The sequence below is a fragment of the Mesorhizobium sp. WSM4819 genome (genome assembly GCF_055811215.1).
Window position 1 is genome coordinate 1 of sequence record NZ_JBVVQO010000052.1, and the last position, 41070, is coordinate 41070.

Annotated in this window: 35 protein-coding genes and 3 pseudogenes; 21 read left to right on the top strand and 17 right to left on the bottom strand. The window is 63.1% G+C overall.

The window, feature by feature from the left end; translation table 11 throughout:
* Positions 1–74 precede the first annotated feature (74 nt).
* The 4 genes from AC0L18_RS29885 to AC0L18_RS29900 all read right to left on the bottom strand — a co-directional run bounded on the left by AC0L18_RS29885 (position 75) and on the right by AC0L18_RS29900 (position 3106).
* Positions 75–1049: a WD40 repeat domain-containing protein gene (locus tag AC0L18_RS29885; protein ID WP_473495374.1), complete on the bottom strand. Its 975-nt coding sequence runs from the start codon at positions 1047–1049 to the stop codon at positions 75–77.
* Between the two features lie 122 nt (positions 1050–1171).
* Positions 1172–1699, bottom strand: a complete 528-nt coding sequence (locus AC0L18_RS29890) for a GNAT family N-acetyltransferase (protein ID WP_473495375.1) — start codon at positions 1697–1699, stop codon at positions 1172–1174.
* A complete protein-coding gene (locus AC0L18_RS29895) occupies positions 1696–1974 on the bottom strand; it encodes a type II toxin-antitoxin system TacA family antitoxin (RefSeq protein WP_473495376.1) in 279 nt (92 codons plus the stop codon). The genes AC0L18_RS29890 and AC0L18_RS29895 overlap by 4 nt, the downstream gene beginning before the upstream one ends.
* A 76-nt stretch (positions 1975–2050) precedes the next feature.
* Complete coding sequence (locus tag AC0L18_RS29900; protein WP_473495377.1) at positions 2051–3106, bottom strand: CobW family GTP-binding protein; 1056 nt, start codon at positions 3104–3106, stop codon at positions 2051–2053.
* A 196-nt stretch (positions 3107–3302) separates the two neighbouring features.
* Between AC0L18_RS29900 and AC0L18_RS29905 the strand changes: the two genes are divergently transcribed.
* Entirely contained in the window at positions 3303–4034 is a 732-nt protein-coding gene (locus AC0L18_RS29905) for an intradiol ring-cleavage dioxygenase (RefSeq protein WP_473495378.1), read from the top strand.
* Positions 4035–4252: 218 nt separating this feature from the next.
* On the top strand, positions 4253–4723 hold the full coding sequence (locus tag AC0L18_RS29910; RefSeq protein WP_023796815.1) for a MarR family winged helix-turn-helix transcriptional regulator: 471 nt from the start codon (positions 4253–4255) through the stop codon (positions 4721–4723).
* Between the two features lie 16 nt (positions 4724–4739).
* On the opposite strand, the pseudogene AC0L18_RS29915 reads toward AC0L18_RS29910, so the two are convergent.
* Positions 4740–5617, bottom strand: a pseudogene (locus AC0L18_RS29915) (AraC family transcriptional regulator).
* A gap of 35 nt (positions 5618–5652) precedes the next feature.
* Between AC0L18_RS29915 and AC0L18_RS29920 the strand changes: the two are divergent.
* The 5 genes and pseudogenes from AC0L18_RS29920 (at position 5653) to AC0L18_RS29940 (ending at position 8822) form a co-directional block, all read left to right on the top strand.
* Entirely contained in the window at positions 5653–6060 is a 408-nt protein-coding gene (locus tag AC0L18_RS29920) for a DUF2000 family protein (protein ID WP_473495379.1), read from the top strand.
* A 50-nt stretch (positions 6061–6110) separates the two neighbouring features.
* Positions 6111–6218 (top strand): annotated as a pseudogene (locus AC0L18_RS29925) (EamA/RhaT family transporter); the annotation flags it as partial.
* A 123-nt stretch (positions 6219–6341) separates the two neighbouring features.
* Entirely contained in the window at positions 6342–7364 is a 1023-nt protein-coding gene (locus tag AC0L18_RS29930) for a LacI family DNA-binding transcriptional regulator (RefSeq protein WP_023796812.1), read from the top strand.
* A complete protein-coding gene (locus AC0L18_RS29935) occupies positions 7361–8344 on the top strand; it encodes a 2-hydroxyacid dehydrogenase (RefSeq protein ID WP_473495380.1) in 984 nt (327 codons plus the stop codon). Before AC0L18_RS29930 ends, AC0L18_RS29935 begins: the two co-directional genes overlap by 4 nt.
* Before the next feature lie 82 nt (positions 8345–8426).
* On the top strand, positions 8427–8822 hold the full coding sequence (locus tag AC0L18_RS29940; protein WP_419695743.1) for a hypothetical protein: 396 nt from the start codon (positions 8427–8429) through the stop codon (positions 8820–8822).
* A 17-nt stretch (positions 8823–8839) separates the two neighbouring features.
* Here the strand turns inward: AC0L18_RS29940 and AC0L18_RS29945 are convergent, their stop codons facing one another.
* Complete coding sequence (locus tag AC0L18_RS29945) at positions 8840–9613, bottom strand: gamma-glutamyl-gamma-aminobutyrate hydrolase family protein (RefSeq protein WP_473495381.1); 774 nt, start codon at positions 9611–9613, stop codon at positions 8840–8842.
* A 287-nt stretch (positions 9614–9900) separates the two neighbouring features.
* Between AC0L18_RS29945 and AC0L18_RS29950 the strand changes: the two genes are divergently transcribed.
* Entirely contained in the window at positions 9901–11010 is a 1110-nt protein-coding gene (locus AC0L18_RS29950; protein WP_287246683.1) for a TRAP transporter substrate-binding protein, read from the top strand.
* A 65-nt stretch (positions 11011–11075) separates the two neighbouring features.
* Here AC0L18_RS29950 and AC0L18_RS29955 read toward each other — a convergent pair whose 3' ends face one another.
* The 4 genes from AC0L18_RS29955 to AC0L18_RS29970 all read right to left on the bottom strand — a co-directional run bounded on the left by AC0L18_RS29955 (position 11076) and on the right by AC0L18_RS29970 (position 15651).
* Positions 11076–12098, bottom strand: a complete 1023-nt coding sequence (locus AC0L18_RS29955) for a zinc-dependent alcohol dehydrogenase family protein (RefSeq protein WP_473495382.1) — start codon at positions 12096–12098, stop codon at positions 11076–11078.
* Positions 12099–12117: 19 nt separating this feature from the next.
* Entirely contained in the window at positions 12118–13890 is a 1773-nt protein-coding gene (locus tag AC0L18_RS29960; protein ID WP_473495383.1) for a TRAP transporter large permease, read from the bottom strand.
* Entirely contained in the window at positions 13887–14471 is a 585-nt protein-coding gene (locus tag AC0L18_RS29965; RefSeq protein WP_287239047.1) for a TRAP transporter small permease subunit, read from the bottom strand. The genes AC0L18_RS29960 and AC0L18_RS29965 overlap by 4 nt, the downstream gene beginning before the upstream one ends.
* A gap of 274 nt (positions 14472–14745) precedes the next feature.
* The gene (locus AC0L18_RS29970; RefSeq protein WP_473495384.1) at positions 14746–15651 is read right to left on the bottom strand and encodes a branched-chain amino acid ABC transporter permease; all 906 of its coding nucleotides are present in this window, start codon (positions 15649–15651) and stop codon (positions 14746–14748) included.
* A 100-nt stretch (positions 15652–15751) separates the two neighbouring features.
* Between AC0L18_RS29970 and AC0L18_RS29975 the strand changes: the two genes are divergently transcribed.
* The 10 genes from AC0L18_RS29975 (at position 15752) to AC0L18_RS30020 (ending at position 27850) form a co-directional block, all read left to right on the top strand.
* Entirely contained in the window at positions 15752–16360 is a 609-nt protein-coding gene (locus AC0L18_RS29975; protein ID WP_473495385.1) for a CGNR zinc finger domain-containing protein, read from the top strand.
* A complete protein-coding gene (locus tag AC0L18_RS29980; RefSeq protein WP_473495386.1) occupies positions 16353–16892 on the top strand; it encodes a hypothetical protein in 540 nt (179 codons plus the stop codon). Before AC0L18_RS29975 ends, AC0L18_RS29980 begins: the two co-directional genes overlap by 8 nt.
* A gap of 221 nt (positions 16893–17113) precedes the next feature.
* Entirely contained in the window at positions 17114–20593 is a 3480-nt protein-coding gene (locus tag AC0L18_RS29985) for an indolepyruvate ferredoxin oxidoreductase family protein (RefSeq protein ID WP_473495387.1), read from the top strand.
* Positions 20594–20725: 132 nt separating this feature from the next.
* The gene (locus tag AC0L18_RS29990) at positions 20726–23038 is read left to right on the top strand and encodes a putative bifunctional diguanylate cyclase/phosphodiesterase (RefSeq protein ID WP_473495388.1); all 2313 of its coding nucleotides are present in this window, start codon (positions 20726–20728) and stop codon (positions 23036–23038) included.
* Between the two features lie 146 nt (positions 23039–23184).
* Positions 23185–23964 carry an N-acyl amino acid synthase FeeM domain-containing protein gene (locus AC0L18_RS29995; RefSeq protein WP_473495389.1) on the top strand — a complete coding sequence of 260 codons (780 nt, stop codon included), beginning with the start codon at positions 23185–23187 and terminating at the stop codon, positions 23962–23964.
* A 128-nt stretch (positions 23965–24092) separates the two neighbouring features.
* Positions 24093–24242: a DUF3096 domain-containing protein gene (locus AC0L18_RS30000; protein WP_023796799.1), complete on the top strand. Its 150-nt coding sequence runs from the start codon at positions 24093–24095 to the stop codon at positions 24240–24242.
* A 196-nt stretch (positions 24243–24438) separates the two neighbouring features.
* Positions 24439–24663, top strand: a complete 225-nt coding sequence (locus AC0L18_RS30005) for an aa3-type cytochrome c oxidase subunit IV (RefSeq protein WP_023796798.1) — start codon at positions 24439–24441, stop codon at positions 24661–24663.
* A gap of 86 nt (positions 24664–24749) precedes the next feature.
* Positions 24750–26021: a Re/Si-specific NAD(P)(+) transhydrogenase subunit alpha gene (locus AC0L18_RS30010; protein WP_473495390.1), complete on the top strand. Its 1272-nt coding sequence runs from the start codon at positions 24750–24752 to the stop codon at positions 26019–26021.
* Entirely contained in the window at positions 26021–26446 is a 426-nt protein-coding gene (locus AC0L18_RS30015; protein WP_029347614.1) for an NAD(P) transhydrogenase subunit alpha part 2, read from the top strand. Before AC0L18_RS30010 ends, AC0L18_RS30015 begins: the two co-directional genes overlap by 1 nt.
* A 6-nt stretch (positions 26447–26452) precedes the next feature.
* Entirely contained in the window at positions 26453–27850 is a 1398-nt protein-coding gene (locus AC0L18_RS30020; protein WP_473495391.1) for an NAD(P)(+) transhydrogenase (Re/Si-specific) subunit beta, read from the top strand.
* A gap of 46 nt (positions 27851–27896) precedes the next feature.
* On the opposite strand, the gene AC0L18_RS30025 is transcribed toward AC0L18_RS30020, so the two are convergent.
* Together AC0L18_RS30025 and AC0L18_RS30030 are read right to left on the bottom strand one after the other, a co-directional pair.
* Positions 27897–28316, bottom strand: coding sequence for a DUF1284 domain-containing protein (locus AC0L18_RS30025; RefSeq protein ID WP_473495392.1), 420 nt, complete (start codon positions 28314–28316; stop codon positions 27897–27899).
* Positions 28313–28891, bottom strand: a complete 579-nt coding sequence (locus AC0L18_RS30030; protein WP_473495393.1) for a biotin transporter BioY — start codon at positions 28889–28891, stop codon at positions 28313–28315. Before AC0L18_RS30030 ends, AC0L18_RS30025 begins: the two co-directional genes overlap by 4 nt.
* A 347-nt stretch (positions 28892–29238) precedes the next feature.
* Between AC0L18_RS30030 and AC0L18_RS30035 the strand changes: the two genes are divergently transcribed.
* Entirely contained in the window at positions 29239–30735 is a 1497-nt protein-coding gene (locus AC0L18_RS30035; protein ID WP_473495394.1) for a hypothetical protein, read from the top strand.
* A gap of 80 nt (positions 30736–30815) precedes the next feature.
* Entirely contained in the window at positions 30816–32471 is a 1656-nt protein-coding gene (locus AC0L18_RS30040; RefSeq protein ID WP_473495395.1) for a DUF4166 domain-containing protein, read from the top strand.
* 313 nt (positions 32472–32784) lie between these two features.
* On the opposite strand, the gene AC0L18_RS30045 is transcribed toward AC0L18_RS30040, so the two are convergent.
* Together AC0L18_RS30045 and gyrB are read right to left on the bottom strand one after the other, a co-directional pair.
* Positions 32785–33702 carry a hypothetical protein gene (locus AC0L18_RS30045; RefSeq protein ID WP_473495396.1) on the bottom strand — a complete coding sequence of 306 codons (918 nt, stop codon included), beginning with the start codon at positions 33700–33702 and terminating at the stop codon, positions 32785–32787.
* 245 nt (positions 33703–33947) lie between these two features.
* Positions 33948–36419: a DNA topoisomerase (ATP-hydrolyzing) subunit B gene (gyrB, locus tag AC0L18_RS30050; protein ID WP_473495397.1), complete on the bottom strand. Its 2472-nt coding sequence runs from the start codon at positions 36417–36419 to the stop codon at positions 33948–33950.
* A gap of 346 nt (positions 36420–36765) precedes the next feature.
* Between gyrB and AC0L18_RS30055 the strand changes: the two are divergent.
* A pseudogene (locus tag AC0L18_RS30055) lies at positions 36766–38135 on the top strand (cytochrome P450).
* 13 nt (positions 38136–38148) lie between these two features.
* Here AC0L18_RS30055 and AC0L18_RS30060 read toward each other — a convergent pair.
* From AC0L18_RS30060 to AC0L18_RS30070, 3 genes are all read right to left on the bottom strand, one after another.
* Complete coding sequence (locus AC0L18_RS30060) at positions 38149–39123, bottom strand: complex I NDUFA9 subunit family protein (RefSeq protein ID WP_473495398.1); 975 nt, start codon at positions 39121–39123, stop codon at positions 38149–38151.
* Between the two features lie 116 nt (positions 39124–39239).
* Positions 39240–39692 carry a DoxX family protein gene (locus tag AC0L18_RS30065; protein WP_473495399.1) on the bottom strand — a complete coding sequence of 151 codons (453 nt, stop codon included), beginning with the start codon at positions 39690–39692 and terminating at the stop codon, positions 39240–39242.
* A gap of 233 nt (positions 39693–39925) precedes the next feature.
* Entirely contained in the window at positions 39926–40927 is a 1002-nt protein-coding gene (locus tag AC0L18_RS30070) for an Ldh family oxidoreductase (protein WP_473495400.1), read from the bottom strand.
* Positions 40928–41070 lie beyond the last annotated feature (143 nt).

Below are 41070 nucleotides of genomic sequence, written 5' to 3' on the forward strand. Positions count from 1 at the left end.
ACAACTACACCAACGCCTTCGCCGGCAGCGTCATATGTTTAAAAACTGCTTCCCCTACTCCCCTACTCCCCTAGCTAGACCGAAATATCGATGACGCCGCAGTCGCCGGCGGCGCTGCCGAAGGCGACGCGGCGTTCCTCCTTGTCCCACATCATCGAGGTAATGGCGCCCTTGCCCGGTCGGCGCAGAAGCACCTCCTTGGCGTCCGCGAAACGCACCGCCATCACCATGCCGTCGTCATAGCCGACGGCGACGACATCCTGGCTCGGATGGCAGGCGACCGAGGTCGCCATGGCGTTGCCGCGCGTGCCGAGTTCCAGCGGCGCCTTGCCCATCGGCCCGTCCTTGCCCGAAAACGGCCAGACGATCGCCGCCGGGGCTCCGGAACTGGCCAGCCATTTTCCCTTGGGCGCCCACGACAGGCTTTTGACTTTACCGGGATAGCCGCTCATCCGCATGTGCTTGCCATCGGCGAGCTTCCAGCCATGCAGCGCGTTCTCCTGCATGGTGGTGACGAGGAAGGCGCCATCCGGCGAGAAGGTGATGCCGGTATGGGCGCCTGCCCATTCCAACTCGACTGGCTTGCCGTTCGCCGCCGGGAAATGCAGCGTCGCGCCATTGTAGCGGGCGACGCCGAAGCGCATCCCCTTGGGCGAGAACGCCAGCCCCTCGACCGAACGCGGATGCATGAATTCCTTGGTCTTGCCGTCGGAGAAACGCACGAAGGCGATCTTGCCCGAGGCATAGGCGATGGCGCCCTGTGGTCCGGCGGCAACGCTGGTGATCCATTTCTTCCCGGCGCTTGCCAATTCTGCCGCATTGCCGCCGGCGGTAACGGAAAAAATCTTGCCGTCCTCGCCGCCGGTGATCAGCCGGTCATTGGCCGCATCGTGGAAGGCGGCGAGAAGCCCGTCATTGGCCTGCGCCGTCTTGTGGCCATGGTCCAGCCGATGGACTGTGCCGTCGGCCAGTGCGAAATGCGGCACGTCGCCAAGGAAAACGGCGGCGATGCAATGTCCCTGGAGATCAAGCGGGGCGACTGTGGGCATGGCTATCGTGGTTCACGGCTGGACAAGATTGCAGGGGCGGCTTAGGCGGCTTACTCGACGTTTGCGGTTCCGGCAACCATGAGGATCTGCATCGAAACCACAATTGTGGCGACAGGCGATCGTCAAAGCAGTCCCTTGGCCCGCAGACCAGTTGCGAACGTGGCCAATGGCATCACCAAGGTCAAATCCTGGCCTTGGAGGCTCTCGGCAGCATACCTGGCATACCACCGTGCTGCCCGCTCGTTCTTGGCGTCGATGATGAGCAGGATGCCGCCGCCCTCACCTGCAAGCCGCAGGCAGCGCAACGCGGCGACGGCTAGCAGCTGACCTCCGAGCCCTTGCCCGGCGACGGCCCGGTCGGTTGCAAGCCGGCCAAGCTTGAAGCCGGAAACCTCGTGTCGCGCCAAGCCTTTCGTCATGGCGTCGGGCACTGCTTCATGAGCTACAGCGGAAGGGGCAATTGTATAGAAACCGAGGACCCGGTCCGAAGCCACGTTGTCGATTGCACAGAAGGTCTTGGCCGCGTTCTGATCGTGGCTCTGCCGTGCGAACCGCCGCAGAAAATTGTTCATCTGCGCATCACCGCAATCGAAAGAAGCCCGATCGTGCCGTTTCGCAATCGGCTCCTCGTGCCAGAACGGAAGCGTCACAGAGTATCCGGCAAGGCGGCAATCGCCGCTCGCAGCCTGGCATTGGGTTTCGGCGGGTTCTCAAGTAGGTCAAGGATGCGTGTGAAGTCGCGGTTGGAAACCCTCATCACCTCGGCAGCTTCGATCACTGCCTGCGCTTCGGGTACGATCTTGTCCAGGATGAAATCGGCCATGTCCTTGTGCGACAGCGCCGCAGCGCGGGCGATGATCGCCTTCTGCGCCGGTGGAATGCGCATCTGAAAACGTTCGGTTTTATTGTCGGCGGATCTGGACATGACCTGTCCTCTTTTGTGCCACTTACGTACACATGGTATGTGTACACAAGGCAATAATTAATCCTTATTCGGTCCGTTACGCCTGGCAGGCATCAAAACTCTTCTTCAGCCGCTCGGCGTCGAGTTCGCGGCCGATGAAGACCAGCCGGCTCTCGTGCTTCTCGCCGTCCTTCCAGGCGCGCTGGTGGTCGCCCTCGATGATCATGTGCACGCCCTGAATGACGTAGCGCTCGTCATCGCCTTTAAGCGCGATGATCCCTTTCAGACGCAGGATGTTAGGGCCTTCCATCTGGGTGATCTTCTCGATCCAGGGGAAGAATTTTTTCGGGTCCATCTCGCCGCCCCGCAGAGACACCGACTGCACCGTCACGTCATGGATATCGGACGGGTGCGCGTGATCATGGTGATGATGCCCGTCATGATCGTGATGATCATGGTCATGATGGTCATGGTCATGATGGTCGTGGTCGTCACGCGCCTCGAGGAAATGCGGATCGTTCTCCAGCGCCCGGGAAAGGTCGAAGGCGCCGCGGTCGATCACCTCGGACAGCGCCAGGCCGGCGCGCGTGGTGCGATGGATCCGGGCCGCCGGGTTGATCGCGCGGATCGTCGCCTCGACCTTGCTCAGTTCCTCCGGCGTGACGAGATCGGTCTTGTTGAGCACGACGACATCGGCAAAGGCGATCTGGTCCTCGGCTTCGCGGGAATCCTTCAGCCGCAACGGCAGGTGCTTGGCGTCGACCAGCGCCACCACCGCGTCGAGCCTGGTCTTGGAGCGCACGTCGTCGTCCATGAAGAAGGTCTGCGCCACCGGCACCGGATCGGCGAGGCCGGTCGTCTCGATCACGATGGCGTCGAAGCGGCCTGGCCGGCGCATCAAGCCCTCGACGACGCGGATCAGGTCGCCGCGCACCGTGCAGCAGACGCAACCATTGTTCATCTCGTAGATTTCCTCGTCGGATTCCACGATCAACTCGTTGTCGATGCCGATCTCACCGAACTCATTGACGATGACGGCGTAGCGCTTGCCGTGGCTTTCCGAAAGGATGCGGTTTAGCAGCGTCGTCTTGCCGGCGCCAAGATAGCCGGTGAGAACGGTTACCGGGATTTGTATCGTCTGTGCATCGCTCATGTTGGGCCTCGAAAAGGATTGTTGGCTCCATATAGGATGCACGCCGTGCTTTTGCACGTGGCAACCGATGGGCCAAACAGGTCGCCAACATTGCCGGGTTTTCCCAACATGCCGGGTTTTCATTGGCGTTGGCTGGCCTCACTGACTAGATAAGACCAAGCCAGCTTGCTCGACAGAAACCAAAAAGAGGCGTCGGATGTCCGACAAACCGTCCTCCTTGCCGTTGAGTCGGCGCCAGGCGCTTGGCCTCATTGCCGTTAGCGCGGTCGGCGGTGTCTTTCTGCCGGGCATCGCGCTGGCGCAGCAGGCCTCGCCCTATGCCGGGCTTGCCCTGTTCGATAGCGGCGCCGGCGTCTGCGCGATCACACCGGAAGCGACCGAGGGCCCGTTCTATTTCGACCCGAAGCTCGAACGCGCCGATATCACCGAAGGCAAAGCGGGCATTGCCCTCAATCTGCGGCTGCAGGTCATCGACGCAGGCTGCCGGCCGCTTGCCGGCGCGCGGGTCGATATCTGGCATTGCGACGCGCAAGGCCATTATTCAGGCTATCCGGGACAAGGCGACGGCCAGGATGTCGATACGTCAGGCCAGAGTTTTCTGCGCGGTTGGCAAAAGACCGATGACAGCGGCATCGTCTCGTTCGCCACCATCTATCCCGGCTGGTATCGCGGCCGCACCACCCACATCCATTTCAAAGTCTTCTCCAACGACAATTCGGTGATGAGCGGCCAGCTGTTTTTCCCCGACGGCCTGAGCGAACAGATATTCACTACTGTCGCGCCCTACACCGACCGGTCCGGCAAGCGGGATACGTCGAACGCCAGGGACGGTATCGCGCGGCGCGCCGGGCCGCTTTCGCAGGCGGCGCTGCGCGAGGTGGCGGACGCCTACCAGGCCTTGATGATCGTCGCGGTGAGGGCTGATTGAGACCCGCATCGGTGCGGCGCTCCTGCCGAACCCGACCACCTGCGCTGAAAAGTCGTTTGTCATCTAACTGAAATAAACATCTGGCATTAGCCTCGGCGGACACCGCATTGCTTGCCGGCAAAGCTGTTTTGCAAAGCCGGATCTTTTTTGATCGTCCATTGCCAACCGGGCGGCTGCCTCTATGCTGTCCACACCGGTTCGGCCGAAGAGGGATAGCCATGGCCAAGGCGGACAAGACTGCGACAATGAGCCGGCTGCATTCGGCGGCGCGGCTGGCGCGTACGGCACTCGCCGCGCGGCTTTTGGCGCACGGCTTCTATGCCGGCCAGGACCAGATCATGCTGGCGCTCGACCGTGAGGACGGGCAGACGCCCGGCAATCTTGCCGGTCGCCTCGGTGTTCGCCCGCCGACCATCACCAAGACCATCAACCGGCTGCAGGCGCAAGGCTTTCTGGAAAAACGCGCTTCTTCCGCCGATGCCCGCCAGGCCCATATCTTTCTGACCGACACTGGCCGCGAAATCATTCATGCCATCGAGAAATCGGTGAAGAAGACCGAGAAGCAGGCGCTGAAGGGGCTCGATAAAAAGGACCAGAAGGCGCTGTTCAAGCTGCTCGCCCGCGTTGAGGCGAACCTCTCGAACGGAGAGATGGTTCTCGTCGATGACGAGATCGACGCCGACGAATGATCCGCGGCTGACGCCATCAGGCAGCGGCTGCTGACGATCCATGCACCAATGCCGACCAGCGGCCCGGCGTGACACCGAACGCCTTCTTGAAGTGCCTGCTGAAATGACTTTGGTCGTTGAAACCGGCCGCTATTGCGATCTCAGCCAATGACTCGCTCGCTTCGATCAAGCCGCGTGCTCGTTGAAGCCGGCGCATCAAGAGAAAGCGGTGCGGACTGGTGGAGAAAGCGGCACGGAATTGCCGCGATAGGGCGTAGCGATCGAGCCCGGTGATCGCCTCTAGCTCGTCGGAACGGACGGTACGGAAAACATTTTCTTCCAGATAGTCGCGTGCCAGGCTGACAGCCCGCCACGCTGTCCTTGGGATCGGTTTCGCCGGCCGGCCTGAATGCCGTGCCAGGCTTCGCATCAATTGCGCAACGAAGTCGGCGACAAACAGATCGTCCAGCTTCTGGTCCAACGGCCCCAGCGCCGAAAGCAGCCGTGTGCGGAAAACAGGATCCGTCACCACGGCATTCCTGACGAAAGGCAGCGATGCGCCTGTCTGATCCAGGCAGTCCAGCACGATGGACGGCTCCAGATAAGCATCCTGTAACGCAAACCGTCTTCAGTGCCGGCGCCGCCATCGTGCAATTCGTCCGGATGGAGCACGATAATCTGGCCGGGCAGGCTGTGATGCGTCGCGCCGCGATACCGGAAAGTCTGGACGCCATGCAGCGTCACGCCGATGGCGTAGGTATCGTGACGATGGAGATCGAAGGCGCTGCCGTGGAACCGGGCCTCGATACGCTCCATTCCGACGCAATCGGGCGCCGAGATGACGCTGTTCTCAGCCGCGTCAACGCACAAACGTCCAAGACCCTGAAAGGCCTCGCCATCTAGACCGTGTGACATCACTTCATTCACAAACCTCGAATGGCAAATGTCTCATGTTCGACACGAAATTTGCAATCGTGCTGCAGGATAACCTTCCCGTCTGGCAAAAGCTCAACGTCACCGCGTTCCTGACCAGCGGCATCGTCGCGCAGTATAGCGACATCATCGGCGAACCCTATCGCGACCGCGCCGGCAATATCTATAATCCGCTCTCGATCCAGCCGATCATCGTGCTTTCGGCCGATCGCTCGACGCTCAGTGCGATCCACCGGCGGGCGCTGGAGCGCGGTGTGACGACCTCGCTCTACGTCGAGGAAATGTTTTCGACCGGCCACGACGCGGCGAACCGCGCCGTCTTTGCCGAGTTCGCACCCGACGATGCCAAGGTCGTCGGAATCGCGCTGCGCGCCGAAAGGAAGCTTGTCGACAAGATCACCAAGGGTGCCCGCATGCATCCCTGATGCATATCGACACTGGTTCATCCTGTTGACGCTCGGTGTCCTCGGTGCTCGTCATCGTCGCCAGCGGCTTTTATATCGTTCATCGCGAGCACCGGCTTCGCGTGCGCAACCGCGCTGCCCTCGACATCGAGGTGGATGCGCTGGCAAAAAAACTTTGATTTGTTTCGGAAGGGTGGCATAAGGCCGCGTTTAAACTGTTTAGACCATGATCCTGAAAACGGGCATCCGGTTTTCGCTGGAGATCATGGATCAGCTCTGGATCGTCGGGGGAGCGCAAGGCGCTGGCACAGAAGATCAAGCTTTCAACGATCGCGGATGCGCTCGGTGTGTCCACGGCCACGGTCTCGCTGGCCCTGCGCGACAGCCCGCTGGTTGCTGGAAACACCCGCGACCGCATCAAGGAACATGCCCGCGCCATCGGCTATATCTACAATCGCCGCGCCGCCAGCTTGCGCACCTCGCGTTCGGGCATCGTCGGCGTCGTCGTCCACGACATCATGAATCCCTTCTTCGCCGAGATCCTGCGCTCGATCGAAAGCGAGCTCGACCGCAGCCGGCAGACCTTCATCCTGTCGAACCATTACGACCAGCTCGAAAAGCAGCGCACCTTCATAGACACGCTGCTGCAGCTTGGCGCCGACGGCGTCATCATGTCGCCGGCCATCGGCACGCCGCCCGAAGACATCTTCATGGCCGAGGAAAACGGCCTGCCGGCGGTGCTGATCGCACGCACCGTCGAAGGCGCTGACGTGCCGGTGTTTCGTGGCGACGATGCCTATGGCACCGGGCTAGCCACCAACCATCTGATCTCGCTCGGCCATAAACGCATCGCCATGATCGGCGGCACCGACCAGACCTCGACCGGCCGCGACCGCTACCAGGGCTATCTCAACGCCATGGAGGCGGCAGGGCTGGAGGTCAGGCCGTCCTGGCGCATCCCCGGCCCGCGCACCAAACAGGCTGGCTTCGAGGCCGCCGGGCAGTTCCTGGCGCTGAAGGACAAGCCGACCGCGGCCTGCTGCTGGAACGACCTCGTCGCCATCGGCCTGATGAACGGCATTGCACGCGCCGGACTCGTGCCGGGCATTGACATATCCGTGACCGGCTACGACGATCTCGAGGAAGCAGCGATCGCGACGCCGGCGCTGACCACCGTGTGGAATGGCCAGCGTGAAGTCGGCCGCCGCGCCGCCAGCGCGCTGCTCGACAAGCTCAATGGGCAGATGGTGCGACCGTCGCAGGAACTGATCAAGCCGGAACTGCATGTGCGCCAGTCGACCGGCAAACCAGTGGAACGTGCATGACAAAAGCCGAACAGCAGCAAGCAGTCGCCATTCTGGTGCCGGGCCAATTCAACGACCACGCGGTCGGCCGCATCGACCGGACGTTCAGCCGTGTCTGGATCGAACGGCCTGATGCGTCGCTGGTCACCGACGAGATGCGCCGGACGGTGCGCGGCATTGCCGCCTTTGGCGGGATCAACGCAGCCCTCATCGACGCGCTGCCGAATCTCGAGATCATTGCCAATTTCGGCGTCGGCTATGATTCGGTCGATGCCCGTCACGCAGCGCAGCGCGGCGTCATGGTCACCAACACGCCGGATGTGCTGACCGAGGAGGTCGCCGATACGGCGATCGGGCTTTTGATCAACACCGTCCGCGAGCTGCCGCGCGCCGAGACCTGGCTGCGCGACGGCAGTTGGGCACGCAACGGTAACTATCCGCTAAGCCGGCTGACCTTGCGCGGCCGTCGTGTCGGTATTTTCGGCATGGGCCGCATCGGTCTCGCCATTGCGCGCCGGCTGGAGGCCTTTGGGCTGCCGATCGCCTACCATAACCGGCGCCAGGTCGAAGGCTTGCCCTACGAATACCACGGCACGCTGAAAGGCCTTGCCGAGGCGGTCGATACGCTGATCTCGGTGGCGCCCGGCGGCGCCTCGACGGAAAAGGCGGTCAACGTCGAGATCCTGTCGGCGCTCGGCCCGAATGGCGTCTTCGTCAACATCGGTCGCGGCAGCACGATCGACGAGGCAGCTCTTGCCGCAGCGCTTGCCGGCGGCACCATCGCCGCTGCCGGGCTCGACGTCTTCGCCGACGAGCCGAACGTGCCGCCGGCGCTGCTCGCCGCCCCCAACACTTCACTTTTGCCGCATGTCGGCTCGGCTTCGGAACATACCCGCCGCGCCATGGCCGATCTGTGCGTTGACAATCTGATTTCCTGGTTTTCGAAGGGGAGGGCGTTGACGCCGGTGCCGGAAACGGAAAAGCTCAAGGCGCGCAGCTGAGCGGCACGCTTTCCTATTTGTTAACCACGGTTTAACGCTTTGAAATCATCTTTATCTATCGCCAAATACCCGGAGAACGCAGATGAAAGCACTTGCTGCATTGATAGCGGTGGTCGCGCTGTTCGGCAGCGTTCAGCTGTTTCACAGCGGCGGAGGCGAAGGCCGCACAGCCGATGAGTCGACGCAGTCGCCCGGCGACTACCGGCTGGTGGCCAATGGCGACGAAGCGTCCTGCGCGGTCAAGCGCGGCACTGAGGTTGCGCATGGCCTGTCGCTGTTGACGGTCACTGCGAATTGCCACCGTGTCTTGCCCGGCATCGAGCGCGCGAAATTCTGGCGTGAGCAGGATGACGGCACGGTCACCTTCAGCGCGAACGGCATCGACCCGATCGTCACTTTCGGCGTCGCCGACGGCGACGGTTATGAATCCTACGCACCAGCCCTGCCGCTGCTGTCGCTGGCGGCCGGCAGCGATTGACGTTGACGTCCGACGAACTATTCCGCGGCGGCCCACGCGCCGGATTTCGCCGCGGCGTGCAGGCGCACCGCGTCGCCGAAGGCACGGAATATCCTTGCTGAGACGCTGTCCGACTTGACCCAGTATTCGGGATGCCACTGGACGCCGACGGCGAAAGCCCGGGCGTCGCGCACCGAAACCGCCTCGACCGTGCCGTCGCCTGCGACCGCCTCTATCTGCAGCTTCGGGCCGAGCCGGTCGATGGCCTGGCGGTGCACCGAATTGACCAAGATGTCGCCTGCCCCGAACACGCCGGCGAGGCAGCTTCCGGGCTTGATCGAAATGGTCTGGTGGATGGCGAAGCGTTCGTCCTGATTGTCGCTCGCCGGTGCCCGATGGTCCAGCGATCCCTCGCGCTCCTGGATTTCTGTGGCTAGCGTGCCGCCCAGCGCCACATTCATCTCCTGGATGCCGCGGCAGATGGCGAGCAGCGGCACGCCGCGCTCCACTGCCTTGCGGATCAGCGGCAGCGTCGTGGCGTCGCGGGCCGGATCGTAGGGGCCGTTGGCCTCGCTGGCATCGCCGCCATAGTGCGAGGGATGAACATTGGACTTCGAGCCGGTGATCATGACGCCGTCGACCGATGACAGGAGTTCATCGAAATCGAGCCGGTCGCCGAAGGACGGCACCAGCACCGGGAACACGCCGGCCGCCGAAAGCGCCGCCTCCAGATATTGCTGCGGAGCGGCATGCCAGGTGTAGTTGTCGAACTGGCGGACGTCGGTCGATATGGCGACAAGCGGCTGCTGCATTTTTGATCCGGGTCCATTCAGTGCAAGGATTGTTCTGCCTTTAAAATAGGCGATCCGAAGGCGCTTTGCCATGACAAGTTCGGCATGTCGCATGGGCCACGGAAGGGGCGTTAGACTTAAGTTGCAGGAGGTGCGTTCGCGCCGCGTATTTCGCGAAAACGCCGCCGGCAAAACCGGCTCCGATGGCTGGACTCGACTTCTTGCCCGTGTATTGTTTGCCGCGAAGCCGATCCGGGGCACAGAGCATCTCCCGAACGTCGGTCTGTTGATCCAATAGGGAGGACTTCATGGATCGTCGATCATTCATCCGCAAAGCCGGTGTGACCGGTGTCGGCGCTGCGGCGGCTACGGCGGCGCTTGCCGCGCCGGCTATCGCCCAAACCAATCCGAAAGTGACATGGCGCCTGGCGTCGTCCTTCCCGAAATCCCTCGATACGATCTATGGTGGCGCCGAGGTCTTTTCCAGGATGCTTTCGGAGGCGACCGACGGCAACTTCCAGGTCCAGGTCTTCGCCGCTGGTGAACTGGTGCCCGGCCTGCAGGCCGCGGACGCCACCACCGCCGGCACCGTCGAGGCCTGCCATACGGTGGCATATTATTATTGGGGCAAGGACCCGACATGGGCACTAGGTGCCGCGGTTCCGTTCTCGCTCAACGCGCGCGGCATCAATGCCTGGCATTACCACGGCGGCGGCATCGACCTGTTCAACGAGTTTCTCGCCACGCAGGGCCTTTTTGGCCTGCCGGGCGGCAACACCGGCGTGCAGATGGGCGGCTGGTTCCGCAAGGAGATCAACACCGTCGCCGACCTTTCGGGACTCAAGATGCGCATCGGTGGCTTTGCCGGCAAAGTGGTGGAAAGGCTCGGCGTCGTGCCGCAGCAGATCGCCGGCGGCGATATCTATCCAGCGCTGGAGAAAGGCACCATCGACGCCGCCGAATGGGTCGGCCCTTATGACGATGAGAAGCTCGGGTTCTACAAGGTCGCGCCCAATTATTATTATCCCGGCTGGTGGGAAGGCGGGCCGACCGTCCATCTGATGTTCAACAAGGCGAAATACGAGGAGCTTTCGCCGGCCTACAAGGCGCTGGTGCGCACCGCGGCGCAGGCCGCCGACGCCAACATGCTGCAGAAATACGACTTTCTGAATCCGGCGGCCGTGAGGCGACTGGTGTCCGCGGGCGCCAAATTGCGCCCGTTCAGCCCGGAAATCTTGGCAGCCTGCTCCGAAAAGGCAAACGAGGTCTATGCCGAGATGGAAGCCTCAAACGCGCCGTTCAAGAAGATATGGGACTCGATCAAGGCATTCCGCAAGGAGCACTATCTCTGGGCGCAGGTGGCCGAGTACAATTACGACACCTTCATGATGGTCCAGCAGCGCTCCGCCAAACTCTGACAACAGTTTAGTTCGGCGCCACGCGTTCTTCGGACGCGTGGCGCCGAAACGCTTTGATTTGCTGATCAGAGGGGCAGCACCAGCACCTTGACCTCGCCTGGCGCGGGCGGATTGGCGATCACCGCAGCCGCATCCTCAAGCGTCACCTGCCGGGAGATGAGCTTGTCGATCTCGATCGCACCCGAGGCGATGAGATCGGCAGCCCGGCGATGCGTAAACGGATTGAGGAACGACCCCAGCACCCTCAATTCCCGGAACAACAGGTCGAAAGGCTCGAATTCGGCCTTCATGCCTTGAGGCATCACGCCGACGACGACAACCGTGCCACCGGCCCTGGCGAGCCGCATCGATTGCTCGACCGTGTCCCTTACGCCGGCACATTCGAACACCACATCGACACCACCCGGCAGGAGGCCCGACGGACCGACGACCGTGTCGATGATGTCGCAAGCGGTTGGATCGACCGTCGCTGTTGCGCCCAATTCTTCTGCAAGGGCACGCCGCGAGGCCTGGCGCGTCGACAGGATGATTGTCGTCGCGCCGGCAAGCCTCGCCAGTTGCACGGTGAGCAGGCCGATCACGCCGCCGCCAAGCACGGCGACCGAGGAGCCGGGTCTGATCTGCGCCAGGTCCACGCCATGCAGGCAGCAGCCAAGCGGCTCGCAGAACGCGCCATGCGTCGGCCTCAGGTCTTTCGGGAGGAGGAAGGCATGCTTCTGAGGCAGCACGACATATTCGGCGAAGCCGCCGTCGCGGCGGATGCCGATGGCAACCAGATTATGGCACAGATTGATGCGACCGGCGTGGCAGTGCGGACAGTGCCCGCAGGCGATGTTGGGATCGCCGGTGACGCGATCGCCGACCGAAAAGCCGGACACGGCGGTTCCAATCGCCTCGACGATCCCGGAGAATTCATGTCCGAGCGTCACCGGCGGCGTACAGGGAAATTCGCCATGGAAAAGATGCCGGTCAGTGCCGCAGACGCCGCAGGCCTCGATCCGTACCAGGAGATCGTCCGGCCCGGCCACGGGCTTGTCGACCTCCCGAAGGGCGATGCTGCCGACGCCCTCCAGCCGCACCGCTTTCATGTCTGTAGAGCCTCCGGCGTCAATTGAAACTCGGTGGTTGGGACAGATTGGGCGCTGGCGCTGCCGGCTTGGCAGCCGGCGTTTCACCGAAATTCGGCGGCTGCGACAGATCCGGTGCAGGCGCAGTCGGCGCCGTGCCGCCATCCGCAGGCGGAACGCCGAGCGGCGACAGGCTCGGCGTTTCCGGCACCTGGTAGTCGATCGTGCCCGGGTCCGCAGCCGTGCCCTTGTAGTGCATCACCATTTGCGGGAAGGCGATGGTCAAGCCGATCATGATCACCTGGATGCAAACGAAGGGCACCGCCCCCCAATAGATCTGGCCGGTGGTTACCGGCGCGATCTTTTTGCCGGTGAGGCGATCGAGATAGGGCACCCGGGCGGCGACCGAACGCAGGTAGAACAGCGCGAAGCCGAATGGCGGGTGCATGAAGCTGGTCTGCATGTTGACGCCGAGCAGCACGCCGAACCAGATCAGGTCGATTCCGAGCTTGTCGGCGGCCGGCGCCAAGAGCGGCACTATGATGAAGGCGAGCTCGAAGAAATCGAGGAAGAAGGCGAGCAGGAAGACGAGGATGTTGACGCCGATCAGGAAGCCGATCTCGCCGCCCGGCAGCGAGGTCAGGAGGTGTTCGACCCAGATATGGCCGTTGACGCCGTAGAAAGTGAGCGAGAACACGCGCGCGCCGATCAGGATGAACAGCACGAAGGAGGATAGCCGCGTCGTCGACGCCAGCGCCTGCTTGATCACGTCCAGCGACAGCCGCCCCTTCATCGCCGCCATGATCAGCGCGCCGACAGCGCCCATGGCGCCGCCTTCGGTCGGCGTGGCGATGCCGAGGAAGATGGTGCCCAACACCAGGAAGATGAGCGCCAGTGGCGGGATCAGCACGATGATCACCTGCTGCGCCAGCCGCGACATCATGTTGATCTTCAGGCGCTGGTCGGCGATTGCCACGACATAGATGAGGATCACGCCGATGGTGGCGCCGAGGATGTCGGCGTTTTGGCCCTGCGAGGACGCCAGATAGCGATAGGCCGCGTAGGAAACCACGACTGCCGCCAGCACCGCGACCAGCAGCGACAGGACACCGTGGCCGAGGGTGCGGGCCTCCAGCGGCAGGGCCGGCATCGAGTTCGGCCGAATGATCGACATGATCACGATATACGTCGTGTAAAGGCCGGTCAGAACCATCCCCGGGATCAGCGCACCCGCATACATGTCGCCGACAGAGCGACCGAGCTGGTCGGCCAGAACGATCAGCACCAGCGACGGCGGAATGATCTGGGCGAGCGTGCCCGACGCGGCAATGACGCCGGACGCCACTCGGCGGTCATAGCCGTAGCGCAGCATGATCGGCAGCGAGATCAGGCCCATGGCGATGACGGAGGCAGCCACCACGCCCGTGGTTGCGGCAAGCAGCGCGCCGACGAAGATCACGGCATAGGCGAGGCCACCGCGGATCGGTCCGAACAATTGGCCGATCGTGTCGAGAAGGTCCTCGGCCATGCCCGATCGTTCGAGTACGATGCCCATGAAAGTGAAGAACGGGATGGCCAGCAGCGTGTCGTTCGACATTACCCGGCTGCCGTAGAAATTATCCGGCAGCGCGTGCAGCAGCGGCCAGGCGAGATTGATCGATCCGCCCGAATAGGGTGACAGCACAACACCGATGAAGAAGAACAGCAGGCCGTTGGCGGCGAGTGAGAAGGCGACCGGATAGCCGATCAGCAGGAAGATGACCAGCGAGGCGAACATGATCGGCGCCATGTTCTGGGCGATGAACTCGATCACGAGCGCACCTCTTCGGCGAGCGCCTTCGCTTCGAGTTCGGCCTGTTCATGCACCGATATGAACGGTGTGGGATCGTCCATGTCGCCGCGCATGATGGCGATCTTCTTGATGATCTCCGAGATGCCCTGCAGCGCGAGCAGGAAAAAGCCGGCCAGCAGAATCGCCTTCGCCGGCCAGATGATCAGCCCGCCGGAATTGTTCGACATTTCGCCGCTGTGAAACGACAGTGACACATAGGGGACGAAATAGATCACCATCAGCGTCACGAACGGCATCAGGAAGAAGAGATGGCCGAAAAGGTCGATCCAGTGCTGCACGCGGCGCGAGAACATACCGTAGACGATGTCGATGCGGATATGGTCGTTCTGCTTAAGCGTGTAGGCAGCGGCCAGCATGAAGGCGGCGCCGAACAAATACCACTGCAATTCCAGCCACGCGTTCGACGACATGTCGAACGTCTTTCGGATGACTGCATTGGCGGCACTGACCAGGATTGCCAGCAGGATCAGCCACGACACCCATTTGCCGATGAACTCGTTCACACGGTCAATCGTTCTGGATAGAGTGAGAAGCCCTGCCATACATTCCTCCCTTTACGCTTCGGCCCGAAAATCGGTGTCGATTTTCGGAAGGCACGATGCGTGACTCAAAGTATTAGCGACGCGCCGATTCCCGCTTGTTTTCCGCCGCTTCGATGTGGCCCAACGGTATGCCGTGCGTGGACCGGCGGGTCAACACAGGGCAGACCGAGTAAAACAATCTTGTGGCATGGGGAAGGGGCGAAACAGCCGCGGGAGGGATCATGCGCAAAAATCAAAGTGGCGTCTGCGGCTAGCGCTACCCAGGTTGGCGCAGTCAGACGATCTTGCTCTGGTCTCGCCCGGCGCCGATCAGCACCAGCATGGCGACGAGCAACAGGTACATCCAGGCGTCGCGCCACTCGACCGGGAAATAGCCGGCCCACAGCGATTCGGCCATGCCGAAAGCGGCAGCGCCAAGTGCTGCCCGCAACGGCGAGAGATAGCCGCCCACCGCCGTCACGAACAGGATTTTCAGCCCGTAGACCAGGCCGGAGCCGAAGCTGATGTTGCCATAGTAGAGGCCGGCGAGGATACCGGCCAGCGCCGCGCAAAGGCCGCCGGCGAGCACCGCGTGCCGAAACACCGCGCGCACGTCGACGCCGCACATGGCGGCGGCTTTGGGGTCGTCGGACACGGCGCGCCAGCGCCGGCCGAAACTCGAGCGGGCGAACGCCCAGGAGGCGAGCACAATGGTTGCCACGACGATCCCGCAGTCGAGCAATTGGATAAGCGTCAGGGTGGCATTGAAGTTGGCCCCGTTCGCAAAAATGATGGGCTGGGCCAGCATTGGCGGCAGCCACAGATCATGCGTGTCAGCGGCGATGCGGCTTGCCTCCGACAGCAGCAGCAATATGCCCAGCGTCGTCACCACGATCGCATTGGGCGTGCGGTCGGCCAGCGGCTCGAAGATGCTGCGCGACAGGACATGGCTGATCAGCCCCGCATACAGGAACGCCGCGACTATACCGAGCGCGACGGCCGCGAACAGGGTCAGCCACAGGGCCTGATAGCCGAAGGCCGCGGTGAGAATCATCGTCTGTCCGCAAAAGGCGAAGAGCGCCCCATAGGCGAGGTTCGTCCGGTGCAGGATGCCGTTGGTCAGCACATAGCCGAAGGCGAGCAGGGCATAGAGCGCGCCGGAATGCAGCCCGTTCAGCACCTGCTGGAAGAAATAGAGCATGCCAATGTCCTTGGATCGCGGAGAACCGCGTCCGTGCGAAGCAGATTTGCATCGGCAATCTAACTTGTCAAACGCAGCTTATCGGTTAGAAATGGCGCCCATGACGGTTTCCTGGACCCCGCACCGCTTCACTGGCGGCCTTCTTGCGCTCGACACGGCGAACACCGTCGTGCTGCGCGGCGATCCCCGGAAAACCTTCGACCGGTTCAAAGATCCGGCGGAGATCGCCCGTTTCGCCGACGCGGCAAGCGTCTTTCGCGCCGCCGAGCTTGGCGGCAGGCGGCTCGAAGCGCCGTTCCCGGGCAGGATCGCGCCGGTCGTGCTGGCGATCCGCGAGACGACCGACCGGCTGTTTCGTCGTGCGGTGTCGAAGGGCGCGGTCACTACAGGCGATCTGCCTGGCTTCCTGAAGGCCTGCGCCGACGGTCTCGCGGACGGCCGCACCGAGATCGGTGCGCCGGGACGGCCGTTCGGCGAGCCGGCGACGCCCATCGCCTTCGAGGCGGCACTGGCGGTTTCCGCACTGTCGCTGCTGCAGGCTGACACCGTCGCAAGGCTGAGGATCTGCCCCAATTGCAGCTGGTTGTTTCTCGACCGAAGCCGCAATTCCAGCCGTCGTTGGTGCGACATGGCGGTGTGCGGCAACCGCCAGAAGGCAAGTCGCCACTATCGCCGCCGAACGGCAGCCAGAGGGACCGCCAATGTCTAGGAAAATCTTGCGCCTGATCGTTGTCGGCGCCATGCTCGTGGCCGCGGCAACGCTCGGCGCCTGCCGCGATACCGGCAAGGACGGCGAAGGCAGATTGTTCGAGATTTCCGGCAGGCTGGTCGTCTTCAATTATCGCCTCGCAAGGGCAACCTTTGTCGTCACGCTGAGGCCGCTGCAGCCTATGGAGGAAGGACAGGTTGCGGTCGCCAGCTTCCAGAACCCAGCAGGCGGCGAGCCACTGATCGTCGAACAGAGAATTTGGCCGAAGCTCGGCAAGGTGTCGCTGGAGAGCCCGGCGCTTTCTTGCATCGTCAAGGACAAGCCCTATGCGATCTCGATCAGCATCAAGGATGCCAACGGTGCAATCCTCCAGAAGATCGACACCACGCTGATGTCGACGCAGGACCAATCGGTCCTGCCCGATCGGCCGCTGGTCATCGATCAGCTCTATACGCCCAATCCAGAGCTTGCCGGTCATCCGGACGGCAAGCTGCCGGGCGCGCCCAAGCCCGACTGTTCGAAGGCCGGCTGACGCAAACATCGCCGGTATCGGTCGCGGCCGGAATTTTCTTGGCGCTGACGGACCAATTGGTGCGCGTTTCTTACAGAATCGGGCGTGGACCGGATCGTTTGTTGCGCCTCGCCTGGCATCTTCGATTTTGTTTGACCTGCCCGGCAAGGGGAGAAACACTGCAGCCTCCAACTCCGACGTTGGCTGCGCTCGAACTGCGGCCTCCGCAGAGGAAATGCCTGATGACGCTGCATGATGTCGCGCTCGACGACAAGTTCGACCTGCGAAAGGAGCGCGTCTTCCTTTCCGGCGCGCAGGCGGTCATCCGCATGCTTTTGATGCAGCGCGAGCGCGACCGCCGGGCTGGCCTGAACACCGCTGGCTTCGTCTCCGGCTACCGCGGCTCGCCGCTCGGCGGCCTCGACATGCAGCTTTGGAAGGCCAGGAAGCAGCTCGCCCAGTCGGACGTCGTCTTCCAGCCCGGCCTCAACGAGGAACTCGCGGCCACCGCCTGCTGGGGATCGCAGCAGGCCGAATTGCTGGGTGAGGGCACGCATGACGGCGTCTTTTCGGTCTGGTACGGCAAGGGACCGGGCGTCGACCGCTCCGGCGACGTCTTCCGCCATGCCAATCTTGCCGGCTCGTCAAGACATGGCGGCGTGCTCGCCCTGATGGGCGACGACCACATGGCCGAATCCTCGACCAACGCGCACGCGACCGAGTTCCTGTTTGTCGACACCATGGTGCCGATCCTCAATCCGGCCGGGGTCCAGGAGATCATCGACTATGGGCTCTATGGCATTGCCATGTCGCGCTTCGCCGGCACCTGGGCGGCGATCAAATGCGTCAAGGACAACATCGAATCGACGGCTTCGGTCGATGCCGCGCTCGAACGGCTTGATATCGTCGTCCCGGACTTCGAGATGCCGCCCGGCGGCCTCAACATCCGCAACGAGATCGACATGCTCGGCCAGGAGGAGCGACTGCATGAATACAAACGCGCCGCCGCTTCGGCCTTTATCCACGCCAACGGGCTGAATCGGATCGTCTATTCCGGCGGCAGTGGCCCGAAGCTTGGCATCGTCACCGTCGGCAAGAGCTATCTCGACGTTCGCCAGGCGCTGGAAGACATCGGCGTCGACGAAGCCGCCGCCAACCGCATCGGTATCAGGCTGTTCAAGGTTGGCTGCCCGTGGCCGCTCGACCTGCAGCACATCGCCGACTTCGCTCGCGGACTCGACACCATCGTCGTCGTCGAGGAGAAACGCTCGCTGATCGAGGTGCAACTGCGCGAGAACCTTTACGGCACCGCCATGCACCCGGTCATCGTCGGCAAGAGAGACGAGCGCGGCGACGGGCTGTTCCCGGCCAAGGGCGCGCTCGATCCCAACGACATCGCCATCGCGCTCGGCGAGAGAATCTTGCGGACGATCGGTCCGTCGGACGAGATCGCCGCGCGGGTGGCGAAACTTCGCCAGTTCCAGGCGATGCTCGCCGAGACAACAGACATTGCCTCGCGCACGCCCTTCTTCTGCTCCGGCTGTCCGCACAATTCCTCGACCAAGGTGCCCGACGGCTCGCTCGCCGCCGCTGGCATCGGCTGCCATTTCATGGCGCTGTGGATGGATCGCGACACCGTAGGTTTCACCGCCATGGGCGGTGAGGGCGCGCAATGGGTCGGCCAGGCGCCGTTCTCGAAGCGCGACCACATCTTCCAGAATCTCGGCGACGGCACCTACAACCACTCCGGCGCGCTGGCGATCCGCTTCGCGCTGTCGACCGACGCCAACATCACCTACAAGATCCTCTACAATGACGCCGTCGCCATGACCGGCGGCCAGCCGCACGAGGGTGGCCTGACCGTGGACATGATTGCCAGGCAGGTGCGGGCCGAGGGCGTCGGGCGGATCGCCATCGTCACCGACGAACCGGCCAAATATACCGGCAAGGTCGAATTCCCCGCCGGCGCCACCATCCATCACCGCGACGACCTCGACCTCGTGCAGCGCGAATTGCGCGCGGTCAGAGGCACATCCGTGCTGATCTACGACCAGACCTGCGCCGCCGAAAAGCGCCGCCGCCGCAAGCGCGGCACCTTCCCCGATCCCGACAAGCGCGTCTTCATCAACGAACTGGTCTGCGAAGGCTGCGGCGATTGTGGGGTGCAGTCGAATTGTGTGTCGATCCAGCCGGTCGAGACCGAATTCGGCCGCAAGCGCAAGATCGATCAGTCGAGCTGCAACAAGGATTTCTCCTGCATCAACGGCTTCTGTCCGTCCTTCGTCACCGTGCATGGCGCCAAGATCAGGAAGGCCGAGGGTATGGCCGGCACCACCGATCCGCTCGACGGCGTGCCCGCGCCCGCGGAATTCCCGCTCGGCGACCAAGGCTGGGCGGCGATCATCGACGGCGTCGGCGGCACCGGCGTCGTCACCATCGGCGCGGTGCTTGGCATGGCGGCTCATCTCGAAGACAAGGGCTGCGGCATGATCGACATGGCCGGCCTTGCCCAGAAGGGCGGCTCGGTGTTCACCCATGTCCGCATCGCGCGCAGCCCGGACGATATCCATGCCATCCGCGTTTCGGCCGGCAAGGCAGACCTTGTGCTTGGCTGCGACCTCGTCGTGTCGGGCGCCCAAAAGGTGCTCGCCGCGGTGCGCGAAGGCCACACGATCTTCCTCGCCAACACCGCGGAGATCATGCCCGGCGAGTTTACCCGGTCGGCCGATTTCTCGCTGCCCGTTGAGCGGCTGAAAAAGGCGATCCGCACTGCCGCCGGCGACGACAAGGCGCATTTTTTCGATGCCACCCGCACCGCCACCGCGCTGTTCGGCAGCTCGCTCGGCGCCAACATGTTCATGCTCGGCTTCGCCTTTCAGCATGGCGGCTTGCCGCTGTCTGCCGAGGCAGTCGAAAAGGCGATCGAGCTCAACGGCCAGTCGGTGGCGATGAACGTCTCAGCCTTCCGCTGGGGCCGCCGCGCCGCCCACCAGCCGGATTTCGTGCGCGCCCTCGTCGTCCAGCCGGGCACGGCTGCACAGAACACCGCTGTCGCCGAGACGCTCGATGACGTCATTGCCCGCCGCGTCGCCTTCCTCACCGCCTATCAGAACGCCGCTTATGGCAAGCGCTATGCCGACAGAGTGGCCGTGCTGCGCAAGGCCGAAGCCAGCGTGGCGCCCGATTCGACTGATGTGACCGAAGCCGCCGCGAGGAACCTGTTCAAGCTGATGGCGATCAAGGACGAATACGAGGTGGCAAGGCTCTACACCGATGGCTCCTTTGCCGCTGAACTGGGCAAGCAGTTCCAGAGCTACGACAAACTCGAATTCCATCTCGCGCCGCCGATCATGGCCAGGCGCGGCAAGGACGGCAAGCCGAGGAAGTCGAGCTTCGGTCCCTGGATGATGAAGGGGTTCCGCCTGCTGGCAGCGATGAAAGGCTTGCGCGGCACGGTCTTTGATGTGTTCGGCTACAGCTCCGAAAGGCGTATGGAACGGCAGCTTCTTGCGCAGTACGAGGCCGACCTGGAGCTTGTCGCCGGCGCGCTGGTGCCAGGCAAGGTCGAGGCCGCGGCAGCGCTTGCCTCAGTGCCGGCGCTCATTCGCGGCTATGGTCACGTCAGGCGGGCCAGCGCCGAAAAGGCCGCCGGCGAGCGCCTGAGGCTGGTCGATCGCCTGGCGAAGACACCGGCTCGGCCGGAACTCCAGGCCGCCGAGTGATCGATGTCTTGTTTACCTGAAGGGTAGCTTCCCTGGCGTTAGCCGACCTGATGGTGAGGCCCGGAACCGCCTCTCTAAATCTTTCTTAAGGCTGATGTGACACAGCTTGCCTCCCCAGGGTGGGACTCAGGCGTGAATCTGAAAAGAAAAAACGAGATCCCGGTCGACGTCTACATTCCGTTCGTGGAAACTCTGTTCCGCGACAGCCTGACGCTTTCGATTGGATTCTTTGCCCAAACCCTGCTGGTCGCGCTGGTCTACTGGAAGACCAGGGATCCGATCTATATTGCGGTGGTCGCCGGATTTCTGATCGTCGCATTTCTGCGCCTGCGTAACATCAGAAAATACCGCCACGCCCCGTCACCCAGGAATTGGGAGGAGGCGCGCCGCCGCGAAAATGATTACATTTTCTACGGCTCCATGCATGGTTTAATGCTGGGCGCCTTCTGTTTCGCCGGCATCTACTTGGCGCATGACAACTATGCCGAAATCGCCGCTGTCTGCGTTACGCTGGCGTCCGCCACGGCGATCGCCGGCCGCAATTACGGCTCCCCGAGGATGGTCATGATCTTCATCATGACCATGACGTGGTCGATCTCGCTGGGCTTTATCCTGCGTGGCGATGTCTACCATGTGATCCTCGGTCTGATGTCGGCTCCCTTCCTATTCGCGATCAAACGCTTCGCCGATGTGGTCAGGGAGGTGCTTTTCGCCGCTTTGTCCGAAGAGAAGAAGGCGAACCGTCTCGCCCAGCGCTTCAATCGGGCGCTGAACACCATGTCGCACGGGCTTGTCATGCTCGGCCCTGACGGCCGGGTGGTGGTGGCCAACGCCGAAGCCGCGCATCTGATGTCGCTCAAGTCGCCCGACGCGCTGCTCGGGCGATCGATCCACGGCCTGCTGATGCGCGGCGTTGCCGGCGGCATGCTGGCGCCGAAGGACTGCCGCTACATCGAAGCCCAGCTTACGCGCGCCCTGCGCGAGGGCCGCGACCGCAAGGTTCTCGTCTCGCTCGCGAACGGGCAGCACTATGAGTTCTCGGCGCGTGAGGGCAGCCAGGAACTGGGCGTCATCACCTTCGAGGATGTGACGGCCCGCGTCGAGGCAGAAGGCAAGATCCGCTTCATGGCGCGCTACGATAGCCTCACCGGCCTGCCCAACCGCGCCTATTTCCACGAGCTGATCGGAGAGGCCATGGCATCCGGTGACCTCGAGCGTCTCTGCGGGCTCGCCGTGCTCGACCTCGACGACTTCAAGAGCGTCAACGACACGCTTGGCCACCCGGTCGGCGACGGATTGATCTACGCCGTCGCGGAGCGGCTGGCAGCGATCGCCGGACCAGGCGTCACCATCAGCCGTTTCGGCGGCGACGAGTTCATGGCCTTCTTCGACCGCGTTGAGGACGAGAGCCACCTGACCAGCCAAATCGACGGGATTTTCATTGAACTGCAGGGCGAGGTCGACGTCGCCGGCCACGGACTGCGTATCCAGGCCAGCGGTGGCGCGGTGCTGTCGCGGGTCAGGGATACCGATGTCGACGCCATGATCGTCAAGGCGGACCTGGCGCTCTACAAGGCCAAGGAACTCGGCAAGAACACCTGGCGGCTGTTCGAGGCATCGATGGATGCCGCTTTCCGCAGCCGTCAGCTGATGAAGGCGGATCTGCGCACTGCGGTGGAAAGCAAGGGGTTGCGGGTGGTTTACCAGCCGATCGTGGCGATGAGCACGATGCGCATAGCCAGCTGCGAGGCGCTGTGCCGTTGGGACCACCCCGATCTCGGACCGATCTCGCCCAGCATCTTCATTCCGCTGGCGGAGGAAATGGGCATCATCTCCGAGATCAGCACCTTCGTCCTGCATGCAGCGTGCATCGAATGCGCCAAATGGCCAGCACGGACCAGTGTCTCGGTCAATCTCTCGGCCAAGGACTTTCGCAACCGCGACGTTGTGCAAAAGGTTCGCGATGCGCTCGCCAGCTCCGGCCTCGCCGCCGGCCGTCTGGAGATCGAGGTCACCGAGACGGCGCTGCTCGACGACAAGTCGCTGACGCGTCAGTATATCGAGGAATTGAAGCGGCTTGGCGTGCGCATCGCGCTCGACGATTTCGGCACCGGCTATTCGAGCCTGAGCTATCTCCACAAACTGCCGCTCGACAAGATCAAGATCGACCGTTCATTCCTGATGGACGTCACCCAGAACAGCCGTTCGCTCGAACTGCTCAAGGGCATCGTCAATCTGTCACGGCCGCTGGGGCTTTCGGTGACTGTCGAGGGCGTCGAGACTTTCGAGCAGCTCAAGATCCTGGCCTTGCAGGTCAAGCCGGACCTGGTTCAGGGGTTCCTGTTCGGCTCGGCGCTCAGCGCATCCGGCATCGAAACGATGGCGAGTACGGTCTGGCCCTTCGCCAAGGACATCAAGACGGCCAGCGAGGCGACGCATCGCTGAATTCGCCGGAAGACCTGGTACTTCAGTATAATTCTGCCGATTATTAACCTTAATAGCCGGTAAATGATTTCTATCTTGTTTTCATCTTTACATCATACGGCCCTATCGTAGTGTTGATCGCGGCGGCAGTTGCGGGGAACGAGTTGATGATTGTCGAGTTGACTTCGCCTCGCCAGGCGGCGGGTGCGGACGGGACTAATGCGTCTGACGATATGTCCGGCTTTGCCAGGAACGTCTCGGCGATGCTCGAGCGGACGGAATATCGCCGCTGCGACAAGGGCGAAGATCTCGAAGACATTTACAGGTTGCGCTACAAATCTTACCGTCTGAGCGATATGGTCCCGGAGAATCCCGACCATATTGTGCATGACGAGCTCGACGAAGCGGCCAATTGCTCCAAGTTCGGAATCTATATCGACGGCGTTCTGGTCAGTACGCTGCGTATTCACCATGCCTGCAGCGCCACGCCGCAGTCGCCTTCCACGACGGTTTATGGCGACATATTGCGCCCCATGCTGGCGTCTGGTCTGCATTTTGCCGATCCCAGCCGCTTTGCCGCCGATCCGGACTGGTCGCGGGTCCATCCGCAAATTCCGTATCTGACGCTGCGCCTCGCTGGCATGGCATGCTTCTACTTCGACGCGCCTTATTGTCTCTCCACCATCCGCCCGGAACATGCAGGCTTCTATCGTCGCATTTACTGTTCCGAGCAAATTGGCGAGTTACGCAATTATCCGGGCCTGAATTACAAGGTCGTGCTCTACCGAGCCGACGTCAGCGCCATTCGCGAACGGTCTTTCTCCCGGTTCCCATTCTTCCGGTCGACGCCGATGGAACAGCGCATGCTGTTTGAGACACCTGGTGCCGGTGAACTCGCGCCGCTGACCATTCTGCCGACCGCCAAATACTACCGCGAAGCCGCCTGACAATTGGCAAATTTAAAGCGCGGCTGGAACTTTCAGGCCGCTTCTGGTTTCTGGGAGGCGCGCCGGTGGTGCGTGGGCGACGTCAATCTGCGTCGCTTCGGCGGAAATTCTATAGAGAGGAACCCGACATGACCATTCCCACGCTCGCGCTCACTCCGTTGATCTCGCTGATTGCCGGCGTGCTGATCCTGGTGATGCCGCGACTCCTCAACTACATCGTCGCGCTCTACCTGATCGTCGTCGGCCTGCTTGGGCTGTTTCCGCAACTCGCCGGCTGAAAAATGTCGGCAGGCGCGGTAGCCGGAAAGCAAGCGCGAGGGCGGCAGCCGCGAGCGCCTCCGAAACGAAATCCTGCATCTGGCGGCTCCAATTTTCTTTTGAGGCTGTTGTCTCCAGCGATGCGGCAATAGCGCCATTGCCCTCGGCCTGGCTTTTCGCTATGTGCCTGAAAGATGTCTTCGAAGGGGTATTCCTATGGCTGATCACTCGCCGACCGGTCCTGTCGAACTAGGCGCGAAGATGGACTATGCCGAGCACGACCGCACCTATGCCGGCTTTATCATGCTCGCCAAATACGGGTCGCTGTTTTGCGCCGCCGTGCTTCTGGCAATGGCTTTCGGTTTCTTTGCGGGCGGCTTCTTCTCGGGCTTTGTCCTGTTCGTTCTGATCCTCGCCGTCGGCGCTTTCATTCTCCGGTAAATTCTTCAAAATCCCCTTGCCCGCGACATCGCCGGAAGTTCGGTCGGCGTCCTGCGCAGACAGGTTCCAGCCGAAAGGATCATGCGGTGGGACAGACGGTTTTCATCCCTCGTGAGCTCGATGCGAACGAGCCACGCGTTGCTGCCTCGCCCGACACGGTGAAGCGGCTGGCGGGGCTGGGGTTTGACGTCATCGTCGAAAGCGGCGCCGGCACGGCATCGCGCATTCCCGACGAGGAGTTCGCCAAGGCCGGCGCTGTGATCGGTAAGGCCAGCGATGTCGCCAAGGCTGATGTGGTGCTGAAGGTGCGCCGGCCTGAAGGGGCGGAGCTGAAGGCCTATCGCCCGGGCAGTGCCGTCATCGCCATCATGGATCCCTATGGCAACGATGCTGCCGTCGATGCACTGGCAAGGGCCGGCGTCACCGCCTTCTCGATGGAGTTCATGCCGCGCATCACGCGCGCCCAATCAATGGACGTCCTGTCCAGTCAGGCCAACCTCGCCGGCTACCAGGCGGTGATCGATGCGGCTGCCGAATATGACCGGGCGCTGCCGATGATGATGACGGCGGCGGGCACGGTGCCGGCGGCGAAAGCTTTCGTCATGGGCGTCGGCGTCGCCGGCCTGCAGGCGATCGCTACTGCGCGTCGTCTCGGTGCCGTGGTCACCGCCACCGACGTGCGTCCCGCCGCCAAGGAACAGGTCGCCTCGCTCGGCGCAAAGTTCCTGGCGGTCGAGGACGAGGAGTTCAAGGCGGCCGAGACGGCTGGCGGCTACGCCAAGGAAATGTCCAGGGAATACCAGGCCAAGCAAGCCGCGCTGACTGCCGAGCACATCGCCAAGCAGGACATCGTCATCACCACGGCGCTGATTCCCGGCCGTCCGGCGCCGAAGCTCGTTTCGGCCGCGATGGTCGCCTCGATGAAGCCGGGCTCGGTGATCGTCGACCTGGCGGTCGAGCGCGGCGGCAATGTCGAGGGTGCCGTGCCCGGGCAGGTGGTGACCACGGCCAACGGCGTGAAAATCGTCGGCCATCTCAACGTGCCGGGCCGCGTCGCTGCCTCCGCCTCGCTGCTCTACGCAAGGAACCTCTTTGCGTTCCTCGAGACGCTGGTCGACAAGACCACCAAGACGCTTGCCATCAACCGGGACGACGAATTGGCCAAGGCGACGATGCTGACCGATGGCGGCCAAGTCGTGCATCCGGCCTTCGCCGGCAAGCCGGCGGTGATGATCGCCTCGGCCGAGCCTGCGAAGCCCGCCGCTGCAAAAAATCCAGCCCTGCCAAAGAAAACTGCCGCATCCAGGAAAGCTGCCGCACCCAAATCGCCCGCCAATAAGTCGAAAGGGATCGCGTGATGGACCAGACCTTGCAGAAAGCCCTCGACCAACTCGACCAGGCGACCGCCGCCGTCCGTCTCGCGGTGCAGGATCTGGCCACAGCTCCAGGCGGCACAGATGCGGCGGGCGACGCCGCGCACGCGCTGTCCGGCGGGGCGATCGATCCGTTCGTCTTCCGCTTCGCCATTTTCGTGCTGGCGATCTTCGTCGGCTATTACGTCGTCTGGTCGGTGACGCCGGCGCTGCACACCCCGCTGATGGCCGTCACCAACGCCATTTCCTCAGTCATCGTCGTCGGCGCGCTGCTTGCCGTCGGCATCTCGGCGTCCGGCATCGCCACCGGCTTCGGTTTCGTCGCGCTGATGCTGGTCTCGGTCAACATCTTCGGCGGCTTTCTCGTCACCCAGCGCATGCTGGCGATGTACAAGAAGAAGGACAAGTAGAGCGCCATGAACGCCAACTTCGCCTCCTTCCTCTATCTGGTCTCCGGCATTCTGTTCATCCTGGCATTGCGCGGCCTGTCGCATCCGACCACGAGCCGCCAGGGCAACATGTACGGCATGATCGGCATGGGCATCGCCATTGCCACCACGCTGGCGCTGGCGACCCCTTCGGCGGGAGGCTTCGGCCTCATCGTGCTCGGTCTTTTGATCGGCGGCTCGGTCGGCGCGGTCACTGCACGGCGCATCGCCATGACCTCGATGCCGCAGCTGGTCGCCGCCTTCCATTCGCTGGTTGGCCTTGCCGCCGTCATGGTGGCGGCTGCCGCCGTCTATGCTCCGGAAAGTTTTGACATCGGCACGGTCGCCGACATCCACGCCCAGGCGCTGATCGAGATGAGCATCGGCGTCGCCATCGGCGCCATCACCTTCACCGGCTCGGTCATCGCCTTCCTAAAACTCGACGGCCGCATGTCGGGCAAGCCGATCATGATCGGTGGCCGCCATTTCATCAACGCCGCCCTCGGCATCGGGCTGATCGTGCTGATCGTGCTGCTCGTCACCACCGAGTCCAAGCTGGTGTTCTGGCTGATCGTGGCGGCGTCGCTTGTCCTTGGCGTCCTGCTCATCATCCCGATCGGCGGCGCCGACATGCCGGTGGTCGTCTCGATGCTGAATTCCTATTCGGGCTGGGCGGCTGCGGCACTCGGCTTCACACTGGGCAATCTGGCGCTGATCATCACCGGCGCGCTGGTCGGCTCGTCCGGCGCGATCCTGTCCTACATCATGTGCAAGGGCATGAACCGGTCGTTCATCTCGGTCATCCTCGGCGGCTTCGGCGGCGAGACTTCCGCCACTGCCGACGACGGCATCGAGCGCACGGTCAAGCAGGGCTCCGCCGACGATGCCGCCTATCTGATGATGAACGCGCAGAAGGTTGTCATCGTGCCTGGCTACGGCATGGCGGTCGCCCAGGCGCAGCATGCGCTGCGCGAGATGGCCGACAAGCTCAAGGCCAATGGCGTCGACGTGAAGTACGCCATTCACCCGGTCGCCGGCCGCATGCCCGGCCACATGAACGTGCTCCTGGCCGAAGCCAACGTGCCTTACGACGAAGTGTTCGAGCTCGAGGACATCAACTCCGAATTCGCGCAGGCCGACGTCGCCTATGTCATCGGCGCCAATGACGTCACCAACCCGTCCGCCCGCGACGACAAGTCGTCGCCGATCTACGGCATGCCGATCCTCGACGTCGACAAGGCTCGCACCTGTCTGTTCGTCAAGCGCTCGCTCGGCTCCGGCTATGCCGGCATCGACAACACGCTGTTCTACAAGGACGGCACCATGATGCTCTTGGGCGACGCCAAGAAGATGACCGAAGAGATTGTCAAGGCCATGGATCATTGATCCGGGTTGGCGACCCCGACAATCGTCCCACTGCGAGCGTTGCCTTTCACCGGAGCGCCACCGTTCCATAGTCTGACGCGGCGATTGAACTGCAAAGGTCAAACCACTCGCACCCGCCGCAAGCACCCCGGGTACGGCCCGAAGAGAACGCATCGCGCATAGTTCGCAGAACCGAGGGATGGAGCTGAAGTTCCATGTCCTCGGCAATCGAGTACCCCAGAAGCGTACCAACACTGGCCGCCGCCTGACGGTCGCGCTCCGTCACGCTGTCGCGAAGGCAGTGCGGCTCCGCCTCACCGAGCAGGGGCGCGCAAATATCGTCAGGCCCGGAGACGATCAGCATGTGTTCGCCTGCGGAGAGCCGAGCCGCGATCGCGTCGAAATTGGCGACGAACGCAGCGCTGTAACCCTTGCCTGCGTAAGTCAGCAGGCAAAGGAGATGGTGCGGCCGCAGCCGAACGGTCATTTTTGCGCGCGGGTCATGAGCTTGAGCGTCACCGCGGCCAATGCCGACTTGAGCGCCCCGCCGATCAGGAACGGCGCGACGCCGTGGACAATTGCCTGTTCGATGCCAATGGCGACGGAAAGCCATGCCGCGCCCAGCACGAGGCAAAGCGCGTTGCCCAGGAGCATGGAGACGAACGCCAGCCAGGGGCGGTTGCCGTTCCAGCCGCGCTCCGCCAGCCATCCCGTGAGCGCGCCGACCACGGGGAAGGCAAAGAGGTATCCGGCGGTCGGGCCGACAAAGTGATGCGCACCGGCAGCGCCCCCAGATAAAACCGGCAACCCGATCGCGCCTTCGACCAACCATGCAACGATCGTGGCCGCGCCGAGTCTCCAGCCGTAGACCGCACCGATCAGGGTGACCGCAAAGGTCTGCATGGTCACGGGCACCGGAACCATAGGCACGTCGATGTAAGACGCCAGCGCCAGAAATACGGTTCCCAGGACGACCGCCCCGATCTGCCAGGACAGCGACCAGTCGCGGATGCGCGGCGCGCTTGAAGCCGCGTGGCTGGCGGAGGTGGGGTTATGAGGCATATGCGTTCTCTTTCGTACTGGCTGTGAAGCAGGCGCTATGCCTGACTTGCGGGATTGAACGACGTGCTGCCCGGGAGGACGGAGTAGCGGATCAGGCGGCTGTCGGCAACGGCGGCTTGCCGATGCTTCATGGCGGCGCGACAAACGGCGCCGGAAGTCACAGTCCTAAGTTTCGCGACAAAATCGCCAGCGTTGAACTCTTCAACAAATTCCTGTCGCAAAACCCTCCCGCAAAGTCGGCGATTTGCGACAGATATCTGCGACGCTTTTTGCACTTGCTTCGGATTCAGCACTACGATGGGCAAGTTCTGTTCCGATGGACAGATTTGTCACCAACGGAGGCACCGGTGTCTGGCCCCCAGCCTGTCGCTTCGCCGACCAAGTCCGGCTCGCCCGCGAAGGCCAGCCTGCCGGCCCCCGGAAAGGCGCCGCGCAAGCTCAGCCAGGCCGTGGTCATCGTGCATGGCATGGGCGAACAGCGACCGATGGGCACGCTGAGGGAATTTGTTCAGGCTGTTTGGAGCCATGATCCCGCCCGCGCGCCGTTTTATGCCCAAGTCGCGGATCCGGCCAACCCAGGCGGCGAGAAGATCAACCAGAGCTGGATCACGCCTGACAGCCGGACGAACTCGCACGAACTTCGCCGGATCACCACCCCTTATGATGTCGATGGCCGCCGCACTGATTTCTACGAGCTTTACTGGGCCGACATCACGCAAGGCACGACGCGGAGCCGGCTTGCCGCCTGGGTGACGAATCTGCTCTGGCGCAAGCCCGCCGACATTCCGCGCGACGCCCGCGGGCTCTATGTCGTCACCCTTCTGGCCGTCATAGCAGTCCTGGGCGCGGCATTCGTGCTCGCAACCTCGACCTTGCGAGGGCATATTTACTGGACCACGGGCATGCTCGTCACGATCCTGGCCTCGTTCGTCGTCTGGTCGGTGGACCGGTTCGGTCTTCCTTATTTCGGTGATGTGGCCGCCTATGTACGGGCTGAAGCGGCAACAGTCGAGAAGCGCGCGCTTGTCCGCGACCGTGGTTTGTCGCTGTTGAGGCGCCTCATGCTGGACGGCTACGACCGCATCGTTCTGGTCTCGCACAGCCTGGGATCGATTATCGCCTACGATCTGCTGCAGATATTGTGGGCCGATTTCAGGCCACGAAAGCTGGAAGCCGCCCGCGACAAGGCGAGACTGAAAGCGATCCGCGCCGTCGACAAGTCGACGCTCAAGTCAGATGGTTCTGCTTGGCCGGACAGCTTGGACGATTTTTCCGGATTCCGGCGCGCCCAATGGGAACTCTACCGCAACCTCTGCGCCAGCGACGCCGATCATCCATTGCCTTGGAAGATCAGCGATTTCGTCACGCTCGGCAGTCCGCTGACCCACAGCGAATTTCTGGTGACCTACAATCTCGCCGAATTCAGGCGCGGCATCGCTGAGCGGCTGTTCTCGGCATGTCCGCCAATCGCCGACACGGCGGCCGGTGGAACCGTCCTCTACCAGGAAGGGCGCAGCCGTTCGGGCAAGCCGCAGCGGGCGGTGCATCACGGTGCGGTGTTTGCCGCGACGCGCTGGACCAACATCTTCGACAGGGGCAATGGGTGGCTGACCGGCGACCCGATCTCAGGACCGATGGCGGAGAATTTCGGCCCCGGCGTGGAGAACATTCAGATCGAGCTGCGCAGTTCGCTTGGCCGCATCTTCACGCACAGGCTCTACTGGTCGCTGAAGGCGACCGGCGTCGAGGTCGCGGCAGCCGCCGGCACGCCGCCGCGCTCTCATATCGGCGTGCTGCGTGACGCCGTCGATCTCGGCCGAAAACTGGAACGACCCGAAGCATAAAGCGGATTGGCGCGCCGGAGCATGCCAATACCGCCGGAACATGGAGACAGACTTCTGTGAGCCAAGAGAGTGCAGCACGCATGAACATCCTGATCCTGGGCGGATCCGGCGTTTTCGGCGGGCGCCTGGCGGAACTTCTATCCGACATAGCGGAGATTGAACTCATCATCTGCGGCCGCGACTTCTCTCGTGCCGAGGCGTTCTGCGCGCGCTACAGAGGGCAGGCCCGGGTTCGGCCGCTTGCGCTTGATCGCGTAGAAATTGTGGCCGGCGTGCGCGCGCAACGGCCCAATCTGGTCGTCGACGCGTCCGGGCCGTTCCAACATTATGGGACCAATCGCTATCGTGTGATTTCGGCCTGCATCGACGCTGGCATCGACTATCTCGACTTTGCCGACGCCGCCGACTTTGTGTTCGGCGTGCCTCAGTTCGACGCGCAAGCAAAGGACGCAGGCATATTCATTCTATCGGGCATCAGCAGCTTTCCTGTGCTGACCGCCGCCGTCCTGCGCGAGATGGCGAAGACGATGGACATCGTCTCTGTGAAAGGCGGCATCGCTCCTTCGCCCTATGCCGGAATCGGCCTCAACGTCATGCGTGCGGTGGTGGGCTATGCCGGCGCTCCGGTGAAGCTGCGACGACATGGGGTGCAATCGCATGGCATCGCTCTGGCTGAAAGCATGCGCTTCACCATCGCGGTGCCGGGCCGGCTGCCGCTCCGGAACATCCGTTTCTCGCTGGTGGACGTGCCGGACTTGCAGGTCATCCCGCCCGAGCATCCCTCAATGACCGATATCTGGATGGGAGCCGGGCCAGTCCCGGAATTCTTGCACCGGACACTCAACCTCCTGGCGAAGGCGCGCGCGAGGTTCAGGCTCTCGTCGCTGGAACCTTTCTCGCGTCTCTTCTACGCGGTGCTCAACCGAATGCGTTTTGGCGAGCATCGCGGCGGTATGTTCGTCAGCGCGTACGGCACCACGGATGGGCAGGACGCCGAACGGAGCTGGCATCTTTTGGCCGAAGGGGATGACGGGCCATACATCCCATCGATGGCCATCGAAGCGATCATCCGTAAATTGCTGACGGGCACTCGTCCGGAGGCCGGAGCACGGTCCGGGGTCCGCGCCCTTGAGCTTGCCGACTATGAGGCGCTGTTCCAAAGCCGGAAGATATTCACCGGGTTTCGGGGACACGAGAATGTTGCGCCCCTGTACTGCGGGATTCTCGGATCCGCCTTCTCCTCACTTGCTCCGCGCCTTCAGGAGTTGCATGGCAGCACCGCCACCCGCCAATGGACGGGCTTCGCCGAGGTACGACGCGGTCGCCGCCCGGCGGCCGCGTTCGTGGCGGCGCTTGTCGGCTTCCCGAAAGCTGCGCCACGGGTGCCGGTCACGGTGACATTTTCGCCCGAGAACGGCTCTGAACACTGGATGCGAAGTTTCGACGGCAAGTGTTTTTCTTCGATTCAGTCGGCCGGCACTGGGAGGGACCAGCATCTTCTGATGGAACGGTTTGGGATCGCGTCCTTCGCGTTGGCTCTGGTGGTGGACGGCGATCGTCTGACCCTGGTTCCGAGACGATGGTCGCTGCTGGGTATTCCAATGCCCGGCTTCCTCCTTCCCAAAGGCTCGAGCTTCGAAACGGAACGGGACGGGCAATTCTGCTTCGATGTGGAAATTTCGATGCCGCTGATCGGCCTGATCGTGGCGTATCGGGGGACGCTCAGCCCAACCTGAATAGGTTGAACCCAAAGTCAGTAACGGTACGCGGTGTGCCACCCGCACCTGGGCAAAAAATCCTGGATTCGGTGTGGAGGACCAGCAGCCTGCCGCCGGCACCCCGCGGCGCTCGCATATCGACGTGCTGCGTGAGGGCGTCGATCTCGGCCGCAAACTGGAGCCAAGCCAGCCGGCACCGACGACTTCTGCCGGAAGATAGGGCCACGCTCGTTTGGGCGAATCAGCGCGCAGTTCATGGCGATGACGTCGTTAAAACAACCGGTCGATGCCGGGGAAAGTCTCGGCGTCGATAGAACCCCTCAAGCACCGATCAACGGTCGGTCAGGAAGACCGCCTCCTCGTCGTCGCGCTGCCTGCCCCCAAGTGCTGCTGCGGCGCTTGCGATGAAAGCGCCGACGACCAGGGACAGAGCGCCAAGCAGCGCGAAGGTGGCACCGGCTTTCCTGGCGGTATCGGCAGCCTGCTGGGCCTGGACCTTCGCCTCTTCGACCCTGGCAAGCACGGCATCGACACGGGCCCTGGCATCGGGTTCCGACAGCCCGGTGCGGGCGGCTACCAACTGCGACAGATAGGTCTTGTCGTCGGCTGACACTTCGCCTGCTGCTGCGCTCGCGATCAAAATGCGCGAGGCCTGCGCCGTCGCCGCCGCATCGCTCTCCGGGTTGGCGGCAGCAAGCCTGGCCGCATCGGCCGGGCGGAACAACGCATCGACGAAGTACGACGTTGCGTTGTCGGTCGCGGCGTCTCCGGCGTTTGCGGTAGCACCTGCCGAAGCGCCCATTGCCGCGCCCGACGCGACTGTCGAAGCGGCGTGGACGCCGGTTCCGACAGCTGCGGAGAGCGCCGAGCCGAGCACACCGGCGACGAGCAACGTTGCAAGCGCCCAGGCGAGGAAGCCGTGTGCGGTATCGCGGAAAAAGACCTCATCGGTGTGGACGCCGACCCATTTGGTGCGTAGGCGCCCGGCAAGATAACCGCCTAGGGCCGACGACAGCCACTGCACGATGATCAGCCACGCAGCCGTGGAGGCCGCGAAAGTTGTGACTGAGGTGCTCAAGCCGGACCACGGCGAAACCATCGTCAGCCCGAGCCCGGAGCCGAGCAGCATCAGGATCAATGTTAGCGTCGAGGCAGCAAAGGCGCCGGCCACGATTGGCCCCCAGCTGACAGCGGTAGAAGAGGATTCCGTCGGTGCGGAAACGTCGACAGCCGTTAGGGTTGACTGCATGTCAGCCCCCTAACGTGCGAAAAGCATGATGAGAATAATGATCGGAATCGGGACTCCGAGAAGCCAGAGCAAAATGCCACGTCCCATGAGTGCCTCCTGCGGCGATTGTGATCGATTACAATGCCTTGGATGCTCTTCCGTTCCGACCGGCCCTCATGATCCTTTGTTGCGACGCAGCAGGGATCGTTGGTGGGCCTGGGCCTACCAATACCTTAAGTGTCCGAAGCTGAGCAGCTGCTTGGGCTTTAAATATCCAGGTTGGCGACCGACAGCGCGTTTTCCTGGATGAACTCGCGCCTGGGCTCGACTTCGTCGCCCATCAGCCGCGAGAACAGACTGTCCGCATCGGTGGCGTCATTGACCTTGACTTGTAAAAGCGAGCGCACATTCGGGTCGAGCGTGGTCTCCCAGAGCTGCTCGGCATTCATTTCGCCGAGGCCCTTGTAGCGCTGCATGGTCAGGCCCTTGCGGCCGGTGGCAAACACGGCATTGAGCAGCGCCAGCGGTCCCGAGATGGTTTCGGACACATCCTTGCGGCGCAGCACCGGCGGCTCGCCATAGACTTCCGCTAGGCGCGGCGCATAGCGGTCGAGTTGGCGGGCGTCGGCCGAATTGATCAGCGCCAGATCGAGATGCGCGAACTCCTTGACGCTGCGCACCGTGCGCTCGAACACATAACCGCCGACCCCTTCGTTTGAGGTCGACATGCGGCCGGTCCAGCCGCGTTCGGTGTCCTCGGCGATGATGTCGAGGCGCCGGGCGACACGCTCGGCCATCGCGTTGGCCCGGCCGAGATCGACGAAGACATCCGGATTGAGCGCGCCGGCGATCGCCGCCTGCTCGACCACGCCTCTGTTATAGCGGGTGTGCAGCCCGTTGATGAGCTGGCGCACTGCCAGCGCATCGTCGATGGCGCTGCGCAGGTCCTGCCCGGCCCGCACCTCGCCGGTGCTGAGCGCAAGCGACGCCTCTTCCAGTCCTGAGCCGATCAGGAATTCCTCGAAGGCGCTTTCGTCCTTGATGTATTGCGAGCTCTTGCCGCGCGTCACTTTGTAGAGCGGCGGCTGGGCGATGTAGAGATGCCCGCGCTCGATCAGCTCCGGCATCTGCCGGAAGAAGAAGGTCAGCAGCAAGGTGCGGATGTGGGCGCCGTCGACGTCGGCGTCGGTCATCAGGATGATCTTGTGGTAGCGCAATTTGTCTGCGTTGAACTCGTCCTTGCCGATCGAGGTGCCGAGCGCCGTGATCAGCGTGCCGATCATGTCGGAGCCGAGCATACGGTCGAACCGGGCCCGCTCGACGTTGAGGATCTTGCCGCGCAGCGGAAGAATGGCCTGGTTCTGGCGCGAACGGCCGCCCTTGGCCGAGCCGCCGGCGCTGTCGCCCTCGACGATGAAGATTTCGGACTTCGCCGGGTCGCGTTCCTGGCAGTCGGCCAGCTTGCCGGGCAGCGAAGTGACGCCGAGCGAGCTCTTGCGGGTGATGTCGCGCGCCTTGCGCGCGGCTTCGCGCGCCGCTGCCGCCTGGATGACCTTCTCGATGACAACCTTGCCCTCGGTCGGGTGCTCTTCGAGCCAGGTGCCGAGCGCCTCGTTGACGAGCCCTTCCACCACCGGACGGACTTCGGACGAGACCAGCTTGTCCTTGGTCTGCGAGGAGAATTTCGGGTCGGGAACCTTGACCGACAGCACGGCCGTCAGTCCTTCGCGGCAATCGTCGCCGATCAGCGCCACCTTCTCCTTTTTGGTGAGGCCCGTGGATTCGCCATAGCCGGTAATCTGGCGCGTCAGCGCGCCGCGGAAACCGGCAAGATGCGTTCCGCCGTCGCGCTGCGGAATGTTGTTGGTGAAGGCCAGCACGTTCTCGTGGTAGCTGTCGTTCCACCACATGGCGACTTCGACGGTGATACCGTCGCGCTCGGCCCTGATAGCAATCGGCTTGTCGATCAGCGGCTTCTTGACGCGGTCGAGATATCTGACGAACTCCTCGAGCCCGCCATCATAATGCAGCTCATGGCGCACGACGTCGGCATGACGGGCATCGGTCAAAATGATGCGCACGCCGGAATTCAGGAAGGCGAGTTCGCGCAGCCGGTGCTCCAGCGTGCCGAAGTCGAACTCGACCATGGTGAAGGTCTCGGTCGACGGAAAGAAGGTGATCTCGCTGCCGCTGCGCCCCTCATAGGTGCCGGCAACCTTGCGCTGCTCATAGCTGCCGGTGACCCTCAGCGGTCCGTCGGCATTGCCATGCGAGAAGCTCATCTCGTAGATCTGGCCGTTGCGGCGGATTTTCAGCTTCAGCCAGGCCGACAGCGCGTTGACAACCGAGACGCCGACGCCGTGGAGGCCACCGGACACCTTGTAGGAGTTCTGGTCGAACTTGCCGCCGGCATGCAGCTGCGTCATGATCACTTCGGCCGCCGAAATGCCTTCGCCGGTGTGGATATCGGTCGGAATGCCGCGGCCATTGTCGATGACCGTCACCGAACCGTCGGGATTCAGCGTCACCGTGACGAGGTCGGCATGGCCGGCCAGCGCCTCGTCGATAGCGTTGTCCACGACCTCATAGACCATGTGATGCAGGCCCGAGCCGTCGTCGGTATCGCCGATATACATGCCGGGCCGCTTGCGGACGGCGTCCAAGCCCTTCAAAACCTTGATGGAATCGGCGCCGTACTCGGCCTCAGCGCCGTTGGCGTTGTCGATCTGATCGCTCATGAAAACCTGTCTGATTGATGCCGCACATCCAGCGCAAAAAATCGGCTCCGAATCGCGCGTCCTTGATGGCCCAGATATAGGTGCAAAAGGCGGTTTTTCCAAGGTTTGCAAGCATTTCCGAATGGAAGAAGAGCACGCCTGGCGGGCCACGGCATCGGACCCAAAAGTGGAACCGGTTTTGCGAACAGAGCGGCCGCACAAAAGCGGGCCGACCTGTTCCCGACGATCATCTACTCTCCTGTGCCCCGGTGACATTTCCGGAGAGCGGGCGCTTCGCCCTTGCCGTTCAGCAACATGGACGCTTGGCTTGCCAGCCACTACATTGAGTTCACCAGCGGAGCACGCCATGGACAGTCAGCCCGCCCCCTTTGTCCCGCCGGCGCCGAAGCCGCGCACGTCGCCGCCTTCGACGCTGGAGATGATCCGCATCGTCTATCGCAATCCGCTCGAACTGTGGGGCGAGCCGACCTACAACCAGCCTTGGATTTCGGTGACCGGCATCGGCGGGCCGCTGGTCATCGCCAACGACCCCGGCCTCATTCGCCACGTGCTGGTCGACAATGCCAAAAACTACAAGATGGCGACGGTGCGCCAGATGATCCTGCGGCCGATCCTGCGCGACGGCCTGCTGACCGCCGAGGGTGAGGTCTGGAGGCGTTCACGCAAGGCGATGGCGCCGGTGTTCACGCCGCGCCACATCTTCGGTTTTGCCGAGCCGATGCTGAGGCGTACGCGGGAGTTCGTCACCCGCTACGAGGGCGGCGGCACGTCGGACATCGCCCACGACATGACGCTGCTTACCTTTGACATCCTGGCCGAGACGCTGTTTTCCGGTGAGATATCGGGCAGCCGGGCAGCTTCGCCAAGGAGATCGACCGGCTGTTCGAAACCATGGGCCGCGTCGATCCGCTCGACCTGTTGCGGGCGCCAGACTGGCTGCCGCGCCTGACCCGCATCCGCGGCCGCAAAACCATGGCCTACTTCCGCAAGATCGTCACCGACACCGTCAAGATGCGCGAAGAGCGGGTCAAGCACGATCCGGACAAGGCGCCGCAGGATTTCCTCACGCTTTTGCTCAAGGCGGAGGGACCGGACGGGCTCACGCGCGCCGAGGTCGAGGACAACATCATCACCTTCATCGGCGCCGGTCACGAGACCACGGCGCGTGCGCTCGGCTGGACGCTCTATTGCCTAGCCGAAGCGCCTTGGGAGCGCGAAAAGGTCGAGCGCGAGATCGACGCCGTGCTGGCGCGCGAGCCCGACCCGACAAAGTGGCTCGACGCCATGCCGTTCACCCGCGCCGCCTTCGACGAGGCGCTCAGGCTCTATCCGCCGGCGCCGTCGATCAAACCGCGAGCCGATCGAGCCCGAAACCTGGAAGGGCCTCTACATACCGAGGCGTGCCGCGGTGCTGGTCATGCCCTGGGTCGTCCACCGCCATCGCAAGTTGTGGGACAGGCCCGACGCCTTCATGCCCGAACGTTTCCATCCGGGAAATCGCGAGAAGATCGACGTTTTCAGTATTTGCCGTTCGGCGCCGGTCCTCGCGTCTGCATCGGCGCCAGCTTTGCCATGCAGGAGGCGATCATTGCTCTGGCGATCATGCTGTCGCGCTTCCGCTTCGATACCACCGCCGAAACCAAACCGTGGCCGGTTCAAAAACTGACGACGCAACCGCAGGGCGGCCTGCCGATGCAGGTCACACGGCGCCTTTGAGCCGCCTGATTGGCTATTCCGCCGTCTTGCGCTGGAACTGGCCGGCGGGCCGGTAGCGCCAGAGATAGCTCGGAAGGATGCTGCCGATCGACTGTGGCTGGATATCGAGACCGGCGAGCGTCCGGTTTTCCCTGATGGCCGGTTCCGAGACGATGTTGTCCCCGCGCAACTGCAGGACCTGATCCTTGGTCAGCAGCGGATTGGGCAAAAGCCCAAGGATCGATGCCTGCATGTTCGCCACCCACCACGGCACCGACACCAGCAACCGCTTGCGGTCGATCATGGCAAGCATTTCCTGCATGCATTGCTTGAAGGTGAGCACCTGAGGTCCGCCTAGCTCGTAGATCCGACCACCCTGGACTTTGTCGTCGACCGAGCGCGCCACCGCTTCGGCGACATCGCCGACATAGACCGGCTGGAATTTGGTCCGCCCGCCGCCGATCAGAGGCAGGACCGGCGAATAGCGCGCCATGCTGGCGAAGCGGTTGAAGAAGCTGTCCTCGGGGCCGAAATTGATCGAGGGCCGCAAGATGACCGCATCCTCGATCGTCTCCAGGACCGCTTTTTCACCGAGCGCCTTGGTGCGCGCATACTCGGATTGCGCGTTCAGATCGGCGCCCAGCGCCGAGATATGGGTGAGCCCGGCGCCGACGGCGCGCGCCGCTTCGGCGATCGCGCGTGCGCCGAACTCGTGGACCGGCGTGAACTTCTGCCGGCCGCTCTCATGCAGGATGGCTACCAAATTGACGACATGGTCGGCGCCCTGCACGGCGCGGTCGACCGACCAGCGCACGCGAACATTGGCCTGCACCGGCTGGATCTGGCCGACATTGCCGAGCGGTTGCAGATGGCCGGCGAGATCGGGCCGGCGGCAGGCGACCCTGATGCGGTAGCCGCGCCTGGCCAGCGCCCGCACCACATGGCGGCCGACAAAGCCGGAGCCGCCGAACACGACGACGAGCTTTGGGGTCTGCAGGATTTCGGTCATGGCTGGCTCCGGCGCGCTTTCCAGATTACTGGGCTTGGCTGAAGCCGTTCATAATCCGTTTCGCGCCGAAGGCAAAGGGCGATCCTTTGTCGCCGTTTGCCGCGGTGTCGGCTGGTTCAGAACGCCCTGCCGATGCGCGCGTCGACCGATTGGCGGTTGCCGCCGCGGATGACGAAGAAGAACAGTATCGCCGCCCACAGCAGCGATTTTTCGGCACCCGAAAAGCCCTCGCCCAGGGTGACCCAGTGGAACCAGACGGTGACCAGGAGCACGAACATTCCGGCGAAGGCCGCCGGGCGGGTCAAGAGACCGATGGCGATGAAAATGCCGCCGAAGAACTCGGTGCAGGCCAGCAGCACCGACCAGAACGCGCCAGGATAGAAGCCGAGGCCTTCGACCATCTCGGCGGCGCCGAGCGGGTCGATGATCTTGCCAGAGCCATGGATGGTGAGGAAGATGCCGGCCACGGCGCGCAGGATGGTTTCAGAGGTAGTGTTCAGCGCCGCATAGAGGTTGCCAAGGGCCGGAACGACAAGATTGGTGCTGGGATTGTGGGTGCTTGCGGCCATTGGGGTTCCTCTTCTGCTGCTCCGCGCAAACAGCCGCCACCCCAGCCAAAGTCAAATGAACAAAAGTTGACCGGGAAATGCATGTTACTGGTCAGATGCGGGAGAGCGCGGAAAAACCCAGCCGACGCGAGGGTTTCCGGCTGTTTCCGAAACGTGGTTCGACGAGGCAGCCTGGGCGTAACGGCAAGTACGCCCGCTGTCGCGCGATCAACTATCCGAAGGTGTGGACGTCTTCAGGAAGAATACCGGGCGGCGAATTCGGAGATGCGCTGCACCACGGCTTTCGGAGCCGTTATGCCCCGTGCCGCTGCCTTCTCCGCCGCTTCGGCCCGGGCACGGCCGGGGACATGCACGCCGTAGCGGCGGCGCAACCGGTCGAGTTGATCTTTCATGCGCTTCTCGAAATTTGGATCGAGCAGCTTGGGCTCGACGGCCAGCACGAAGAGGCCGGTTCCGGGACTGTCCGGTCCGTCGGTGAACCATGGCGCATCGAGTGACCAGTTGGCGCCCGACAGGCCCGCCGCCAGCACTTCGACCATCAGCGCGATGTTGGCGCCACGCTGGCCGCCGAAGGCAAGCATCGCGCCTTTCATGGCGGCGGCGGGATCGGTGGTCGGGTTGCCGCTCGCGTCCAGTGCCCAGCCTTCTGGAATTCTCTTGCCGTCGTCAGCCGCCTTGCGGATGTTGACAAAGGCGGTGGCGCTCGACGACTGGTCGATCACCAGCGGCGCACCGTCGGCGGCGGGCGCAGCGAAGGACATCGGGTTGGTGCAATAGACCGGCTTGACCGAGCCGGAGCCGGCAAGCACGGCCGGTCCATTGGTTGCGGCGAAGGACACCAGCCCCTGCGCGGCCAGCCGTCCTGTGAAATAGCCGAGCGCGCCGCATGTATAGGCGTTCTTCTGCGAAAAGATGGCAACGCCGAACAGGCGCGCCGCCTTGGCGAGATCGTCGATGGTGCGGTCGAAGCCGGTATGCGCCAGGCCGCCGCGCGCGTCGGAGAGATAGATCGCCAAAGCCGGCCTGGTGATGACCGGCTCGGCCTTGCCATCGATGCGGCCGGCCTCCAGCGCTTCGAGATAGTCGATGAAATGCGACAGTCCGACCGTCGACAGACCTTCTGCCTCGGCCGCCACCACGGAGGCTGCAAGCGACTGCGCCGCTTCCTCATTGGCGCCGGCGCCGAGCGCCGCCATCCGGCACAGCCCTGTCGCCTGGTCGAGACTGAGTTGCATCGTAGCGATCCTAGGGGAGTAGGGGAGTAAGGGAATAGGGGAGTAGGGGAATAGTGAGCGTGATGCGAATAGGATGGAAATGTGTATGTGAATAGTGGCTGACCCTACTCCCCCGCTCCCCTACTCCCCTACTCCCCTAGGAT

Coding starts and splice junctions, on each gene's coding strand:
- AC0L18_RS29885 (WP_473495374.1), bottom strand. CDS start 1,049: ATGCCCACAGTCGCCCCGCTTGATCTCCAGGGACATTGCATCGCCGCC.
- AC0L18_RS29895 (WP_473495376.1), bottom strand. CDS start 1,974: ATGTCCAGATCCGCCGACAATAAAACCGAACGTTTTCAGATGCGCATT.
- AC0L18_RS29900 (WP_473495377.1), bottom strand. CDS start 3,106: ATGAGCGATGCACAGACGATACAAATCCCGGTAACCGTTCTCACCGGC.
- AC0L18_RS29905 (WP_473495378.1), top strand. CDS start 3,303: ATGTCCGACAAACCGTCCTCCTTGCCGTTGAGTCGGCGCCAGGCGCTT.
- AC0L18_RS29910 (WP_023796815.1), top strand. CDS start 4,253: ATGGCCAAGGCGGACAAGACTGCGACAATGAGCCGGCTGCATTCGGCG.
- AC0L18_RS29920 (WP_473495379.1), top strand. CDS start 5,653: ATGTTCGACACGAAATTTGCAATCGTGCTGCAGGATAACCTTCCCGTC.
- AC0L18_RS29935 (WP_473495380.1), top strand. CDS start 7,361: ATGACAAAAGCCGAACAGCAGCAAGCAGTCGCCATTCTGGTGCCGGGC.
- AC0L18_RS29940 (WP_419695743.1), top strand. CDS start 8,427: ATGAAAGCACTTGCTGCATTGATAGCGGTGGTCGCGCTGTTCGGCAGC.
- AC0L18_RS29945 (WP_473495381.1), bottom strand. CDS start 9,613: ATGCAGCAGCCGCTTGTCGCCATATCGACCGACGTCCGCCAGTTCGAC.
- AC0L18_RS29950 (WP_287246683.1), top strand. CDS start 9,901: ATGGATCGTCGATCATTCATCCGCAAAGCCGGTGTGACCGGTGTCGGC.
- AC0L18_RS29955 (WP_473495382.1), bottom strand. CDS start 12,098: ATGAAAGCGGTGCGGCTGGAGGGCGTCGGCAGCATCGCCCTTCGGGAG.
- AC0L18_RS29965 (WP_287239047.1), bottom strand. CDS start 14,471: ATGGCAGGGCTTCTCACTCTATCCAGAACGATTGACCGTGTGAACGAG.
- AC0L18_RS29970 (WP_473495384.1), bottom strand. CDS start 15,651: ATGCTCTATTTCTTCCAGCAGGTGCTGAACGGGCTGCATTCCGGCGCG.
- AC0L18_RS29975 (WP_473495385.1), top strand. CDS start 15,752: ATGACGGTTTCCTGGACCCCGCACCGCTTCACTGGCGGCCTTCTTGCG.
- AC0L18_RS29980 (WP_473495386.1), top strand. CDS start 16,353: ATGTCTAGGAAAATCTTGCGCCTGATCGTTGTCGGCGCCATGCTCGTG.
- AC0L18_RS29985 (WP_473495387.1), top strand. CDS start 17,114: ATGACGCTGCATGATGTCGCGCTCGACGACAAGTTCGACCTGCGAAAG.
- AC0L18_RS29995 (WP_473495389.1), top strand. CDS start 23,185: ATGATTGTCGAGTTGACTTCGCCTCGCCAGGCGGCGGGTGCGGACGGG.
- AC0L18_RS30000 (WP_023796799.1), top strand. CDS start 24,093: ATGACCATTCCCACGCTCGCGCTCACTCCGTTGATCTCGCTGATTGCC.
- AC0L18_RS30005 (WP_023796798.1), top strand. CDS start 24,439: ATGGCTGATCACTCGCCGACCGGTCCTGTCGAACTAGGCGCGAAGATG.
- AC0L18_RS30015 (WP_029347614.1), top strand. CDS start 26,021: ATGGACCAGACCTTGCAGAAAGCCCTCGACCAACTCGACCAGGCGACC.
- AC0L18_RS30020 (WP_473495391.1), top strand. CDS start 26,453: ATGAACGCCAACTTCGCCTCCTTCCTCTATCTGGTCTCCGGCATTCTG.
- AC0L18_RS30025 (WP_473495392.1), bottom strand. CDS start 28,316: ATGACCGTTCGGCTGCGGCCGCACCATCTCCTTTGCCTGCTGACTTAC.
- AC0L18_RS30030 (WP_473495393.1), bottom strand. CDS start 28,891: ATGCCTCATAACCCCACCTCCGCCAGCCACGCGGCTTCAAGCGCGCCG.
- AC0L18_RS30040 (WP_473495395.1), top strand. CDS start 30,816: ATGAACATCCTGATCCTGGGCGGATCCGGCGTTTTCGGCGGGCGCCTG.
- AC0L18_RS30045 (WP_473495396.1), bottom strand. CDS start 33,702: ATGCAGTCAACCCTAACGGCTGTCGACGTTTCCGCACCGACGGAATCC.
- gyrB (WP_473495397.1), bottom strand. CDS start 36,419: ATGAGCGATCAGATCGACAACGCCAACGGCGCTGAGGCCGAGTACGGC.
- AC0L18_RS30060 (WP_473495398.1), bottom strand. CDS start 39,123: ATGACCGAAATCCTGCAGACCCCAAAGCTCGTCGTCGTGTTCGGCGGC.
- AC0L18_RS30065 (WP_473495399.1), bottom strand. CDS start 39,692: ATGGCCGCAAGCACCCACAATCCCAGCACCAATCTTGTCGTTCCGGCC.
- AC0L18_RS30070 (WP_473495400.1), bottom strand. CDS start 40,927: ATGCAACTCAGTCTCGACCAGGCGACAGGGCTGTGCCGGATGGCGGCG.